Origin of the sequence: Thioalkalivibrio sp. ALE10 (genome assembly GCF_000381385.1) — a bacterium.
In the GTDB taxonomy this organism is placed as follows: domain Bacteria; phylum Pseudomonadota; class Gammaproteobacteria; order Ectothiorhodospirales; family Ectothiorhodospiraceae; genus Thioalkalivibrio.
In genome coordinates, this window is sequence record NZ_KB906455.1 from 53,909 (window position 1) to 110,610 (window position 56,702).

The 56,702-nt window shown below is 69.1% G+C and carries 50 protein-coding genes and 1 pseudogene (2 of these 51 running past the window's edge); 23 read left to right on the top strand and 28 right to left on the bottom strand.

Going from position 1 to position 56,702, the window contains the following annotated elements:
- The 4 genes in view from ribE to F788_RS0110500 are tightly spaced (at most 55 nt apart) and all read left to right on the top strand, a layout consistent with a single transcriptional unit that may run on beyond the window.
- On the top strand, positions 1–428 hold the 3' portion of the coding sequence (gene ribE / locus F788_RS0110485) for a 6,7-dimethyl-8-ribityllumazine synthase (protein WP_018870910.1). Its footprint begins 58 nt before the window's first position; only the last 428 of its 486 coding nucleotides appear in the window; its start codon lies off the left edge, out of view; the stop codon is at positions 426–428.
- A 10-nt stretch (positions 429–438) separates the two neighbouring features.
- The gene (gene nusB / locus F788_RS0110490; RefSeq protein ID WP_019590125.1) at positions 439–978 is read left to right on the top strand and encodes a transcription antitermination factor NusB; all 540 of its coding nucleotides are present in this window, start codon (positions 439–441) and stop codon (positions 976–978) included.
- Between the two features lie 31 nt (positions 979–1,009).
- A complete protein-coding gene (thiL, locus tag F788_RS0110495) occupies positions 1,010–2,005 on the top strand; it encodes a thiamine-phosphate kinase (RefSeq protein ID WP_019590126.1) in 996 nt (331 codons plus the stop codon).
- Positions 2,006–2,060: 55 nt separating this feature from the next.
- Positions 2,061–2,594, top strand: coding sequence for a phosphatidylglycerophosphatase A (locus tag F788_RS0110500; protein WP_019590127.1), 534 nt, complete (start codon positions 2,061–2,063; stop codon positions 2,592–2,594).
- Between the two features lie 12 nt (positions 2,595–2,606).
- Here the strand turns inward: F788_RS0110500 and F788_RS0110505 are convergent, their stop codons facing one another.
- Genes F788_RS0110505 through F788_RS0110515 form a run of 3 tightly spaced genes read right to left on the bottom strand, consistent with a single transcriptional unit; the run spans position 2,607 to position 6,033 of the window.
- The gene (locus F788_RS0110505) at positions 2,607–3,500 is read right to left on the bottom strand and encodes an MBL fold metallo-hydrolase (RefSeq protein WP_019590128.1); all 894 of its coding nucleotides are present in this window, start codon (positions 3,498–3,500) and stop codon (positions 2,607–2,609) included.
- Positions 3,497–4,369, bottom strand: coding sequence for an HDOD domain-containing protein (locus F788_RS0110510; RefSeq protein WP_018870915.1), 873 nt, complete (start codon positions 4,367–4,369; stop codon positions 3,497–3,499). The genes F788_RS0110505 and F788_RS0110510 overlap by 4 nt, the downstream gene beginning before the upstream one ends.
- The gene (locus F788_RS0110515) at positions 4,330–6,033 is read right to left on the bottom strand and encodes an HD family phosphohydrolase (protein WP_019590129.1); all 1,704 of its coding nucleotides are present in this window, start codon (positions 6,031–6,033) and stop codon (positions 4,330–4,332) included. The genes F788_RS0110510 and F788_RS0110515 overlap by 40 nt, the downstream gene beginning before the upstream one ends.
- 187 nt (positions 6,034–6,220) lie before the next feature.
- Here F788_RS0110515 and F788_RS0110520 point away from each other — a divergent pair, with 187 nt between their 5' ends.
- Positions 6,221–6,718: an HPP family protein gene (locus tag F788_RS0110520; protein WP_018870919.1), complete on the top strand. Its 498-nt coding sequence runs from the start codon at positions 6,221–6,223 to the stop codon at positions 6,716–6,718.
- Positions 6,719–6,728: 10 nt separating this feature from the next.
- Here F788_RS0110520 and F788_RS13420 read toward each other — a convergent pair.
- From F788_RS13420 to dksA, 8 genes and pseudogenes are all read right to left on the bottom strand, one after another.
- Positions 6,729–10,602: pseudogene (locus tag F788_RS13420) on the bottom strand (AAA family ATPase).
- Between the two features lie 59 nt (positions 10,603–10,661).
- Positions 10,662–11,189, bottom strand: coding sequence for a hypothetical protein (locus tag F788_RS0110530; protein ID WP_019590132.1), 528 nt, complete (start codon positions 11,187–11,189; stop codon positions 10,662–10,664).
- Positions 11,186–11,758 carry an RNA 2',3'-cyclic phosphodiesterase gene (gene thpR, locus F788_RS0110535; RefSeq protein ID WP_019021084.1) on the bottom strand — a complete coding sequence of 191 codons (573 nt, stop codon included), beginning with the start codon at positions 11,756–11,758 and terminating at the stop codon, positions 11,186–11,188. The genes F788_RS0110530 and thpR overlap by 4 nt, the downstream gene beginning before the upstream one ends.
- Complete coding sequence (locus tag F788_RS0110540; protein ID WP_019590133.1) at positions 11,755–13,077, bottom strand: sigma-54 dependent transcriptional regulator; 1,323 nt, start codon at positions 13,075–13,077, stop codon at positions 11,755–11,757. The genes thpR and F788_RS0110540 overlap by 4 nt, the downstream gene beginning before the upstream one ends.
- Positions 13,074–16,013 (bottom strand): sensor histidine kinase, encoded by a 2,940-nt coding sequence (locus F788_RS0110545; RefSeq protein WP_019590134.1) that lies wholly within the window; start codon positions 16,011–16,013, stop codon positions 13,074–13,076. Before F788_RS0110545 ends, F788_RS0110540 begins: the two co-directional genes overlap by 4 nt.
- Complete coding sequence (locus tag F788_RS14070; protein ID WP_018870925.1) at positions 16,003–16,173, bottom strand: hypothetical protein; 171 nt, start codon at positions 16,171–16,173, stop codon at positions 16,003–16,005. Before F788_RS14070 ends, F788_RS0110545 begins: the two co-directional genes overlap by 11 nt.
- A 1-nt stretch (position 16,174) precedes the next feature.
- Entirely contained in the window at positions 16,175–17,107 is a 933-nt protein-coding gene (gene gluQRS / locus F788_RS0110555; RefSeq protein ID WP_019592921.1) for a tRNA glutamyl-Q(34) synthetase GluQRS, read from the bottom strand.
- Positions 17,108–17,164: 57 nt separating this feature from the next.
- A complete protein-coding gene (gene dksA / locus F788_RS0110560; RefSeq protein WP_018870927.1) occupies positions 17,165–17,614 on the bottom strand; it encodes an RNA polymerase-binding protein DksA in 450 nt (149 codons plus the stop codon).
- 125 nt (positions 17,615–17,739) lie between these two features.
- On the opposite strand from dksA, the gene F788_RS0110565 reads away from it, so the two are divergent.
- A complete protein-coding gene (locus F788_RS0110565; RefSeq protein ID WP_019590136.1) occupies positions 17,740–18,510 on the top strand; it encodes an HAD family hydrolase in 771 nt (256 codons plus the stop codon).
- Positions 18,511–18,715: 205 nt separating this feature from the next.
- On the opposite strand, the gene F788_RS0110570 is transcribed toward F788_RS0110565, so the two are convergent.
- The 10 genes from F788_RS0110570 to F788_RS0110615 form a co-directional block, all read right to left on the bottom strand.
- Positions 18,716–19,405 carry an electron transport complex subunit E gene (locus F788_RS0110570; protein WP_018871170.1) on the bottom strand — a complete coding sequence of 230 codons (690 nt, stop codon included), beginning with the start codon at positions 19,403–19,405 and terminating at the stop codon, positions 18,716–18,718.
- Entirely contained in the window at positions 19,402–20,088 is a 687-nt protein-coding gene (rsxG, locus tag F788_RS0110575) for an electron transport complex subunit RsxG (RefSeq protein WP_019590137.1), read from the bottom strand. Before rsxG ends, F788_RS0110570 begins: the two co-directional genes overlap by 4 nt.
- Positions 20,085–21,146 (bottom strand): electron transport complex subunit RsxD, encoded by a 1,062-nt coding sequence (gene rsxD / locus F788_RS0110580; protein WP_019590138.1) that lies wholly within the window; start codon positions 21,144–21,146, stop codon positions 20,085–20,087. Before rsxD ends, rsxG begins: the two co-directional genes overlap by 4 nt.
- Positions 21,146–22,864, bottom strand: a complete 1,719-nt coding sequence (gene rsxC / locus F788_RS0110585; protein ID WP_019590139.1) for an electron transport complex subunit RsxC — start codon at positions 22,862–22,864, stop codon at positions 21,146–21,148. The genes rsxD and rsxC overlap by 1 nt, the downstream gene beginning before the upstream one ends.
- A 10-nt stretch (positions 22,865–22,874) precedes the next feature.
- Entirely contained in the window at positions 22,875–23,447 is a 573-nt protein-coding gene (gene rsxB / locus F788_RS0110590) for an electron transport complex subunit RsxB (RefSeq protein ID WP_019021075.1), read from the bottom strand.
- Position 23,448: 1 nt separating this feature from the next.
- Positions 23,449–24,027 (bottom strand): electron transport complex subunit RsxA, encoded by a 579-nt coding sequence (gene rsxA / locus F788_RS0110595; RefSeq protein ID WP_018871175.1) that lies wholly within the window; start codon positions 24,025–24,027, stop codon positions 23,449–23,451.
- 104 nt (positions 24,028–24,131) lie between these two features.
- Complete coding sequence (locus F788_RS0110600) at positions 24,132–24,842, bottom strand: hypothetical protein (RefSeq protein ID WP_019590140.1); 711 nt, start codon at positions 24,840–24,842, stop codon at positions 24,132–24,134.
- A complete protein-coding gene (gene mtnB / locus F788_RS0110605) occupies positions 24,839–25,462 on the bottom strand; it encodes a methylthioribulose 1-phosphate dehydratase (RefSeq protein WP_019590141.1) in 624 nt (207 codons plus the stop codon). The genes F788_RS0110600 and mtnB overlap by 4 nt, the downstream gene beginning before the upstream one ends.
- A 79-nt stretch (positions 25,463–25,541) precedes the next feature.
- Positions 25,542–27,593, bottom strand: a complete 2,052-nt coding sequence (metG, locus tag F788_RS0110610) for a methionine--tRNA ligase (protein WP_019590142.1) — start codon at positions 27,591–27,593, stop codon at positions 25,542–25,544.
- A gap of 87 nt (positions 27,594–27,680) precedes the next feature.
- Positions 27,681–29,021: a hypothetical protein gene (locus F788_RS0110615; protein ID WP_019590143.1), complete on the bottom strand. Its 1,341-nt coding sequence runs from the start codon at positions 29,019–29,021 to the stop codon at positions 27,681–27,683.
- 531 nt (positions 29,022–29,552) lie between these two features.
- Between F788_RS0110615 and apbC the strand changes: the two genes are divergently transcribed.
- Together apbC and dcd are read left to right on the top strand one after the other, a co-directional pair.
- A complete protein-coding gene (gene apbC, locus F788_RS0110620; RefSeq protein WP_018871180.1) occupies positions 29,553–30,644 on the top strand; it encodes an iron-sulfur cluster carrier protein ApbC in 1,092 nt (363 codons plus the stop codon).
- 19 nt (positions 30,645–30,663) lie between these two features.
- Entirely contained in the window at positions 30,664–31,230 is a 567-nt protein-coding gene (gene dcd / locus F788_RS0110625; protein ID WP_018871181.1) for a dCTP deaminase, read from the top strand.
- Between the two features lie 17 nt (positions 31,231–31,247).
- Here dcd and F788_RS0110630 read toward each other — a convergent pair whose 3' ends face one another.
- Positions 31,248–32,177, bottom strand: coding sequence for a patatin-like phospholipase family protein (locus tag F788_RS0110630; RefSeq protein ID WP_019590144.1), 930 nt, complete (start codon positions 32,175–32,177; stop codon positions 31,248–31,250).
- 41 nt (positions 32,178–32,218) lie between these two features.
- Entirely contained in the window at positions 32,219–32,650 is a 432-nt protein-coding gene (locus F788_RS0110635; RefSeq protein ID WP_019590145.1) for a hypothetical protein, read from the bottom strand.
- Positions 32,651–32,787: 137 nt separating this feature from the next.
- Between F788_RS0110635 and F788_RS0110640 the strand changes: the two genes are divergently transcribed.
- On the top strand, positions 32,788–33,264 hold the full coding sequence (locus tag F788_RS0110640; protein ID WP_019590146.1) for a YbhB/YbcL family Raf kinase inhibitor-like protein: 477 nt from the start codon (positions 32,788–32,790) through the stop codon (positions 33,262–33,264).
- A gap of 1 nt (position 33,265) precedes the next feature.
- On the opposite strand, the gene F788_RS0110645 is transcribed toward F788_RS0110640, so the two are convergent.
- From F788_RS0110645 to F788_RS0110660, 4 genes are read right to left on the bottom strand one after another with little or no spacing between them, the layout of a single operon-like run.
- Positions 33,266–34,375: an RNA ligase gene (locus tag F788_RS0110645; protein WP_019590147.1), complete on the bottom strand. Its 1,110-nt coding sequence runs from the start codon at positions 34,373–34,375 to the stop codon at positions 33,266–33,268.
- Positions 34,357–36,057 (bottom strand): Na/Pi cotransporter family protein, encoded by a 1,701-nt coding sequence (locus F788_RS0110650; protein ID WP_019590148.1) that lies wholly within the window; start codon positions 36,055–36,057, stop codon positions 34,357–34,359. Before F788_RS0110650 ends, F788_RS0110645 begins: the two co-directional genes overlap by 19 nt.
- Before the next feature lie 57 nt (positions 36,058–36,114).
- Positions 36,115–37,512, bottom strand: a complete 1,398-nt coding sequence (locus F788_RS0110655) for an MBL fold metallo-hydrolase RNA specificity domain-containing protein (RefSeq protein ID WP_019590149.1) — start codon at positions 37,510–37,512, stop codon at positions 36,115–36,117.
- Positions 37,513–37,553: 41 nt separating this feature from the next.
- The gene (locus tag F788_RS0110660) at positions 37,554–38,276 is read right to left on the bottom strand and encodes a hypothetical protein (protein WP_019590150.1); all 723 of its coding nucleotides are present in this window, start codon (positions 38,274–38,276) and stop codon (positions 37,554–37,556) included.
- Positions 38,277–38,346: 70 nt separating this feature from the next.
- Here F788_RS0110660 and F788_RS0110665 point away from each other — a divergent pair, with 70 nt between their 5' ends.
- From F788_RS0110665 to F788_RS0110685, 5 genes are all read left to right on the top strand, one after another.
- Positions 38,347–39,612: a methyltransferase domain-containing protein gene (locus F788_RS0110665; protein ID WP_019590151.1), complete on the top strand. Its 1,266-nt coding sequence runs from the start codon at positions 38,347–38,349 to the stop codon at positions 39,610–39,612.
- Positions 39,613–39,667: 55 nt separating this feature from the next.
- The gene (locus F788_RS0110670; protein ID WP_019590152.1) at positions 39,668–42,049 is read left to right on the top strand and encodes a DNA translocase FtsK; all 2,382 of its coding nucleotides are present in this window, start codon (positions 39,668–39,670) and stop codon (positions 42,047–42,049) included.
- 128 nt (positions 42,050–42,177) lie between these two features.
- Positions 42,178–42,801 (top strand): outer membrane lipoprotein chaperone LolA, encoded by a 624-nt coding sequence (lolA, locus tag F788_RS0110675; protein WP_019590153.1) that lies wholly within the window; start codon positions 42,178–42,180, stop codon positions 42,799–42,801.
- A 29-nt stretch (positions 42,802–42,830) separates the two neighbouring features.
- Positions 42,831–44,237: a replication-associated recombination protein A gene (locus F788_RS0110680; RefSeq protein WP_019590154.1), complete on the top strand. Its 1,407-nt coding sequence runs from the start codon at positions 42,831–42,833 to the stop codon at positions 44,235–44,237.
- Positions 44,238–44,242: 5 nt separating this feature from the next.
- On the top strand, positions 44,243–45,019 hold the full coding sequence (locus F788_RS0110685; RefSeq protein WP_019021057.1) for a TVP38/TMEM64 family protein: 777 nt from the start codon (positions 44,243–44,245) through the stop codon (positions 45,017–45,019).
- Here the strand turns inward: F788_RS0110685 and F788_RS0110690 are convergent.
- The gene (locus tag F788_RS0110690) at positions 44,954–45,511 is read right to left on the bottom strand and encodes a TMEM165/GDT1 family protein (protein WP_018876967.1); all 558 of its coding nucleotides are present in this window, start codon (positions 45,509–45,511) and stop codon (positions 44,954–44,956) included. The two genes, F788_RS0110685 and F788_RS0110690, sit on opposite strands and share 66 nt — an antisense overlap.
- A gap of 303 nt (positions 45,512–45,814) precedes the next feature.
- Here F788_RS0110690 and F788_RS0110695 point away from each other — a divergent pair, with 303 nt between their 5' ends.
- The 9 genes from F788_RS0110695 to F788_RS0110735 all read left to right on the top strand — a co-directional run.
- Complete coding sequence (locus tag F788_RS0110695; RefSeq protein ID WP_019590155.1) at positions 45,815–46,057, top strand: hypothetical protein; 243 nt, start codon at positions 45,815–45,817, stop codon at positions 46,055–46,057.
- A gap of 90 nt (positions 46,058–46,147) precedes the next feature.
- Complete coding sequence (locus F788_RS0110700; RefSeq protein WP_017941855.1) at positions 46,148–46,504, top strand: DsrE family protein; 357 nt, start codon at positions 46,148–46,150, stop codon at positions 46,502–46,504.
- Between the two features lie 127 nt (positions 46,505–46,631).
- Positions 46,632–47,945, top strand: coding sequence for a nitrate regulatory protein (locus tag F788_RS0110705; RefSeq protein WP_018876965.1), 1,314 nt, complete (start codon positions 46,632–46,634; stop codon positions 47,943–47,945).
- 468 nt (positions 47,946–48,413) lie between these two features.
- Positions 48,414–49,832 carry a CmpA/NrtA family ABC transporter substrate-binding protein gene (locus tag F788_RS0110710; protein WP_019021055.1) on the top strand — a complete coding sequence of 473 codons (1,419 nt, stop codon included), beginning with the start codon at positions 48,414–48,416 and terminating at the stop codon, positions 49,830–49,832.
- 12 nt (positions 49,833–49,844) lie between these two features.
- Entirely contained in the window at positions 49,845–50,792 is a 948-nt protein-coding gene (ntrB, locus tag F788_RS0110715; RefSeq protein WP_019570561.1) for a nitrate ABC transporter permease, read from the top strand.
- Positions 50,793–50,802: 10 nt separating this feature from the next.
- Positions 50,803–51,600, top strand: a complete 798-nt coding sequence (locus F788_RS0110720) for an ABC transporter ATP-binding protein (RefSeq protein ID WP_019021053.1) — start codon at positions 50,803–50,805, stop codon at positions 51,598–51,600.
- A complete protein-coding gene (nirB, locus tag F788_RS0110725) occupies positions 51,600–54,080 on the top strand; it encodes a nitrite reductase large subunit NirB (RefSeq protein ID WP_019021052.1) in 2,481 nt (826 codons plus the stop codon). Before F788_RS0110720 ends, nirB begins: the two co-directional genes overlap by 1 nt.
- The gene (nirD, locus tag F788_RS0110730; protein ID WP_019021051.1) at positions 54,077–54,448 is read left to right on the top strand and encodes a nitrite reductase small subunit NirD; all 372 of its coding nucleotides are present in this window, start codon (positions 54,077–54,079) and stop codon (positions 54,446–54,448) included. Before nirB ends, nirD begins: the two co-directional genes overlap by 4 nt.
- 1 nt (position 54,449) lies before the next feature.
- On the top strand, positions 54,450–56,702 hold the 5' portion of the coding sequence (locus F788_RS0110735; protein ID WP_019021050.1) for a nitrate reductase. It continues 438 nt past the right edge of the window; 2,253 of the gene's 2,691 nt are visible here — the first part of the coding sequence; the start codon lies at positions 54,450–54,452; its stop codon lies off the right edge, out of view.

Here is a 56,702-nt window from a genome sequence, read left to right on the forward strand (position 1 = left end):
GCCTGCTGCTGGCGCGCTTCAACAGCCTGGTGGTGGAACGTCTGCTGGAAGGCGCGGTGGACACCCTGCGCCGGCATGGCGTGGCCGATGACAATATGACCATCGCCCGGGTCCCCGGGGCCTTCGAACTGCCGCTGGCGGCCCGCACCATGGCGGGCTCCGGTCGTTACGACGCCATCATCGCTCTCGGCTGCGTGATCCGCGGGTCCACGCCGCATTTCGACTATGTGGCGGGCGAGGCCGCCAAGGGCCTGGCCCAGGTACAGATGGAGGCCGACCTGCCGATCAGTTTCGGCGTGCTGACCACCGATTCCATCGAACAGGCCATCGAACGCGCCGGGACCAAGGCGGGCAACAAGGGGGCGGATGCCGCCATGGGGGCCATCGAGATGGTCAGCCTGATGCCGCGCCTGCGTACCGGTGCCTGAGCGGGATGCCGTGAACGCCGTGACTGAATCCAGCAACTCCGGTTCTCCCGACCGCCCCCCGCGCGAACAGACCCGCGCCGACAAGGGCGGGCGCAAGCAGCGACCGCGCAGCACGCCCGAGCAGCGCGCGCGGCACGCGCGCTCGGTCGCGCGCCGCCGCGCGATGCAGGCGCTTTACTCCTGGCAACTGACCGGAGACGATCCGAAGAACATCCTGCTCGCGTTCCGCGAGGAGGACGAACACGCCAAGGCGGATCCGGAATACTTCCGCGAGATCCTGATGGGCGTGACCCGGGCGCACCAGGAACTGGACGCACGCATGCAGCCCTGGCTGGGGCGCGAACTGGATCAGCTCGATCCGGTGGAACACGCGCTGCTGTGGATCGGCCAGTGGGAACTGGCCGAGCGCATCGAGCTGCCCTATCGGGTGGTGATCAACGAGGCGGTGGAGCTGGCCAAGCGCTTCGGCGCCGAGCAGTCCCACCGCTACGTCAACGGCGTGCTGGATCGTCTGGCTGCCGAGCTGCGCAGCGCCGAGATCCGTCGCTGAGGCGGATCCACTACCGCCCGGTGCGCGGCGCATGGCGTCCCCGTCCCTGTCCGAATTCGATCTGATCCGGCGCTACTTCCGGCCGGCCGGCCCCTCCGGGGATCCGGTCGCGGACGCGCGCGTGGTCCTCGGCGTGGGCGATGACGCCGCGTTGCTGCGCCCGGATGCCGGCCACGAGGTGGTCGTCAGTACCGACACCGTGGTGGAGGGCCGGCATTTCTTTCCCGACCATCCCCCGGCGAGCCTGGGGCACAAGGCCCTGGCCGCCAGTCTCAGCGACCTGGCGGCGATGGGTGCGGAGCCGCTGGGCGTGCTCCTGTCGCTGGCGGTTCCGCAGGCCGAAGATGCGTGGCTGAGGCCCTTCAGCGAGGGATTCCTGCGGCTCGCGCGGGAGCTGCGCGCGCCGCTGGTGGGGGGCGACACCGTGCGCGGGCCGCGTTCCGCGGGGGTCACCGTGCTCGGCCAGGTGCCCGCGGGCTGCGCGCTGCGTCGCGACGGGGCCCGCCCCGGGGACCGGCTGGTGGTGACCGGCGAGCTGGGGGGTGCCGCGGCCGGTCTGGCGGCCGAGACGCGGCGCCGCGAGCAGGGTGCGGCGCCGCCGGATGCCGGCGCCGCAGCCGTTCAACGGCTGTTCTGGCCGCAGCCCCGACTGGCGGCGGGGCGGGTGTTGCGGGACCATGCGCGGGCCGCGATCGATCTGTCCGACGGTCTGCTCGCCGATCTTGGCCATGTCTGCGCCGCCTCCGGCTGTGGGGCCCGCGTCGACTGGCCGGCGGTGCCGCTGGATCCGGTCCTCGCCGGGGCGAATCCGGCGCTGGCCCGGGAATGCGCCCTGGGCGGGGGCGACGACTACGAACTGCTGCTGGCGGTGCCCCCGGAGGTGGAGCTGGCACCGCTGGCGGAGGCCGCCGGCGTCGCGCTCCACGTGATCGGGGAGTTCACCACCGGCGATGCCATCCGCGTGGTGGATGCCACCGGCGCCCCTCTGGACGCGGGGCGTTCGGGGCACGATCATTTCGCGGACTGACTGAACAACGAGACGAGGGCCGGACTGCATGGTTCCAGGGATGACGAAAACGACGATGCCGTCGGCACGCACCGTGTTCGGCGACCCCATCCATCTGCTGGCCTTCGGCTTCGGCTCCGGGCTGTCGCGCTGGGCCCCCGGCACTACGGGTTCGCTGGCCGCCCTGGTGCTGTATTTCGCGATCATGAACTTCCCCGAGTGGGCCTATCTGGCGATCACCGTGATCGTGACCATGGCCGGGTTCCACATCTGCGGGGAGAGCGCACGGCGCCTGGGCGTGCACGACCATTCCGGGATCGTGTGGGACGAGTGGGCGGGGATGCTGGTGACCCTGGCCTTCATCCCGCCCGGGATCACCCTCGCGGGTGACACCGCCGGGCTGGTCTGGGTCGCGCTGGGTTTCTTCCTGTTCCGCCTGTTCGACATCCTCAAGCCCTGGCCGGCGCGCTATTTCGACGAGAAATGGCACGACGGCACCGGGATCGTGATGGACGACGTGGTGGCCGGGCTGTATGCGGGGCTCGCTCTGATGCTGATCGTGCTGGCGGCGCAGCAGACCGGGCTGGCGGTGGGCACGCCGCCGGCCTGATTCGCGCGGCCGCTACAGCGTAACGGTGACGCCCTCCCGGGCGAGCTGGATGGCCGGTTCGTCCGCGGGGTCCGGCGGCGGGTTGCGTTCCAGGGCCTCGGCGAAAATGCGCTCGAGTTCGTCGTCGTCGCGCGTCGGTTCGTGGTGGGTCAGCCACACCTGCCGTACCCCGGCCTCGCGTGCGGCCCGGATGCTGGTGTCGTAGGTGCCGTGGCCCCAGCCCGTGCGGCGTCGATACTCCTCGGGCGTGTAGGCGGTGTCGATGATCAGGGCATCGGCGCCGCGGAAGAAATCGATGATAGCCGCCCGGCGCTCCCGCACCATCGCTTCGTATTCCGCATGGCCGTCCTCGCCCGGGGGATGGATGTTGTACGGCCATTCGTGGTCGCCGGTGAACACCAGCGTTCGCCCTCCGGACTCCAGACGATAGGCGAAATTGAGCACCGGATGGCCCATGATCATGGGCGTGACGGTCACGCTGCCCACCTGCGTGGCCTGACCTTCGTGCAGGGTGGCGTACTCCATGCTGGCCGCCAGTTCGTTGTCGCGCACCGGGAAGAACGCGTAGTCCATCTGCCGTGCGAGGACCTCGTGGATGTCGCGCTGGTTGACCGGGTCCGCCGCTCCGTGGATCCGGATGCGGTTGCCCGCCACGAAGATCGGGATGAAGAAGGGCAGCCCCTGGATGTGGTCCCAGTGGGTGTGGGTGATGAAGATGCTGGCCTCCAGCGGCATGTCCGCCTGCAGCTGCCGGGCCAGCTGGAAGATGCCGGTACCGGCGTCGAGGATGATCAGCTCGTCGTCGGCGCCGCGTACCTCGATGCAGGTGGTGTTGCCGCCGTAGCGTACGGTCTGCGGGCCGGGAACGGGGATCGAACCGCGCACGCCCCAGAAGGTGAATTTCATCGACCGTCCTCCTCGCTCTGCATGAACAGACGGGTGGCTTCCAGCTCCGCGCCCGGGTCGTCCAGGGCTTCCGTCAATTCCGCAAGATCGGCGCCGAAACGCTCGCGAATCGGTCGCGGGAAGGGTTCGATCACCGGATTGCCGGAATCGCCAAAGTCCAGGTGACGCACGATCTGGTTGGCCGCGAACACCGTGTCGCGCAGCAGGCTCCAGTCGCCGTCGCGATCCGGCGCGTGATGGTAGCGGATCGCTCCGGCCAGCGTGGCGGGCAGGCCCCAGTGTTCGATCAGCAGACCGCCCAGTTCGGCATGATCCACCTCCAGACGCCGGGCCTCTTCCCGATGCAGCGGTACAGGACCGGCGGCCGCGGCCGCGAGGACCGGAGCGTAATCCTCGCCGGCGTGTCGGATCAGCACGATCTTGCCGAAATCATGCAGCAGGCCGGCGACAAAATGGTCGGTGTTCTCGCTCTCCGGCACCCCCAGGCGCCGCGCCAGCAGGCGCGCGATGGTGGCCACGCCCAGCGAGTGCTCGAGAAAGCGGCCGGTGTCCATGCCGGCATCGTTGCGCGCCGGCAGCATGCCCACCGCCGCGATGCTGAGCGCCAGATTGCGCAGGGTGTTGAACCCGGCGATCACCAGGGCCTGGCGCACCGAGCTGACCGGGCGCGCCAGGCCGAACCATGGCGAATTGACCAGTTTGAGGATCCGCACGGTGATCACCGGGTCGCGTTCCAGGGCCGCCACCAGCTCGCGTGGCTCGCTGTCCGGGTCGCCGGTCAGATCGAGGATGCGCTGCACCGACGCCGGAAACCCCGGCATCCGGTCGATCAGGGCCGCGTAGCGGTTGAGGCGTTCATCCCCGGCCATGGGCTGTTCTCCTTGCGCGGGTTGCAGGGACGCCGGATCCCGGGGAGGCGGTCAGTGTCGATCTCGTCGATCTGGCGCGGGTCGAGCTGCTGTTCGGCGTAGCGCCGATACACGCCCTCGTCGACGAACACCCGGAACAGGTCGGGGTCGAGATGGCCGTCTTCGACCATGCGTCCCATGATGGTCAGCGCCTGCGACAGGGGCATGGGCTTCTTGTACGGCCGGTCGGGGGCGGTCAGCGCCTCGAACACGTCGGCGATGCCCATGATGCGTGCCGGGATCGACAGCTGGTCGCGAGTCAGGCCACGCGGATAGCCACGCCCGTCCATGCGTTCGTGGTGGCCCAGGGCGTACTCCGGGACCCGCTGCAGGTGACGCGGGAAGGGGAGCTGTTCCAGCATCTGCATGCCCACGGTCATGTGGCCCTCCATGATCCCGCGTTCCTCGTCGTTGAGCGTGCCGCGCCGGACGCACAGATTGCGGACCTCGTTTGTGTCCAGCAATGGTTGTTGCGTGCCGTCCAGCGCGGTCCAGCGGCGGTGGGCGAGGGCTTCGATACGGGCGATGTCCTCGTCGGTCATGAATTCGCCACCGGTGTTGGAGCGGCGCAGGAATTCGAGGTCCTGGTTCAGACCCTCGCGGCGTTCGGCGCTGGTGCGATCCACCTCCTGCAGGGCTTCGCTGCCGCCGGGCTGGCGGGCCAGGGCCTCGCGCAACTGCCGAATCTCGTGGTCGCGTGCGAGGATTTCGACCCGGTCGCCGATTCCGTCGATGCGGTCGAAGATACCTTCCAGCTTGGTCGACTTTTCCATCACGTGATGCGGGGTGACGACCTTGCCGCAGTCGTGCAGCCAGGCGGCCGTCCGCAGTTCGTAGTAGTCGTCGGGCCCGAACCGGAAATCGCGGACCGCGGGGTCGCCGGATTCGCTGGCGGCCTCGGCCAGCAGCAGGGTGGCCTCGGGGACCCGGCGGCAGTGCGCGCCGGTGGAGGGCGATTTGGCGTCGATGGCGGTGGCAATGACCTGGACGAAGTGGTCGAACAGTTCGCGCAGCTCGTCGATCAGGCGCTGGTTGGTGAGCGCCACCGCGGCCTGCGAGGCGAGTGACCGGGCAAGGTCCCGGTCCTGTTCGTCGAACGCCCGGATCTCGCCGTCCACGGTCTTGTTGAGCAGCTGCAGCGCCGCGATGACGTTGCCTTCGTGGTTGCGCAGGGGCACGGTCAGGACCGAGCGGGTGTGGTAGCCGGTGCGCCGGTCAAAGGCGCGGGTGCCGGAGAAGTCGAAGCCCTGTTCGCGGTAGGCATCGGCGATATTCGCCGTGCGGTCGTTGAGCACGGACCAGACGACCACCGCCTGGTCATTGGGACTGGCGTCCTCGCGATACAGCGGTACCGCGGGCAGCTGGCCGTCGACCGGCTCGCCGGTGCCGCCAAGGTGCAGGCCCAGGGTGTCGTTCTGCACCAGGGCGAATTCGAGCTCCTGGCGGTCGGAATCCAGCAGATAAACGGATCCGGCGTCGGCACCGGTCAGGGCCCGGGCGTGGCTCAGGATCTGTTCCAGCAGCTGCGGCTTGTCGCGTTCGGCCGACAGTGCAATCCCGATCTCGTTGAGCCGGCGCACGCGTTCCAGCAGGTCGTCCCGGGCTTGCTCGTTGCTGTGCGTCATGGCGCCTTCCCCGCGGGGTGACCACCGGCCACGCGCGCGATCCGCGTGCCCGGCAGGACTTCCCGCCATTCCCCCTTTGGAAGAATAATGGACCGGACCGGCGTGGCCGTCCAGAAAATCCGGAGGTGTACCCCCGTTGGGTGTTTGCCTAAACTTCGGCTTCCGCCACTCCCCCGGAAACCGCAGCGTGAAATTCTACCTCATAGACCGTCAGTTTTTCCGGCATCCGCAGCATTACCTGCAGCAGGTGGGTGTGGCATTCCTGGTGATCGCGGGGCTGGTGGCGGGACTGGGTATGGTCACCGAGGTGGTCGTGGTGGCGGCCATTGGTTCCAGCGCGTTCATTACCTTCGCGATGCCGCATTATCCGACCGCCACCGCCCGCCGGCTGATCGGCGGACACGTCCTCTGCATCGCAGTGGGGTGGCTGTGGTCGGTACCGTACGCCGCGGGCGTCTTCGGCAACGGTGATGCGGCCCTCGCGATGGCCGCCGGGGCCGCACTGGCGAGCGCCAGCCTGCTGATGCTGATCACCGACACCGCCCATCCGCCGGCGGCCGGCAACGCGATCGCGTTCGCCATCCTCGGGATGTCGCTCCCGCATGTGCTGTTCTCGGTGGTGGCGGTTCTGCTGCTGGCCCTGATCCGCTACATGCTGCGCGGCTGGCTGCGCAACCTGGTGTGACCCGCGCGGATCAGGCCTCGCGCGGCAGGTCGTGGCTGAGGGCCTCGGCACCCGGGTTGCCGATGATGCACTGGTCGACCTGGCGCAGGCTGCGGGCCACCCATTGCCGCCAGTCGGGGTCGCGGGCATGCCGTTCGACCTCGAGCAGCACCAGACGCTCCACGTTGGGATTGCCCTGTTCCCGCGCATCGGCGCGTGCCCGTTCCAGTTCCTGCCACCCCTCCGGATCTGCCCCGTGCGCGAGTTCCAGCAGGCTGCGGGCACGCTGGAGCCGGATGGTCGGCTGAAAACAGCGGTCGCCGCGCTGCAGCGAGTTGTCCAGGGCCGCGTCGGCGATCGCCAGACATTCCTGCGGATCGGGGGCCCCGCGCCGAATCGCGTCCAGGAGGAACAGCCGGAACAGGGTGCTGACGCCGTCCATCACGCTGCGCATGATCTCCACCTGTTCGCGGATGATGTCCACGGCCTGGTCATCGCCCAGTCGGGTGCGCGCCCAGGCGGATACCGCGACGGCCCCGGTGCGCCACAGCGGGTAGTCGTAGGCCTCGGCGATGTCGTGGGCCTTGCGCGAGGCCGCCAGTGTTTCGTGCGGGCGGTCGGCGAAGAAGCCCAGGGCGGAGCGGAAACTGTAGACGAAGGCCTGGGTGGGCCGGTGATCGAGCTGGTCGGCGTGCTGGCAGGCCCGGTCCATCTCCACCCAGGCACGTTCGTGGTTGCCGGAAAAGAGCAGCGTCCAGGCGAAAAAGGCGCGTGACAGAATGGCGGGGTTCTCGGTGTGGCGGGCGATCAGACGCGGGTGATCACGCGGCTGGTAGAGCTCCAGCGTCCTTGTCTGGTGGTCCATGGCCTGGCGGAAGTGCCCGGTCCAGAAGCAGGTGTTGCCCTGGACGTAACCGGCGGCGATCCGCAGCAGGCGATCGCCCGAGCGCTCCGCCACCACCTCCGCCTCGTGCGCCAGGCGGGCGGCTTCGTCGAAGCCCTGACAGGATCCGGCTCCGTGCCACAGTCCCCACAGTACGCGGAAATGCTCCACCGGGTCGCGCTCGGGCCGCGACAGCTCCGCCGCGCGTTCGAACAGGCCGTGGACCGTGCGCGAGCCGTATCCCATCAGCGCCAGACTGGCCGACCCCAGCCCGCTGAGGGCCCGCAGGGTGTCGGCCTCGTTGAGAGAGGCGCTGTCGGCGAGGTCGTTCTGGAGGCAGTCGAGGGCATCCTGAAAGTGCTGCGCCGCTTCCGGCAGCATGCCGCGGGCAAAGGCCTGCTCGCCGGCCTGCAGCCAGTGGGTCACCGCTTCGCGGTAACGACCGGCCTGGTGCAGGTGCACTGCGACCCGGCCACCCGCCGGGGCCCCGTACGGACGTTCCGCCTCTTCCTGCAGCAGATCCGCGAGTCGGTCGTGCAGCCGCGAGCGCTCGGAACGCAGCATGGCCTCCAGCGCGCTTTCCCGGTACAGCGCATGACGGAAGCGGAACAGGTTCCCCTCGGAGGCACCGGCCGGTTCGACGAACCCCTTGCGCATCAGCAGTCCCAGTTGCTGGCGGACGTGCTCGGTGGAGCGTTCGAGCAGCCGGGCCAGGATGTTGACGCTGAAATCGCGCCCGATGACCGCCGCCGCACGTGCCAGTTCGCGCGCCGGCCCTAGCTGCTCCATGCGCGCGATCAGGAGGTTGTTCAGGCCGGGGGGCAGTTCATCGCCGGGAGTGCCCGGGTGCCCGTGTTCGAGCGCGAAGCGGGTCAGCTCTTCGAGGAACAGCGGTACGCCTTCGCCCCGCGCGACCAGTTCGTCGCGTACCGTGCGTGGCAGAGCCTGGCCGGGGTCCAGCGCGGCCACCAGATGCCCGGCCGCCGCATTGTCCAGCCCCTGCAGAACGATGGATTCCATCTCCACGTCGCGCCATTCGCTGCGATAGCTCATGCGCGTGGTGAGGACCACCATCAGGGCGGCATCGCGGCCACGGTGGTGCAGTCGCCGCAGGAATTCCGACGTCGCAGAGTCCATCCAGTGCAGGTCATCCACGATCAGCAGCAGGGCCCGGCCGCGCACGCCGGTCAGGGTCAGATCCACGAGGGCGTCGAGCAGGTGGTCGCGGTCGACGTTCCCGGAGCGGAACAGCTCATGGTCCGGGGTCGTGGGACAGGTCAGCCAGCCGGCAATGGCGGCGGCCTTTTCCGCGGCTTGGCCGTGGCGTTGCAGAAGCCTGCGGAGCAGGCGTTCGGCCGCCGCCCGGCGGTTGCGTGTGGCCGCCCATCGTCCCAGCGTCTGGCGTACCGGGGCCAGCAGCTGGCGGGCCGTGTCCTCGCGGCATTTGAGGGCCCGGACCACGCCGTGACCATCCACCTGTTCGGCCAGGCCGCGGGCCAGACGGCTCTTGCCCATGCCCGCCTCGCCCTGGATCAGGACCCAGCGGGAACCGCCACGACGGGCCCGGTCCCATTCGCCCCGCAGGCGGCGCAATTCCGCATCGCGTCCGGCCAGCGGGGCCTGACGGGTCGCCGGGCGTGCATCCACGCGGTCGCGCGGACCCGGGTCTGCGATGACCCGGAAACCGCCCGGGCGTCCGCGCCAGGGCTGGAATTCGAAGAAACCCTCGAGGTTCTCCCGCACCGCGGCCGACACCCACAGGATGCCGGGGCGCAGGGAACGCGCGACGGCCTGGACGCGCGCGGTGAAACGGCCGGCAGGGTCGGGGATGTCGGGGTCGTCGCCGGTGATCACGGTGTCGATGTCCACCGCCGCGCAGTTCGACCCCGGACGGCGCGGTGCCCAGGGCCTGCCAGGCCGCCCTGACCGCGTCCATCATGGCCTCCTCGCGCCCGGCCGGATAGCCGAAATACGCCAGCAGGCCCTGGCCCGGGGCGCGTACCACGTGGCCGTGATGCGCCAGCAACAGGGCGTCGAGCGTTTCCAGCGCCGTACGAATCCGCTCCCACTGTTCTTCGATGTCCAGGTGTTCGGGTGCCCGCAGATCGCAGACCACCAGCACCAGCCGGCGACGCTCCTGGCGCAAAGCGGTGGCGGAGGCCGCCGCGCGGTCGGTCCGCTGCACGCCGTCATCGCGCGCGCGTTCGAGCTGTTCGCGGATTTCGGCCAGCGCCGGCCCGGGGGCGTGGCCGTCGGTTTCTTCCAGGAGCTGTTCCACGCGGCGATAGTGTTCTTCGGCACGTGCCGGCTGGCCGGCCAGCAGCAGGGTCCGCAGAAACACCGCATTCAGGGCCTCGTCCGCCGGGGCGAGGTCCAGCAGCCGCCGCATCTCGCGGATCCCGCGCTCCGGTTCGCCCGCCTGCCGCAGATATTCGTGGAGGCGCTCGACCGCGGCGCGCGCATGCGACCACAGGACGTCGCGCTGCTGTCGTACCCAGGCCTCCAGGCGGGGCAGGCCTTCGGCCACCGCGTCGGTGGCGAGGAAATGCCCCTGGTACAGTTCCAGGCGCGCCAGCTCGCGGTCGGCAAGGTTCAGGGCATCCTCCGGGCTGGCTTCGGCAGGAGCGACGAACGCGGGTCCGAAAGAGGTGTCTTCGGCAGCGACCCGGAGGAAATCGGCATGGCAGCGATCGTCGACCCGGAATCCGACGTCGCGGGTCGCCGCCTGCAGGTTTTCGGCGAGGGTGTCGCCCAGGTGGCGGCGGATCTGGAACAGGCCCTGACGCAGATTGACGCGGGCGTTGTTGGAATCGAGTTCGGGCCAGAAGAGTTCGGCCAGTTCGCGGCGCGGGACACGGCGGGGGCTCTCGGCGACCAGATAGATCAGGAGCAGTCCGGCCTTGGTCCCGGACAGGGCCGGAATCTCGCGGTCGTCCACGCTGACCCGCTCGGTCCCGAGCGTCGTGATCTCCAGTTGCGCCAAGGCCTTTCCCCCGTGCCGATCACCGGCCACTCGGATCATACCAGTGTTGGCCGGGGCGCTGAATGCCCCCTGGAGAACCAGGGTTGGGCGGGGTGGTGTCAGTCGATGCGGATGGTGCTGTACCCCTGCCGCTCGTAGCCCATGATGGACAGGAAGGTGTTGCCGACCAGCTCGATGCCGGACAGCAGGTCCTGATGCCCGAGATCGAAGCGCCGGGTGGCGATGCTGCAGGCCTCCATGTGCACGTTGTCGAGACCCTGCAGATCCCGCAGACGGTCGTGCAGGCGTTCGACCGCGTCGGCGTCGGCGAGGTCGAGATGATCGGTGGATTCCGCGACCAGTCCGGCCGCCCCGCCACGGAAGGCGAAGATCATGTGCGGTTCCAGTCCCTGGCGCTGCATGTCCTCGCGGGTCTCGAGCATCACGTCCAGCCGCGCGATCAGGCGTTCGGGGTCGCCCAGCGTCACGTCCCAGAGGATGCGTCCGTCCTCGAGGCCGTCGATGGCGCGGGCATCGCCCGGCTTGTCCGCCAGTGCGGGCAGCGCCAGGGCCAGCAGGAGCAGGAGCGCCAGACCGCGGGACAGGCCGGAGATCGGGCCGGAGATCGGGGAATGGTCGAGTGTCATCGGTCGCCTCCGTCAGATAGGTTACTTGAGGATAGCAGGTGACGCTCCGCCAGCAGGCGATAGGGGCCGGGGTGGCCGTCACGACCGGATTCGATCAGCACCAGATGATTCGCATGCCAGACCACGGGGACGGGCGGTGCCTCGACTTCGGGCGGCGTCGGCGCGTGGCGGCGCAGGGTTACGTGCGGGCGGAACGGGCGCTCTTCGAGCCGGACCCCGGCGGCGCGGCAGGCCCGGGTTGCGGCGCTGGCAAGGGCTTCCAGCCCCGGCGGGGTGGATGACGGTCCGATCCAGCTGACGCGGGGACCGGGGAAATGCCCGTAGCGGTCCAGGTGCAGGTCCACGGCATGTTCCGGGAGCGCCGCCAGGGCCTGTGCCAGGGCCTCGGCGACCGGCGCACCCACGGTGCCGGCAAACGCCAGGGTCAGATGCAGGTGGGCGTGCGGTACCGGACGCCCCGGTCCCGGCAGTTCCCGGGCCAGCGCATGCAGGGCATCGCGGGTGGCCGGGTCCGGCCACAGGGCGAAGAAGACCCGGCGTTCGGCGGGCGTGGCAGTCACGGCGTTCACGGGCGCGGCAGGTTTTCGCGCTGGCGGCGTTCCCACAGGGTTTTGCGGCTGATGCCCAGGGCACGGGCGAGTTCGGTCTCGTTCATGCGGGTCTGATTCTCCAGCACGAACTGGCGGAAGTAGTCGTTGAGGCTGGTGCTCGCCGGGGGCTCCGGGGCTGAGGGGCCGCTGGCGGCTGGCGCGCTGGCATCGAGGCCGAGGTGCGCGGGCTCGATACGTGCTTCCGGGGCCAGCACCGCGCCGCGCTCCAGCGCGTTGGCCAGCTCACGGACGTTGCCGGGCCAGTCATGGCGGCGCAGGAGTTCCAGGGCCGCCGGTGTCAGCTCCGCCGGGCCGCCGGCGGAACTGCGTTCGGCCAGGAAATGCCGGGCCAGGACTTCGATGTCCTCCGGTCGTTCGCGCAGGGGCGGGATCGCCAGTTCCAGCACCCGCAGGCGGTAATACAGATCGGCGCGGAAGCCGCCGTCGGCGATCATGCGCTCGAGGTCACGATGGGTAGCGGCCAGCAGCCGGACATCCACCTGCCGGGCCTCGCTGGATCCCACCGGCCGGATCTCGCCATCCTGCAGAAAGCGCAGCAGGCGGGCCTGGGCGGCCGGGGCGAGCTCGCCGATCTCGTCGAGGAACAGCGTGCCGCCATGGGCACTCGCAATCAGACCGGTGCGGGCCTGTACGGCCCCGGTGTAGGCCCCCCGGGCGTGGCCGAACAGCTCCGCCTCCACCAGGCCCTCGGGGATGGTGGCGCAGTTGACCGCGACGAAGGGACCGTCGGCCCGCGGCCCCAGACGGTGCAGTGCCCGCGCGGCCAGTTCCTTGCCGGTGCCGGATTCCCCGCGCAACAGCACGGTGGATTCGGTTTGTCCGATGCGGCGGATCTGTTCGCGCAAGTGGTGGATACCGGGGCTGTCGCCCTTGAGGCCCAGATCGTCGCTGCTCGTGTCCCGCTCCGCGTCCGCATCGGGCTGCGCGCCGGCGCGTCGGCGCAGGGTGGCCCGCAGGGTCAGCAGCAGGGCGTCGTGGTCGAACGGCTTGGCGATGTAGTCCGCGGCGCCGTTTTTCATCGCCTCCACCGCCGACGGCACCGAGGCGTAGCTGGTCATGATCACCACCGGCGCGCGGGTCTCGCCCAGCAGCTGCGTGCCTTCGCCGTCGGGCAGGCGCAGGTCGGCCAGCAGCAGGTCCGGCTCGCCATACTCCAGCCGCTCGCGGGCCCGGGCAAGATCCTCCGCGGTGTCCACCGTCAAGCCGTGGTGGACCAGGTAGCGGCTGACGGCACGCCGGATCGGGGCCTCGTCGTCCACCAGCAGGATGCGCGTCATGACGGATCTCCTCCGGGGAGCGTGAGCAGAAAGCGGGCGCCGCCCTCGGGGCGGTTGGTCGCGGTCAGGGTACCACCGTGATCCTGCACGATGGAGTAGGCCACCGGCAGGCCCAGGCCGGTGCCCTGGCCGGTGGGCTTGGTGGTGAAGAACGGCTCGAACAGCCGGTCGAGGCTGTCGGGCTCGATGCCCGCGCCTTCGTCCTCCACCGCGACCCGGATGCGGCCGTCGCGGCGTTCCGCGCACACGCGCACCGTGGCCCCCTCGGGGGAGGCCTGTTCGGCGTTGGTCAGCAGGTTGATGAAGACCTGCAGCAGGGGCCCGCGGGCCCCGCGGACCAGCAGCCCCGGGGCGTCCAGGCCGAAGGTGACGAAGTGCAGGTCCTTGCGGCCGGCCAGCCGGGTCAGGCGGATGGCCTCGTGGATCAGTTCCCCGGGCTCGAGGTCTTCGAACCGGCTGCCGGCCGGTTCCTCGGCATGGGCGAAGGTGATCAGCGACTGCACGATGTCGTTGATGCGTCGGGTCTGCGCCAGTACGTCGTCGGCGATCGCACGGATCTCGTCGGGGTCGTCCTCCAGCGGCAGGGTCTGCGCGAGCGAGGCGATGCCGGTCAGCGGATTGCCGATCTCGTGCGCGACCCCGGCGGCGAAACGGCCGATCGAGGCCAGGCGGTCGCTGTGGGCGATCTCCGCCTCCAGCTGGGCGCGGTCGGTGACATCCTCGATCAGGATGATGCGGCCCTCGCGCCGCCCGTCCGAATCCAGCAGGTCGGACTTGTGCAGGTTCAGGCGGCGCCCGCCGTCCTCCAGTTCCAGGTGCAGTTTGTACCACTGCGGGTCGGGACTCTCGATGAACGCCGTCAGCAGCCCCCGCCAGGGCCTCGGCAGGCTGTCCAGCGGCTGCCCGGTGGCGGTGTCCGGCGGGATGCCGGTGAGCTGACCGAGGGCCTGGTTCCAGCCGGTGATCTCGCCGCTGGCGGTCAGGCTGGCCACGCCCAGCGGCAGTTCGTGCAGGATCTGGCGGTGAAAACGGCGCAGGGCATCCAGTTCGGCGGCCAGCCCGGACAGCGGCAGGGCGCGCGTCTCCAGCTGTTCCTCCACCCGGCGCAGACTCTCGCCCAGGGTGTGGCGGCCGGCGGCGTCCAGGCGCAGGTGCTGGTCGACGATCATGCGTGCCAGCACCGGTCCCAGCAGCCCGGAAAGGTTGCGCTCGATGCGTTCGCGCAGGCGCCGGAGGTCACTGCGCGAACGGGTGTGGCGCGGCAGGCCCAGTTCGTCCAGCGCCCGCTGAACCTCGTGGCGCGCCGGTCCCGGACCCAGGGTCGCCCCCAGCGCGGACTCCATCTCGCCCACGTCACCGGCCAGCGGCAGCCCGCCGGCGGTGCCGGCGGCGGCGTCGCCCGGGCAACAGGCACGGCCGGCCTCGCGCTCCTCCGCATTGGGCCGGGTCAGCAGGGATACCGCCACGAACAGCAGCGCGTTGAGCCCCAGGCTGAGGGTCAGGGCGAACGTCCAGGGGTCGAGATGGCCGGCCTGCAGCCAGTCCCGCGGGTCCGGCAGCCCGGGCAGGATGCCGGCGGTGTCCAGCAGTGGCAGGACCAGGGTGAACAGCCAGCCGAGGATGCCGGCACCGAGGCCGGCGAGGAAGCCGAGGCGGGTGGCGCGGTTCCAGAACAGCAGCCCGGCCAGCCCCGGCAGCAGCTGGGTCACGGCCGCGAACGAGATCAGGCCCAGTTCGGCCAGCCCTTCGACCACCTGCAGCACGCCGTAGAAGGCGTAGCCCAGACCGATGATCAGTACCACCCAGGTGCGGCGGGCCCACAGCAGGCGGCGGTACAGGTTGCTGCCGGGCGCATCGTCTTCCTGCAGCCGGCCGATCGGGGTGAGGTAATTGGTGCCCATGTGGGCCAGGGCCAGGGTGGTCACGATCATCATCGCGCTGGCCGCCGAGACCCCGCCGATGAACACCAGCAGCGCCAGCGTGGCCGAGTCCAGCCACCCCGCGATGCCGATGGCGTAGTAGTTGGGGTCGATCGCGAGCCCGGCCGCCTCGCCGGCCCAGTAGAGCACCGGCATCGGCAGGTTCAGCAACAGCAGGAAGGCCGGAAACGCCCACGCCGCACGGTTCAGGGCGCGCGGGTCGATGTTCTCGGTGAACAGCATGTGGAACTGGCGCGGCAGCAGGAAGGCGGCGGCAAAGGCCAGCACCATCATCGCGAACCAGCCGCCCTCGCGCACCGGGGCGTACAGTGCCTCGGTGGCCCCGGGGTTGGCGTCCAGCCATTCGTTCAGTCCGGCCGGTCCGCCGAACACCGCGAACAGCGCGACCCCGGCGATGCCGAGGATCGCGATCAGCTTGATCAGCGACTCGAAGGCGATGGCCAGCACCAGCCCCGCGTGTTTTTCGCGCGGGGCGATGTGGCGGGCACCAAAGAGGATGGCGAACGCGGCGATGGTGACCGAGAACGCCAGCGCCAGCAGGTGGGGCGGGGTCTCGGCCGTCAGCACCGCGGCGGATTCGGTGACCGCCTTGATCTGCAGGGCGATGTACGGGAGGACTCCGGCGAGCATGAACAGCGCGACCACCGGCCCGGTCAGGCGGCTGCGGTAGCGGAACGCGAACAGGTCGGCCAGTGAGGTCAGCTGATGCTCGCGGGTCAGGCGCAGCAGCGGTCGCAACAGCCACGGGGTGGCGGCAAAGGCCAGGGTCACCCCGAGATAGATGGTCAGGTACAGATAGCCCTGTTCGGCGAGAAAGCCGATGTTGCCGTAGAACGTCCAGGAGGTCGCGTACACCCCCAGCGACAGGCTGAACACCCACGGACTGGCGGCCAGCCGGCCGACCCGCGAGCTGCGGTCGGCAACAAAGGCGATGCCGAACAGGATCGCCAGGTAGGCCACGCCCACCGCATAGATCAGCCCCAGGCTAAGGGTCACGCCGCCGTCCGGTGGCCAGTGCCACCACGCCGACAAAGCCCGCCCAGATGGCGAAGGGCCACCACCAGGCCGGCGCGGCTCCGGCCAGCCACAGCACCGGCGGGCCGAGGAACAGCAGCACGCCCAGCAGCGTGATCAGGACGCCGTGCGAGGTGTCCATGTCAGGCTTCTCCGTCGGGCCAGGGCAGGTGGCTGGCAGGCGGCAGCCGCCGGGCCAGTGGACGCCGAGCGAGGTGGTCCAGGGCCTCATTCAGCTGGACCTCCGGGGCATCGGGGCACAGCGGATCCGAGGGCGTCAGCTCGATGACCTCCAGAATCCGCGCCAGCACCCGGCGGGCCGCATCGCCATGCACCCCGGCGGCGCCGGTATGCTTGGAGAGCTTGTCGCCGTCACCACCCACCAGCACCGGGTGGTGGGCATGCTCCGGCGGGGCCAGCCCCAGCGCCGCATACAGCTGCAGCTGGCGTGCGGTGGACCCCAGCAGGTCGATGCCGCGCACCACGTCGGTCACGCCCAGTTCGTGATCGTCGATCACGGTCGCCAGCTGATAGGCATGCAGCCCGCCGGCACGGCGGATCACGAAATCCCCGCCCAGGGCCTCCAGATCCAGGCACAGGGGGCCCTGGAAGCGGTCTTCCACGGTCCAGTGACGGGTCGCGGCGCGGGCACGCAGCGAACGCCCCTCGCGCCCGGCGGGCAGGCCCGGGCGGCAGGTGCCCGGATAGACCGGGCCTTCCCAGCCGGCGACGCCGGCGGTCCGGATCTCGCGCCGGGTGCAGGCACAGGCAAAGGCATGGCCGGATTGCAGCAGCCGGTCGACGGCCGCGGCGTAGACCTCGTCGCGGTTCGACTGGCGGGTGAGGGGACCGTCCCAGCCCAGACCGAGGACGTCGAGAGTGGCGAGGATCGCATCCTCGGCACCGGCCCGGACGCGCGGGAGGTCGATGTCATCGATGCGCAGGTGCCAACGCCCGCCGACCGCGCGGGCGTCCAGCCAGGAGATGACGGCGGCGAGTACGGAACCGGCATGCAGGGGGCCCGAGGGCGTGGGCGCGAAGCGGCCGACGTACGGGCGGTCGGGCGCGGATGACATGCCGGGCGGGCAGGGGGACGGGCGGGTGCGGCCCGGTGCGGGCCGCACCGGGACCCGTCACGCCATCTGCTTTTCCTTGATCTCGGCCAGCTGCTTGCAGTCGATGCACAGCGTAGCCGTGGGGCGGGCCTCCAGCCGACGGATGCCGATCTCCACGCCGCAGGCCTCGCAGTAGCCGTAATCGCCGCTCTCGATCGAGCGCAGGGCCTCGTCGATCTTCTTGCTCAGCTTGCGTTCGCGATCGCGTTCGCGCAGTTCGAGGCCGAACTCTTCTTCCTGGGTGGCGCGGTCCGCCGGATCGGCGAAGTTGGCCGCGTCCTGGCGCATGTGGCCCACCGTGCGATCTACTTCCTGCGCGAGCTCTTCGCGCCAGGCCTCCAGAAGCTGGCGGAAATGCTCGAGCTGGTCCGGATTCATGTACTCTTCGTCCGGCTTCGGCTCGTAGGGCGCGATGCCTCCGGCGACCATGTGTTTCGTGGACGGCTTGGCGTTGGCGTCTTCAGCCATGCTGGGTGTTCTCCGGCTCGAAATGAAGGCGCACTTAGTACCAGAGAAGGGGGGCACGAGCAAGTGATGTGCCATCGTTTCATCCCATTAACATGTTCTGATTCACGTGCGGAGGCGGTTATTTCATGGCATCCCTGCAGGCTTTGATCTTCGATGTCGACGGCACCCTGGCCGACACCGAGCGCGACGGCCACCGGGTGGCCTTCAACCGGGCCTTTGCCGAGGCCGGACTGGACTGGGAATGGAGCGTGGAGCGCTATGGCGAGCTGCTGCGGGTGACCGGCGGCAAGGAACGCATCCGCCAGTACCTGACGGAAGACCACCCCCGAGTGCTGGAGGAATCGGGCATCGATGACCGCATCCGGACCCTGCACGAGGCCAAGACCCGCCACTACGTGGCGCTGCTGGAGGGCGGCGCGATCCCGCTGCGCCCGGGGGTGGAGCGCCTGCTGGACGAGGCCGCCGCGGCCGGTCTGCGCCTGGCGATCGCGACCACCACCACGCCGGCGAACGTGACCGCGCTGCTGCGCGCGACCCTGGGCGAGGAGGGGCCGGGGCGCTTCGAGGTGATCGCCGCCGGCGACATCGTGCCGGCGAAGAAGCCGGCCCCGGACATCTACACTCATGCGCTGGCGGAGATGGGCCTGACGGCCGCGGAGGCGCTGGCGCTGGAGGATTCGGACAACGGCGTGCGCTCGGCCCGTGATGCCGGGCTGGAGGTGGTGGTCACCACCAACGATTACACCCGTGATCAGGATTTCAGCGGAGCGCTGGCGGTACTGGACGGCTTTGGCGAACCGGGCGCCCCGGCGCGGTCACTGGCCGGGGCCGAGCTGCCCGGCGACGTGGTGGACGTCGCCACCCTGTGCCGCTGGTTCGACCACGCCCGGCCGTGAAATCGGCCGGAGGGCCGGCCTCCCACCGGGGGCAGGGTTCCGTCCGTAGGAGGCCAGCCTCTGGCCGATCCGGCGCAGGAGCCGACCCGGCGCAGGGGATTGTCCGGACGCACAATCGGCCGGAGGGCCGGCCTCCCACCGGGGGCAGGGTGCGGCCCGTAGGAGGCCAGCCTCTGGCCGATCCGGCGCAGGAGCCGACCCGGCCCTAGCCGGCGGAAGGACCGGGTTCCGCCGCGGCGTCTTCGGCGGGTTCGGGGCCGCTCTCCATGGCCGCATCGATCCAGTTCTTGACCGCGATCAGCAGGCCCATGGCGAGGAAGGCCCCGGGTGGCAGCAGCGCCAGCAGGAAGCCGTGTTCCTCGGGGAAGAACTCGATCCGCAGGGCATGCCCCCATTCGCCCAGCAGCAGGTGGAAATCGGCGAACAGCGTGCCCTGACCCAGCAGCTCGCGCAGCGCACCCAGCGCGATCAGCACGCCGGTGAAGCCCAGCCCCATCATCAGCCCGTCCAGCGCGGCGCGCGGGACCGAATTGCGCGAGGCGAAGGCCTCGGCGCGGCCGATGATCGCGCAGTTGGTCACGATCAGCGGGATGAAGATCCCGAGGATCAGGAACAGGCCGTGGAACCAGGCGTTCATGGCCAGTTCGATCGCGGTCACGATGGAGGCGATGATCAGCACGTAGACCGGGATGCGGATCTCCGAACGCACGTGCTCGCGGATCAGCGACACGATCACGTTGGAGAGCAGCAGGGTCAGGGTGGTGGCGATGCCCAGCCCCACGGCGTTGACCACCGTGCCGGAGATCGCCAGCAGCGGGCACAGCCCCAGCAGCTGCACCAGGCCCGGATTGTTGTGCCACAGACCGTCACGGATGATGTCGGCGGGCGTGCTCATGGCGTTGTCTCCTGATCATCGTCGGGCGTGAGCGGTTCGGTCACGGCCGCTCCCTCGCCGGGTTCGGTCGCCAGCAGTTCCTCGCGATGGGCTTCAAAGTACTCCAGGGACCGGCGCACCGCATGCACCACCGCGCGCGGGGTGATGGTGGCGCCGGTGAACTGGTCGAAGGCGCCGCCGTCGCGGCGCACCGTCCATTCGTCGGCCGGCGGATCGCCCAGGCGGCGGCCCTCGAACGCGTGGATCCAGTCCGAGCGCCCGGCCTCGATGGCATCGCCCAGGCCCGGCGTCTCGCGGTGTTCCGAGACCCGCACGCCCAGCAGTTCGCCCTCGCGGTCGATGCCCACCAGCAGGTGGATATCGCCGCTGTAGCCATCCGGCGCAATCGCCGAGACCACCACGCCGATCACGTTATCGTCGGCGTCGCGCGCGAACCAGGCCGGCAGGTTTGCGCCCCCGAGGTCGTCGTGACTCAGGGGCGTGGTGTCGGTCACCGGCTCGTTCACGTAGTCCAGCTCGCCCAGCAGGTCGGCGATGCGCTGGCGATTGACCTCCATCCGGTTGGCCTCGATGCGCGCCTCGGTCCCGCTCTGCACCAGCGCGACCAGACCGGTACCGGCCCCGGCGAAGGCGGCCAGCAGCGCGGTGGTGATCGCGATGTCGCGCGGCTTGAGCCCGGTCACGGCCCGGCCCCCGGGGGTGGCCCGTTACCGCGCGAATGGCCGTAGATGCGCGGCCGGGTAAAGTGATCCAGGGTGGGTGCGACCATGTTCATCAGCAGCACCGCGAAGGCCACCGCGTCGGGGTAGCCGCCCCAGGTGCGGATCACGTAGATCAGCAGGCCGATGCCGGCGCCGTAGAGGATGCGCCCCAGCTTGGTGGTGGCCGCCGAGACCGGATCGGTGGCGATGAAGAACGCCCCGAGGATCACCGCGCCGCTGAACACGTGGAACGCCGGCGAGGCGTGCGCGTCCGGATCCAGGATCCAGAAGAACCCGGCGGGGATGGCCACGCCGAGGATCACCGCCAGCGGGATCTCCCAGCGGATCACGCCGCGGAACAGCAGGTACAGCCCGCCCAGCAGGAAGAAATTGCCGATCCATTCCCAGCCGGTCTCGGTGAAGCTGCCGAATACCGGGCTGGCGGTCACTTCGGAGACCGTGCGCCCGGACACCAGTCCCTCGCGCAGGGCGTCCAGCGGTGTGGCGCGCGTGATGGCATCCCATTCCATGCCGGCCGGCAGGCTGCCGGTGAGCACCGTCTGCAGGCTGTGCCAGAGCCCCAGCGGCATCTGCGGCAGGGTCTCCGGGGCCGGCCACAGCGCCATCTCGCGCGGGAACGAGACCAGCACCACCACATAGCCGACCATTGCCGGGTTGAACGGGTTGTAGCCCAGTCCGCCGTACAGGTGTTTGGCGACCACGATGGCGAACGCGATGCCGATCAGGGTGACCCAGAACGGCGCCAGCGGCGGGATGGCCAGGGCGAACAGCCAGCCGGTCACGATCGCCGAGTTGTCGGCCAGGGTGGGCCCCACCGGGCGCCGGCGCAGCGCGACCATGGCCGCCTCCAGCGCCACCGCGAAGCCCACCGCCAGGGCGACGTTGATCAGTACGCCCCAGCCGAAGAACCAGGTCATGGCGAGGGTGCCGGGGATCAGGGCCAGCAGGACCTGCTGCATCACCCCGCCGACCGAGTGGCGCGGGATGATGTGCGGTGAGGATTCGGTGCGAAAGCGCATCAGCGTCCGTGCTCCTGACTGTCATCCGTGGCGTTCGTGGTGTCCGCCGGACCCGTGTCTTCGGAGCGGCCGGGCTCGCCGGTCTCCGCGGGTTCGGTTCCCGTGCCGGTGTCGCCGGGGGTGGGGGAGCCAGCTTCGGGGGCCTCCCCGGTGGAACCGGCGGAAGAATCGGTGGCGTCTGCCTGGCCCTTGCGCGCCGCCTTGCGTGCGCGCGAGCGTTCCAGCGCGGCCTGGATGGCCGCCTGCTTGTCGTCGTCCTGGCCTTCCTTGTTCTTCACCGCGGCCTTTTTCTTCGCCAGTTTCTCGGCCTTTTCGCGTTCCTCGCGTTCCAGCCGGGCCTGACGGAACTCGTAACGCTCGCGCGCCACGTCCGACTTCTGGCGCTCCTTCTCGCGGGTCCAGATCTCGTGCTTGGCGTAGCGGTAGTACTGCACCAGCGGGATATTGCTGGGGCAGACATGCGCGCAGCAGCCGCATTCGATGCAGTCGAACAGGCCGTAGTCCTGGATGGCGTCGAAGTCCTTGGCCTTCGCCTGCCAGTACAGCTGCTGTGGCAGCAGCCGGGCGGGGCACACCGCCGCGCATTCGCCGCAGCGGATGCAGGGCATGCGCGGGCCCGGGGAGGGCGTGTCCTGCGGGCGTGTGGCCAGCAGGCAGTTGGTGCCCTTGATCACCGGCAGCGCGTCGTCGTGCACCGCGAAACCCATCATCGGCCCGCCCATCACCAGGCGGTCGACCTCGGCGTCGTAGCCGCCGGTGGCCGCGACCAGGTCGGCGAACGGCGTGCCGATCAGGGCGTTGACGTTGCGCGGCCTGTGCACCCCGGGGCCGGTGACGGTGACCAGCCGCGAGACCAGCGGCCGGCCCTGGATCACCGCGTCGCAGATCGCGCGGAAGGTCCCGGGGTTGTGGCAGACCATGCCCAGATCGGCGGGCAGCCCGCCGCTGGGAACCTCGCGGCCGGTCAGGACCTGGATCAGCTGGCGCTCCCCCCCGGTGGGATAGACGGCGGGAATGGAGACCAGCTCGAGGCGGTCGGCCAGTTCCGCCGGCGCATTCTCGGTGAGGGCGCGCATGGCCTCCGGCATGCTGTCTTCCACTGCGAACAGGATGCGCTCCACGCCCAGCAGGTGGGCGACGATGCGGATGCCCTCGAAGACCGCCTCGGGCGCGGTGCGCATCAGCATGTCGTCGGCGCTGATCCAGGGTTCGCACTCGGCGCCGTTGACGATCAGGGTGTGGATGTTCTGGCCGGCACGCGGGTTGAGCTTGACCGCGGTGGGGAACGCCGCCCCGCCCAGGCCCACCACGCCCGCCTCGCGGATGCGCTCGCGCAGCCGGCGGCTGTCGCGGGTGTCCCAGTCCAGCCATGGCTCCATGCGGGTGTCGCCCCATTCGTCGCGGCCGTCCGCGCGGATCACCACGCAGGGGGCGGACAGGCCCGAGGGGTGCGGGACCGGGTACTCGCCGATGTCTTCCACCACGCCCGAGGTGGGGGCGTGCACGTGTGCGGCGATGTAGCCGGCGGCCTGGCCGATGCGCTGGCCCTTGGTCACGCGGTCGCCGACCTGCACGCAGGGCTCGGTGGGATCGCCGATGTGCTGGCACAGCGGGACCGTGAGGCGTTCGGGTACGCCCATGGTCAGCACCGGCTCGGCGGTGCTCGCTTCCGTGTTGTCGGCCAGTTTCAGGCCGCCATGAAAACGGTGCAGCTGCATGGTTGCGGTATCAGGCGGAGGCCCGCGGTTCGTCACGCGGCCGTTCGATGGGCGAGGGTTCGGGTTCCGACCAGCCCCATTCGCTGATGTCGGTCTCCACCGGCACCATGTCGATGCAGTCCACGGGGCAGGGTTCGATGCACAGCTCGCAGCCGGTGCATTCTTCCTCGATGACGGTGTGCATCTGCTTGGCCGCGCCGACGATCGCATCCACCGGGCAGGCCTGGATGCACAGGGTACAGCCGATGCACAGGTTCTCGTCGATCACCGCGACGCTCTTTTCCTGTTCTTCCTCTTCCAGTGCCTTGGGGTCGCGGTCGAGCAGATCGGCCAGCGCCTCCACCGTGGCCTGTCCCCCGGGCGGGCAGCGGTTGATGTCGGCCTCGCCGGCGGCGATGGCCTCGGCGTAGGGGCGGCAGCCGGGGTAGGAGCACTGCCCGCACTGGGTCTGCGGCAGCAGCGCGTCGATCTGGTCCACCACCGGGTTGCTCTCCACGCGGAAGCGCTGCGCGGCATAGCCGAGCACCAGGCCGAACAGGGCGGCCAGCGCGGTGATGGCGAGTATGGCGATCAGGATGTCCATGTCAGGTGGTTACCAGCCCGGAAAAGCCCATGAAGCCCAGCGACATCAGGCCCGCGGTGATCATCGCGATCGCACTGCCGCGAAACGCCACCGGCACGTCGGCGACCGCGATGCGTTCGCGGATCGCCGAGAACAGGATCAGCACCAGCGAGAAGCCGACCGCGGCGCCGAAGCCGTACAACGCCGATTCGACGAAGTTGTGCGCCTCCTGCACGTTCAGCAGGGCCACGCCCAGCACCGCGCAGTTGGTGGTGATCAGCGGCAGGAAGATCCCCAGCACGTTGTACAGCAGCGGCGAGGTCTTGCGCACCACCAGCTCGGTGAACTGGACCACGGCCGCGATCACCAGGATGAACGCGATGGTGCGCAGATATTCCAGGTCCAGCGGGGCGAGGACGAATTCGTTGATGACGTAGGAGGCCACCGCCGACAGCGTCAGCACGAAGGTCGTGGCCAGGCCCATGCCGGTGGCCGTCTCGACCTTGCGCGAGACCCCCATGAACGGACACAGCCCCAGGAACTTCACCAGGACAAAGTTGTTCACCAGGATCGTGCTGATGAGGATCAGGACGTATTCCAAGTCGGCTCCTGCCCGCAATTTCCGAGTAACAGGGTCAACAACATAGTATCGACCCCCGTGGATGGCACCTCAACCCTGCCCCGGCCACGGTCATGGCCGGGTGGTCAGGCGGCGGTTCCCCAGCGTTCGGCCAGGGCGTTCAGGCTCAGGGCAGGGTGCGGCTCCCCGTCCGGATCCGCCCGCCCGGCGTCGGGCTCCGGCGCCGGGCGGGCGGTCCGGAGCCAGCCCTGGCGCGCGGCATCCAGCTGCCGGCGGTCCGGCGACAGCACCAGAACCTCGTCCGCCTGCAGCGCGGTCTCGGCGACCAGGCGCCCGAAGCTGCCGGCGTCGCGGCGTCCGCCCAGGCGGGTGTCGAAGAAACCCGCCAGGCGGGCCTCGAAGTTGCGGTCCGGGCCACGCCGCAGCCACTCGCGCTGGGTGGTCACCGGCGTGGCGCCAAAGCTGTACAGCGCGATGCTGGCCCGTGCCAGTCGCGTCAGCGCCGCCACCGTATCCGCGTCCAGCTCGGGGCGCAGGCCGCCCTGTTCCAGCACCTCCGTCCAGATCAGGCCCTGCAGCTGGCGCAGCGGGCTGATGTCCTGCCCTGCGCGCATCCAGGTGTCGATGCGCACGCGCAGCTCGGCCTCGTCCAGCTCGCGCCCGGCATAGGCCCGCAGGTCGGCGAGGGTGCGCTTCACCAGCGGGTCGTCGGCGCGCTGTTCCAGGAACGGGCCCAGCTCCTCGCGGGCACGCGGTTCCAGGGTGTCGGCCAGGACGTCCGCCGGGGCCAGCACGCCCTCGAACGCGAGCACGATTGCCCGGGGCATCGGGGTCATGGGTGCAGCTGGCGCGCGAGGATCTCGCACTCGAACATGAATTCGAAGGCCTCGACCCGCTGGATCGCGGTTTCCACGGTGTGGCTCCAGGTGTACAGGCCGTGCCCGGCGATCAGATAGCCGGCCAGGTCCGGCTGCCGGCTCATGCGGTCATCGACCTGCGCGGCCAGCTGCTGCACGTTCGGGTCGTTGGCGAACACCGGTACGTCGATGCCTTCGGCGGGGTGCTGCACTACCGGCAGTTCACGCAGGACCTCGTAGTCGCTCAGATGCAGCCCGCCGGGCAGCTGGCGCGAGAGCACCGTGGCATTGGCCGAATGGGTATGCAGCACCGCGCCCAGGTCCTTGTCGCGGCGGTACATGATGATGTGCAGAAAGGTCTCCGGCGACGGCGTGCGCTCCGCCGGGGACAGCAGATTGCCGTCGAGATCGACGATGATGAAGTCGTTCTCGTCGAGCATGTCCTTCTGACGCCCGGGAGCGGAGACCACGATATGGCGGTCGTCCAGGCGCGCGGAAAAGTGCCCGGCGCGGGCCGGCAGCCAGCCGCGGGCCGCGAGACGGGCACCGGCATCGGCGAGCAGGCTCACCTGGGCCTTGAATTCGAGACTGTTTTCCATGCGTCCCTTGTTGGCAAAAGGCGGGCAGCTTACGCGAGCACCGGATGCAAATCCATGACCCGCATCACCGGCATGCGGATCACTTGACCCGCATGCCGGGCCGGGCCCCTTCGTCGGGGCTCAGGATCCACAGCTCGTCGCCCCCCGGTCCGGCGGCCAGCACCATCCCCTCGGAAACGCCGAAGCGCATCTTGCGCGGGGCAAGGTTGGCGACCATCACGGTGTGGCGGCCGACCAGGTCTTCCGGGGCATAGGCCGACTTGATGCCGGCGAAGACCTGGCGGCGTTCGCTGCCAATGTTCAGTTCCAGGCGCAGCAGCTTGTCCGCGCCCTCCACGTGTTCCGCGACCTCGATGCGGGCGACCCGCAGGTCGACCTGTGCGAAGGTGTCGAAGTCGATGGTGTCGGCGATCGGCTCCACCGCCGGGTCCGGTTCCGCGTCCCCGGTCGTCGCCTCGTCTGCCGCGGCCTCGCCGCCGCCCAGCGACGCCTTCGAGGCCTCGAGCAGGGCTTCCACCGTGCTCCCCTCGATGCGGGTCATCAACGGCTTGAAGCGGTCGATCGAACGGCCGGTGAAGGCCCGGGTGCGTCCGGCCCAGGAGAGGTCGTCCTCGCGCAGGAAGGCCGCCGCTTCGTTCGCCAGCTTCGGCAGCACCGGTGCGAGGTAGACGATCAGGATGCGGAACAGGTCCAGCCCCTGGGTGTTGATGGCCTGCACCTCGGCCTCGCGCCCGGGTTCCTTCGCCAGCACCCAGGGCCGGGCGTCGTCGATGTACTGGTTGGCCTGGTCGGCCAGCGCCATGATGCGGCGCATGGCCTGGGCGAATTCACGGTTCTCGTAGGCCGCGGCGATTGCCTCGCCCTCGTCGACGAACGCCTGGTGCAGGTCGGGGCGCGGGAGTTCGGCGGCCAGCTGGCCGTCGAAGCGCCTGGTGATGAAGCCCGCGCAGCGGCTGGCGATGTTGACCAGCTTGCCGACCAGGTCGGAGTTTACCCGCTGGATGAAGTCGTCGAGATTGAGGTCGAGGTCGTCGACCCCGTCACCCAGCTTGGCGGCGAGGTAGTAGCGCAGGGCCTCGGGGTTCAGATGGTCGAGGTAGTCGCGGGCGCGGATGAAGGTCCCGCGCGACTTCGACATCTTCGCGCCGTTGACGGTCAGGAAGCCGTGGCAGAACACCGCCGAGGGCGTGCGATAGCCCGCGCCGTGCAGCATGGCCGGCCAGAACAGGGTATGGAAGTAGGCGATGTCCTTGCCGATGAAATGGTACAGCTCGGCATCGGAATCCGGCCGCCACCAGGCGTCGAAGTCCTCGCCGTGATCGCGCGCCCAGGCGCGGAAGCTCGCCATGTAGCCGATGGGCGCATCCAGCCACACGTAGAAGTACTTGCCCGGCGCCTCGGGGATCTCGAAGCCGAAGTAGGGCTCGTCGCGGGAGATGTCCCAGTCGCTCAGCCCGGCCTCGAACCATTCCTCCAGCTTGTTGCGGATCGCGTCCTGCAGGCGTCCGGACCCCGTCCAGTCGCGCAGGAAGGCCTCGAAGTCGGCCAGGCGGAAGAAGTAGTGTTCCGACTCGCGCGACTCGGGCGCGACGCCACTGATGGCCGACACCGGCTCCTGCAGCTCCATCGGGCTGTAGGTCGCGCCGCAGGCCTCGCAGGAGTCGCCGTACTGGTCCTCGGCCCCGCATTTCGGGCAGCGGCCCTTCACGAAGCGGTCGGGCAGGAACATCCCGGCCTCGGGGTCATAGGCCTGATCGATGGTGCGGGTGGCGATGTGGCCGGCGTCGCGCAGGGCGCGGTAGATCTCGCCGGCCTGTTCGCGGTTCTCCGCCGAATGCGTGGAATGGTAGTGGTCGAAGCCGATGTGGAACTCGGCGAAATCCGCCTCGTGTTCCTCGCGCACGCGCTCGATCAGGGTCTCGGGTTCGATGCCCTCGGCGCGCGCCTTGAGCATGATGGGCGTGCCATGGGCATCGTCGGCGCAGACGTACACCACCTCGTGGCCGCGGGCGCGCTGGAAACGGACCCAGATGTCGGTCTGGATGTACTCCACCAGATGGCCCAGGTGGATCGGCCCGTTGGCATAGGGCAGGGCACTGGTGACGAGGATCTTGCGCGGCGTGTCGGTCATGGGCTCGGGTTCGGGAGATCGGCGGAAACCGGATATTGTCCGGTGTGGCCGACGGTATGTCGAGCGTCCCGGCGTCCCGCGTCAAACTCAGCGGGCGGCGCGGATCTCGCGGATCTCGTCGCGCTGCAGCCGCACCACGATGAATCCGCCATGCAGGCGCTGGCGCAGGCGCAGCTCGTCATCGTCCACCTCCAGCAGTCGGCCCGGGCGGCGGTGCCCGCGTTCGGTGGTCACGATCACGTAGCGTTCCACCCGGTCGGGGAGGGCGTCCCAGGCGAGGACGCCGGCCGCCGCGGCCCCGGATTCGTGCGTGGCGGGGACGCCGGGTCCGGGTGCGGATGCGGTGGCGCGCTCGGGCTCGCGGTCGCGCGCTGCTTCCATGTCCGGAGAGTCGCCCCCCGTGTCCGGCTCCGTCGCGTCGGGCAGGCCGACGAAATCCCCGGTGTGCAGGACCACGGGCCCGATGCGCTCGCCGTTGATCGCGAGGCGCAGATCCACGCGGTCGAGGAGTTCTATCGGCGAATCCAGACCGCGTGCCCGCCGCAGCGGATCGCGCACGCGACCCGCCTGCAGCTCGATCGAGTCCGGCTGCGCGACGAATTCGCGATAGCCGCGCGTCAGGGCCGGCCCCGGCTGCAATCCGGCATCGGCCCATGTCTGCAGCCATTCGCCCATGTGGTGTTCGCGCCAGGACTCCGCCTGCAGGCCGGATTCGCGGAGGCAGAAGTCCTGCAGGGAGGTGTAATAGCCCGCATCGCGGTATTCGAGGCCGAACTCGCGCATGGGCGCTTCCAGCAGCGCCGGGACGAAGCGTTCCAGGTCGCGCGAACCGGCGCGGGGCTCGAACTCCACCCGGCCGTGGAAGCCGCCGAGGGCGCCGGCCTGGTATGCCCCGCGCAGCTCCAGCCGCTCGCCACTGCCTTCAATGCGATAGGACAGCGCGAGGTCCACGGGCGCCCGCACCATGCCAAGACGGTCAAGCACCTGCCCGGGCCCGGCGTCCGCCAGGGCACTGCAGCCGGCGGTGTCCAGGCGGGTGACAAAACGGGCCAGGGGGGCATCCGCGTTGGCGCGCGACCATGTCGCGGGGACCCGCAGCTGGTGCACGGAGGCGCCGAGGGCTCGCGGCAGGCGGTCGCGCTCCAGGGTGCGGCGCAGGCGCAGAAGCTCCGGGATGCCGTCCGTCTCGACGCTGATGCGCTCGGCCCGCAGCCGCCCGGGGAGGGCGTGCGGGTCGAAGCGCACGCCGTCGACGTGCAGGTGGCCGTTCAGGCCGATGCGCACCCCGGAATAGTCCAGCTCGCCCAGCGGGCGCAGTTCCGCCGCGAACTCGTCGAGGCTGCGCTCGATCTGACCGATTTCGTACTGGTGATACCCCAGTCCCGCGACCACCAGGACCGCACCGCCGATCGCCACTTCCTTGAGCATGAATTTGTCCGGACCCTTCCCGCTGGATACGCGTCGCGCAAGTCTTCACATTACGGGCTTCGGCCGGGGGATGCACGGCGCGGCATGCACGGCGGGCGGGTTCTGTCGTCCGGGTCACATTGGCGGGGGCTGTCGGGCGACGGGTGTCAAGCCCCGTGACTGTCCACAGAACCTGTGGATAACTCTGTGGGAAAACCCGTGGCATTTGTCCGCAAGCCTTGTCAGACGGGGCTTTGCCTCAGATTGGTCAAAAAACGACCAACTTTTTAAAAACGATTCATAAACAGGGACTTGAAAAAGTTTTGTCGAGTGTCTTTCCGGCTGTTTTCGCTATCCTGTCCCGCCGGGGTGGCCGATCGCCGCGGATGTGCACAAATCGGACAATCTGTCGGGCTGGGGCCTTGACAGGCCTCCTCTCGGCCCGGATCCGGGGACGCCGAAAGTCGGCCGTGGCGTGCAGTCATTGGCGTCCCGGTCTGCGGGCAGTAGAATCGCGCGATCACACTCCCAATCAACGGAAACCGGGCAACCATGGCTGAACTCTCGCGCGAGCAGATCGAATCCGCCCTGAAGCAGGTGCAGGACAAGTACCTCGAAACCGACCTGGTGTCCGCCAACCAGGTGAAGGATATCCGCATCGACGGCTCGCGGGTCGCGGTGGACATCGAGCTGGGTTATGCCGCTTCCGGCTACCACGACGAACTGCAAGCCGCGGTGGAGCAGGCGGTGCGCGGCGTCGCCGGGGACGCGGCGGTCGAGGTGAATGTCGGCTGCAAGGTCCTGACCCACGCGGTGCAGAAGAGCCTCAAGCCGATGTCCGGGATCAAGAACATCATCGCCGTGGCCTCGGGCAAGGGCGGGGTGGGCAAGTCCACCACCGCGGTCAACCTGGCCCTGGGCATGGCGGCCGAGGGTGCGCGTGTCGGCATCCTCGACGCCGACATTTATGGCCCCTCCCAGCCGCGCATGCTGGGGATCAAGGACAAGCCGGAGTCGAAGGACGGCAAGCACATGGAACCGCTGGAGCGCCACGGCGTGCAGGCGATGTCCATCGGCTTCCTGATCGACGAGGACACGCCGATGATCTGGCGCGGGCCGATGGTGACCCAGGCGCTGGAACAGCTGATCAACGAGACCAACTGGAAGGACCTGGACTACCTGGTCATCGACCTGCCGCCGGGCACCGGCGACATTCAGCTGACGCTGTCGCAGAAGATCCCGGTCTCCGGCTCGGTGATCGTGACCACGCCGCAGGACATCGCCCTGCTGGACGCGCGCAAGGGCCTGCAAATGTTCGAAAAGGTCGAGGTGCCGGTGCTCGGGATCATCGAGAACATGAGCATCCACATCTGCTCGAAATGCGGCAACGAGGAGTACATCTTCGGCCAGGGTGGCGCGGAGAACATGTCCGAGGAATACGGTGTCGACCTGCTGGGCGCGCTGCCGCTGGACATCCGCATCCGCGAGCAGGCCGACGGCGGCGAACCGACCGTGATCGCCGATCCGGACGGCCGCATCACCGAGATCTACCGCGAGATCGCGCGGCGCACCGGCGCCCGGCTGGCGGAACAGGCGCGGGACTACAGCTCCAAGTTCCCCAACATCGTCATCCAGAACAACTGATGACGGCGGGCGATCAGGGATGACCATCAAGTCCGACCGCTGGATCCGTCGCATGGCCGAGGCCGAGGGGATGATCGATCCCTTCGAGCCCGGTCAGATCCGCTATCGCGACGACGAGCGCATCGTCTCCTACGGTACGTCCAGCTACGGCTACGACGTGCGCTGTTCGGATCACTTCAAGATCTTCACCAACATCAACTCGAGCATCGTCGACCCCAAGGGCTTCGACGAGGGCAGCTTCGTCGACGTGCATGCCGACGTCTGCATCATCCCGCCCAATTCCTTCGCGCTCGCGCACACGGTGGAGTACTTCCGCATCCCGCGCGACGTGCTGACCATCTGCCTGGGCAAGTCGACCTACGCCCGCTGCGGCATCATCGTCAACGTGACGCCGCTGGAACCCGAGTGGGAGGGCCACGTGACGCTGGAGTTCTCCAACACCACGCCGCTGCCGGCCAAGGTGTATGCCAACGAAGGAGTCGCGCAGATGCTGTTCCTGCAGTCGGACGAGGAGTGCGAGACCTCGTACAAGGACCGCGGGGGCAAGTACCAGGGCCAGCGCGGGGTCACGCTGCCGCGCACCTGAGACCGGCCGGGGTTTTCTTACCGCTCCAGCGCGAAACGCCGCTCGGCCAGCTCGTAACCCAGATCGATCATCTCCCGCGCACGGTGGAAGTCGAACACCCCGCAGGCATTCACGGGCACCTCGATCAGGTGCTCGGGGTTGTAGGCGGCCACGCGGAAACGCGCGATGCTGCCCTGCATGGCCTCGATGGAATGCGAGACCATGTCGATCAGGCCCAGCGCCCGCGCCTCCTGCTCCTCGGTCAGGCGCGAGTCGGTCTCGCCGAGTCCCAGTCGCCCCTGCCAGTCCTGCAGCCAGGAGCCAATGCGGTCGGGCAGCACGTCGCGCGCGCTGCGCAGGCCATCGCGCAGGCGAGTGGCGGCGGAATCCCCCTGATGGTCACTGGGTGAGCTGCGTTTCGGACCCAGACGCTCGTCCACCCGTCCGTTGAGACTGACCGCGATGGTGACGTCGCTGTCGTCGTACAGGGTCGGAGCGATGGGGACCGGGTTGAGCAGGCCGCCGTCCACCAGCAGCCGCCCGTTCAGGCGCACCGGGGTGAAGACCGTGGGGATGGCGATGGACGCGCGAATCGCGTCGAACAGCGCCCCCTCGTTGAGCCACACCTCGCGCTCGCGTTCGATGTCCGTGGCCACCGCGGTAAAGCGGATGGGCAGATTGCGGATGTCGGTATCGCCCAGCATCTCGCGGAGCTTCTCGACCAGGCGTTCGCCGCGGAACAGACCGGCCCCGGAGAACGAGAAATCCAGCAGTCGCCAGACGTCCTGACGCCGCAGGGTGCACACCCATTCCTCGTAGGTGTCCAGCTGCCCGGCCGCATAGATGCCGCCGACCACCGCCCCCATGGAGGAGCCGGCAATCGTCCGGATCTCGTAGTTTGCATGGTCTTCCAGCCAGCGGATGACCCCGATCTCGGCGAGACCGCGAGCGCCGCCGCTGCCGAGCACGAGCGAGACGGTCCTGGGTGGTTGTGGCACGGCGCGGTTCCTCAGTTCCGTTCGGGGTCAAGCAGATGGTCGTGCAGGGCGGTGGCCTGTTCGCCGGCCGGTTCCTCGACGCGGATCTGCCAGACCGCGGCCGGGTGGTCCGGGCTCCAGTCGCTGAAGACCACCAGTCCGGCGTAAGGGCCGGAACCGGTGATGCGGCCGTGGACCAGGCGTCCCTCGGAGTCGGCATCCAGCCGCACGGAGAACTCCGGGGCGGGCGCGGGAAGCGTCCAGGAACCGTCGCGGCCGTGTTCGCGAAAGCCCTCGCTGGAGGGCACCGCAGCATCGCCGAAATGGCGCTGCAGCAGCGGCACCGCCAGGCGGTGCGGCAGGCCCAGCACGGTTTCCACGCCGGCGCGCCCCCGGTCCACCGCGCGCGCGGCGGTGTCCAGCGGATTCCTGCGACGGAACGGATTGCGCAGCCAGCGGGTCATCACGCCGGTATGATCAGGCAGCCCGGCCGGCGCTGCAAATGGGCACAGGTTTCGCCCGAGCCACCCCCTGGCATCAAGCCGGCAGGGTCGCTACGGTGAAATGGCTACAGGCCACACCAACGTTCCAGGAGGTCCTTATGGGTTTTGCGCTGTCCGACATGCAGCTCACCAGCCCGGAGTTCGAGGCGCGCGGGAAGATCCCGACGCGCTACACCGGCGAGGGCGAGGATGTGTCGCCGCCGCTGTCCTGGAGCGGGGCCCCCGAGGGTACCCGCGGGTTCGCGATCATCTGTCACGATCCCGATGCCCCGCTGGTCAAGCCCGGCGCCTACGGTTTCGTTCACTGGGTGCTGTACAACCTGCCACCCGACGTCACCAACCTGGAGGCCGGCACCTCGCTGGGGACCGCCGGGCACACCGATTTCGACCGCAGCGGTTACGGCGGCCCCATGCCGCCCGGCGGGCACGGCGTGCACCACTACTTCTTCTGGGTGCTGGCGCTGGATGCCGATCTCCAGGCCCCGCCGGGGCTGACCCTGGAACAGTTCCTGGAGCGTGCCGAACCGCACGTGATCGGCATGAACCGGCTGGTGGGCACCTGCACCCGCGACTGATTCAGTCGAACTGCGAGTCCCCGCGCAGGGCCGAGGCCAGGGTGCCGGTCATGCGGTCGAAGCGGCGCTCCAGGTCCACCCGCCAGTAGCCTTCCCGCTCGCCCGTCTCGGGCTGCGGGCTGGCGGGGTCGATGCGGACGTGGCGCCCGCCGGTGGCCCGCATGTGCTGTATGAACCGCTCGGCGTTCGCGCGTGCGCGAAAACGACAGCGGTAGGGGTGCCCGACGTGGCCCGTTTCGCGCCCGGACTGCACCGCGTCGCCTACGCCCTCGAGGAAGGCCCGGCCGAGCTCGCGCTCGATCTCCGGGTCACCGGTGCGGGCGTGCTCGGTCAGGAAGATCGCCAGGCGCATCAGGCGGTGGGTGAAGTACTCCGGGGGCAGGTCCAGCAGCTGGTTCCCGCACACCCGGATGTCGTTGATGCAGGAACGCCCGGTGACGTATTTCGCGCGTCGGTCGCCGTCTTCCTCCTTGAGCACCAGCCCCTCGACACTGCGGGCATCCAGCTTCAGTACCAGCTCGCGGAGGGCGTCGACGTCCTGCGGCGAGAAGCGGCCGTGGCGCTGTGCATGCGGCAGGCGGTGCGCCCGTTCCAGGGCCTCCCGCTCGGCATGCGGCAGGAAGCCCGGCCGGTCACGTCGCATCATGTCGAATACGAACAGTTCGACGTCCCGCTCCACCTGGGCGCTCGAACCCTCGAGATAGGGGGTATCCGGGCCGGCGATCTCGGCGCACAGGATCAGGTCGGGCTCGGCCTCGAAGATCGTGGTGTCGACGAAATCGGGGACGCGATCGGTGGCGAACGGGCAGACGAAGCCCCCGCGCGAGAAGGCGTAGACCGCGTCGCCCTCGCGCAGGATGCGCACGTTGAAGCCGTCGATCTTCTCTTCCGCCCGGAACGGCGCAACGAACTGACGGTGCAGGCCGGCCTCCAGGGACTGGATGCGCGCGATGGAGGGGTAGCCCGGGAGTACGCGGCCGCCCGGCAGGACCACGCTCCCGCGCGGATGGCCGTCCACGGCCTCCAGCAGCCGGTGGTAATGCAGCCCCGCGTATTCCTGCGCGCTGGCACGACCTGCCTCCACGGCATTGTTCAGAGTGTTCTGGTCCATGCCCGATCCCCCCTCGCGTTGTTTCGCCGGCTCCCCGAAGCGCCTCCGTCGGACAGGACCCGCACTGCCTGCAGATGTGCCCGTGCCTTGGCGGCCTGGCCGGCCATCCGGCGGGCCAGACTGATGATCCGCAGCTGGCGATCCATCTCGGCCATCGACAGCGAGCCGAAAGTCCCTTCGCGCAGCAGCGCGGCCTTGAGGTCCTGGTAGGCCTCTTCCACCTCGGTCATGGCCTGGTTCATTTCCTGTTCCCCGACGTCGTCTTCGGTTTCCACGCGGCTGCGGTCCAGGGCGTGGATGACCCGACCCTGCCAGGCGCGCCGCCGCGTGCTGATCGCTGGTGTGGCATCGTTGCCGGCCTCCCGGCGCAGACCCGCGATCTCGCCGGCCTGGTCGGCGATGTCCTGGTAGTAGCGGGCGACCCGCACGGTGCCGGCTATCCCTTCCGCGGTCGCATCCGTCATGGTGGTGTGTCCGGTCTGGGTCGCGAACTCGCCGATTGCGCCCGCGAGGTCTTCGACGATGGAATGGCGCAGCTGCATCTTGCGCTCGTCCGGCGGGACCTCGCCGAGGGCCTTGCGTGCCATGCGGTGACTCAGATCGCCGACCCGTTCGGTTTCCATGATCAGCGCCTGCAGCGCCAGCTCCGGCACCCCGGCGCTGGAACGGTCCAGGTACCGGGGGCGGGCCTCGTCCAGATCGGTGCCGCGGAAGCGGCCCTGCAGATAGCGGATCAACGGGCTCGCCAGCGGCAGCATGAGCAGGATGCCCAGCAGGTTGAAGAGGGTGTGATAGAGCGCCAGCAGGACCACCGGCGGGGCGGCCAGGACGCCGTCCTCCGTGGACAGCAGCGTGGCCGAGAGAACTGGCAGCAGCGCCAGGGCGATGACCGTGCTGATGAGCTTGAAGATGACCAGGGCTGCGGCGACGCGCTTGGCGTTGGCGGTCGCACCGATGACCACGATGACGGCTTTCACCGAAGTGCCCAGATGGGCCCCGATCATGGCGGCCGCGGCGGCCTCCAGGGAAATCGCGCCGCTCATGGCCGCGGTGAGTGCCATGGCGATGGCTGCCGAGGAGCTCTGCATGAGCATGGTCAGGCCCAGGCCGGTGGCCATCATCAGCAGGATGCCGGCGAGCCCCGGGCGCGCAATATGCCCCAGGTCCATGGCCTCGCTGACCCCCACGAACGTCTCGCGCAGGACGTCGATGCCGAGAAAGAGCAGCCCGAAACCGGCCAGGGCCAGCCCCAGGTGCCGGGTGCGGGCGCCGCGGGCGAGGATGTATACCAGCCCGCCGATGCCGACGGCCGGCAGGGCCAGTGCCTGGATGGAGAATTCCAGCCCCAGCAGGGAGACCAGCCAGCCCGTCGCCGTGGTGCCCATGCTGGAACCGAAGACGACCCAGACGGACTGGCTGACCGTCAGCAGACCGGCGTTGGCGAATCCGATGATCGACAGGGTGACCGCGCTGGAGGATTGCACCAGCGCCGTGACACCGATGCCGACGCTCAGAGCACGGATGCGGGTCCGGGTCCAGTTGCCCAGAATGCTCTTCAGGGTGCGCCCGCCCGCGGTGCGCAGGCCTTCGGCCATCAGGTGCATGCCGAGCAGGAACAGGCCCAGACCGCCGAGGAAACCGGCGATCAGCGCCAGGGCGCCGGTGTCGGGGGCTCCGGTCATGGGTGTACCCCGGTGCCTGTTCCCGAGCCCTTTTCCGGGCCCGGGGCCGGGCGGCGGCTACAGCTCGATGGTGTCGCCATAGTCCGGGATGCGGGCGTCCAGATCGCGTTCGCGCATCACCTGCGCCAGGGCCTCGCGCGCGGCCGGTTCGCCGTGCACCAGATGGAAGACCGGTCGGTCGCGGAAGCCGGCGGCCCAGTCGAGGAGCCGGGACTGGCCGGCGTGCGCGGAGAGCCCGCCCAGGGTATGCACATGGCCCTTCACCGCGATGTCGTCGCCGTGGATCTTCACCGAGCGGGCGCCGTCCACCAGCTGGCGGCCGAGGGTCCCGGCGGCCTGGAAACCGGCGATCACGAGATGCGTGCTGCGTCGTTCGAGGTTGTATTTCAGGTGGTGGCGGATACGGCCGCCGTTGCACATCCCGGCGCCGGCGATGATGATCGCGCCGCCGGAGATGCGGTTGATGGCCATGGATTCTTCCACCGTGCGGGTGAACTCCAGCGGCGGGAGGTATTCCCGCGGGTTCCCGTTGGCCGCCTGATGCAGCCGCTCCAGGTCTTCCGCGTTCAGGGACTGGCGGCAGCGCGCGTACAGCTCGGTGACGCGGATCCCCATTGGGCTGTCGAGAAAGATCTTCTGCTGCGGCACCCGTCCGGCGTGGTGCAGCATGCCCAGGTGGTAGAGGATTTCCTGCGTGCGGCCCACGGCGAAGGCGGGGATCAGCACGTTGCCGCCATCGTCCCAGGCCTCCTGCAGGATCTGCGCGAATTCCTCGATGGTTTCTTCCAGCGGGCGGTGGTCACGGTCGCCGTAGGTGCTTTCCAGCAGTACATGGTCGGCCTGCTCCGGCCGTGCGGGTTCGTTCATCAGCACCGACTCGGGATTGCCGAGGTCGCCGGAGAAGACCAGCCGCCGCTCGCGGCCTCCGGACGGCACCACCAGTTCGACGATGGCGGCACCCAGGATATGCCCGGCGTCGTGGAAGGTCAGACGCGAGCCGTCGTCCAGATGCCGGGGCTGGCCGTAGGAGACCGGCTCGCACAGTTCGAGCGTGGTCTCCACGTCCTGTTCGTCGTACAGCGGCTCCAGCAGCTCGCGGTCGTTGCGCGCGCGCCACTTGTTCTCCCATTCGATGTCCTTCGCCATCACGAAGGCCGAGTCGCGCAGCATGATGTCCAGCAGTTCCAGCGTCCCCGGCGTGCAGAAGATCGGGCCGCGGTAGCCGTCGCGCACCAGTTTCGGCAGCAGGCCCGAGTGGTCCAGATGGCCGTGCGAGAGGATTACGGCGTCGGTGTTCGCCGCCACTTCGGCCAGCGAGGCGCGGTTGTGCTCGTCGGCGTCGCTGCCGCCCTGCTGCATGCCGCATTCGAGCAGGTAACGGGCGTGGTCGGTGTCGATGCGATAGCGCGAACCGGTGACCTCGCCGGTGGCGCCCTGAAAGGTAAGCTGTGCCATGCCGCGCAGTGTACCGGCTTTGGCGGGGCGGTCGCAGGGGGTCAGCGGTCGCCGTCTTCCAGCAGCCGCTCGATCTGCTCCGGTTTGAGCCCGGCCACTCCGCGCAGTGGCAGCACCAGCCCGAGGCCGCGTCCGTGCGCGGCGAGTCCCAGTTCGGTGTCCAGCGTGGTGCGCAGGCGTTCGCCGTGACCGGTCTCCAGGATCGCCAGCAGCAGGGTGCGGGCGCCCTCGTAGTGCAGGCTGAGGATGCGCGGATGGTGGTCGGTGGTGGCGTTGCGTGCATCCATGAGGGTGAGCCCGGCGCCGCCGCCCCGGCGCACGATCTCCACCGCCGCATCGCGATCGGCGTCGGGGAACATCACCGCCAGCAGCGACAGCGGCAGTCCGGCGGCCGGCGGGGGCGGCGCGTGTCCGGGCGCGCCCGGGGCCTGCGGGCGGGCATTGGCCATGTCCAGCAGCGCATCGGTGTCGTCGGAGGCCTCCAGGGTAAAGGCCAGGCCGTTATAGGGCTGCAGCAGGTCCAGTTCCAGGTTCAGCCGCCGCGCGATGCGTTCACCGCGTGCCGGATCGGTCTTCCAGATGCACACCGATTCGAGTCCCTGGTAGGTCACGCCGAAAAAACGCATGTGCTCCGGAAAGCCGATGCCGAAGCCCTCGTGCAGCGACGGTTTCGGCGCGCCCTCCTCGGCGGCGATATGCACGGCGCGTTTCTCCAGATCGCCGGCAATCACGGCGACGAGCAGGACGGGTGAAGGCTCGGTCATGGCTCCCTCCGGGTGGCCGCGTACGGGCGGTTCGCCGCATGATAACGCAGGGGAACGAAAGGAGAACGGCATGCTGGATCCGTTTGTACCCGAGTCGAACATTGTCGAGATCCCGGATGCCGGGGCACTGCCGGCGGGAGGGACGGCCGATATTGGCTGGACGCTGGACTGGAACAGTGACGAGGCCCGCCATCGCGAATGCCTGTGCCTCCCGCGCCTGGATCCCGAGCGGGATGTCTGGCCCGCCGGCAATGGTTCCGGCGTGATCGGAAGTTCGCCGGGCGAGGCCTGCGAGTGGCCGGCGGCGCCCCTGGTACCCGCGGCCGATCCCGCAAGGGTGGTGGAGCTGTCGCCGGCGGCCTTCAACCGGCGGTTGCGGCGCCACCGGGTGGTCGAGCCGCGGGCCGGAAGGTTCTATCCGCGGGGGTTCATCGCGGGGCACGCCGGGATCGAGAAGGGCGATCGCGCGCTGTTTCGCGTTGGGGCCCTGGAAGAGGACCGCCTGCTGGCGGACCTGAATCACCCCCTCGCGGGGCGCGAGCTGCGTCTGACCGGTCGGGTGCTGGGCGTACATTACGGCGGTTGCGAGGGGTCCCCGGTCGACGTGACCGGGCGGCTGACCGAACGCGGGCCCGGGATGCAGGCCCGCTGGCGCGGGGTTCCGACGGATTTCTGGAGCGGCGGCGCCTGCGAGCGGGAAGATCCGGCGGACGATGCGGCGTTCTACGCCCGGCCGCGCATGGTCCACCATCTGGATGCCACCGCGCGCGCCGGGGTCGCGGCACTGTACGCCGCGCTGGTACCGCCGGGGGCGCGGGTGCTGGATCTCATGGCGAGCTGGGCATCGCATCTGGACGGGGTTGCCGAGCCGGAGGCGGTCGTCGGTCTGGGCATGAACCGGGAAGAGCTGGCCGCGAACCCGCTGCTGAACCAGGGCCTGGTGCAGGACCTGAATGCCCATCCCCGCCTTCCGTTCCCGACGGACAGCCTGGACGCCGTGGTCTGTACCGCTTCGGTCGAGTATCTGACCCGGCCCGGCGCGGTCTTTGCGTCGGTGCAGGAGGTGCTGCGGCCGGGTGGCGTGTTCGTGGTGACGTTTTCGGATCGCTGCTTCCCCACCAGGGCGATCGCGGTCTGGGAACGGCTGTTCGACTTCGAGCGCATGGGGCTGGTGCTGGACCGGTTTCTGGAGGCGGGGTTCGCGGACCTGGCCACGTTCAGCCTGCGTGGCCTGCCGCGGCCCGCGGACGATCCCTACGCCGGACGCCTGGATCATGCCGATCCGGTGTTTGCGGTCTGGGGCACAAGTCCCCACGGGGACTCTCTGAACCGGTAAACTGCACCCTGATTCGAGATGCCCGCGCTGGCGGGCCGGCACCGACGGGGAGCGCATGGCCGCAAGCAAGGCCAAATCCACAGGCAAGGGGCAGAAATCCGGCGCGAAGACGGGGTCGAAGTCCGGCCCGAAGTCCGGCCAGGGCGCGGCGCCGTCGACGCCGCCCACGCTCAGCGGGCAGCTGCTGCGCGGGCTGCGTGAGGGCGCGCTGCTGATCTTCGGCATGCTGGCGCTGTACCTGCTGGTGGCCCTGGTGACCTATCACCCGGGTGACGCCGCCTGGTCCACTACCGGGAACGGTGACGGGACGCGCAATCTCGGCGGAACCACCGGGGCGTGGTTCGCCGACATCGCCTTTCACCTGCTGGGCCATCTGGCCTTCCTGATCCCGCTGGCGGTCGCCGGCATCGGCTGGTGGCTGTTCCGGCACCGGCGGGATGCGCGCATGGCCAGTGCCCTGGAGATCGGCGTGCGCGGCGCGGCCCTGATGGTGGCGCTGATCGCCGGTTCGGCGCTGGCGGCCCTGCACCTGCTGCCGGGTGGCATGCCGGTGCACGCCGGCGGGATCCTCGGCGACCTGTTCGGGGGCTGGGCGGTCGCCGGGCTGGGCCTGGTCGGCGGTACGCTGGTACTGCTGGCGCTGTTCCTTGCCGGGGTTACGCTGTTCACCGGGCTGTCGTGGTTTGCGCTGATGGACGGTCTGGGGCGTGCGCTGGTGCGCGGCTGGGAGGCCGCAAGGGCGCGGCTGGAGCTGGCGCGCGACCGCCGCATCGGCCGGCAGCAGCGGGCCGGGCGCGAAGAACGCGTGGAGAAGGAGCGCAAGCGCACGGCGGACCGCCCGCCGAAACGGGTGGAGCCGAAGGTCGAGGCCCCGCCGCCCAGCCCGCGGGTGGAGAAGGAAAAGCAGGTGCCGCTGTTCACCGCCGGCGAGGGCGCCGATCCGATCCCGCCACTGGGCCTGCTGGACGAACCCCCGGCGGCCTCCGAGGGGCATTCGGAAGAGGCGCTGCAGGCACTGTCGCGCCAGGTCGAGCTCAAGCTGAAGGACTTCGGCGTGGAGGTCGAGGTGGTCGCGGTGCAGCCGGGTCCGGTGATCACCCGCTTCGAACTGCAGCCGGCTCCGGGGGTCAAGGCCTCGCGCATCTCCGGGCTGTCCACCGACCTCGCGCGTTCGCTGTCGGTGATCGCGGTGCGCATCGTCGAGGTGATCCCCGGGCGTTCCACGGTGGGCCTGGAGATCCCCAACGACAATCGCGAGATCGTCGCCCTCAGCGAGATCCTGCGTTCGGAGAAGTTCGACGCCGGCAAGTCGCCGCTGACCATGGCCCTGGGCAAGGACATCGGCGGCGCGCCGGTGATGGCCGATCTGGCCAAGATGCCGCATCTGCTGGTGGCCGGCACCACCGGTTCCGGCAAGTCGGTGGGCGTCAATGCGATGCTGCTGTCGCTGCTGTACAAGGCCACACCGGAAGAGGTGCGGCTGATCCTGATCGACCCCAAGATGCTGGAGCTGTCGGTCTACGAGGGCATCCCGCATCTGCTGTGCCCGGTGGTCACCGACATGAAGGACGCCTCCAACGCCCTGCGCTGGGCGGTCGGCGAGATGGAACGGCGCTACAAGCTGATGTCGGCGCTGGGGGTACGCAACATCGGCGGTTTCAACAAGAAGGTGCGCGACGCGCGCGCCGCCGGCGAGCCGCTGAAGGACCCGCTGTTCGATCCGGCGCAGTCGGTCACCGAGACCGAGGCGCCGGAGCTGGAGCCGCTGCCGTTCATCGTGATCGTGGTCGACGAGTTCGCCGACATGATGATGGTGGTGGGCAAGAAGGTGGAGGAGCTGATCGCGCGCCTGGCGCAGAAGGCGCGCGCGGCCGGGCTGCACCTGATCCTGGCGACTCAGCGGCCGTCGGTGGACGTGATCACCGGCCTGATCAAGGCCAACATCCCCAGCCGCATCGCCTTCCAGGTGTCGTCGCGGGTGGATTCGCGCACCATCCTTGACCAGATGGGCGCGGAGCACCTGCTGGGGCATGGCGACATGCTCTACCTGCCACCGGGCAAGGCGATGCCGGAGCGCGTGCACGGGGCCTTCGTGGGCGACAACGAGGTGCACCAGGTGGTGGAGTACCTCAAGTCCACCGGCGAACCCGACTACAACGAGGCGATCCTCGACGAGCCGGAGGCCGGCGCGGCGGCGATCCCGGGGCTGGAATCGGGTGACGGGAACGAATCGGAGTCGGATCCGCTCTATGACCAGGCGGTGCAGATCGTCACCGAGTCGCGCAAGGCCTCCATTTCCTACGTACAGCGACGGCTGAAGATCGGCTACAACCGTGCCGCGCGGATCGTGGAGGACATGGAGGCCGCCGGACTGGTCAGCCCGGTGCAGTCCAACGGCAATCGCGAGGTGCTGGTGCCCGATCGCTCGAACGAGTGAGGTGCACGGCCTCGTTCACCGCGGATTAAGCTGTCGCCGCGCAATCTGTTGATCCGAGTTTCCCTGACGGAGATCGCATGAACCCGCGTCCCCCGAGTTTTGATGTTCGCCCGCTACGCGGGTCTTCCATGTTCGCCGGCCTGCTGGCGGCGTTGCTGCTCCTGTTTGCCGCGCCGGCGGCTGCGACCGATGATGCCCGCCTGGCGCTGGAACGTTTCATGGCCGGCCTGGAGACGTTCTCCGCGGAGTTCACCCAGACGGTCAGTGACGAGACCGGCTTCACCCTGCAGGAATCCGAAGGGGTGATGCATCTGGGGCTTCCCGACCGGCTGTACTGGGAGGTACGCGAGCCGTTCCCGCAGGTGGTGGTGTCCGATGGCCGTGAACTGTGGACGTTCGAACCGGATCTGGCGCAGGCCACGGTGCGCCCGCTGGGCGACGCGCTGGAGGCCACGCCGATCGCCGCCATCAGCCAGCCGGATCGGCTGGAGGCGCACTTTCGCACGATGATCCTGCCGGTGCCGGACGGCGAGGCCCTGCGGCTGCTGCTGTTGCCGCGCGACGAGCATGCGGATTTCGTGCGCATGATGCTGGACCTGACCCCGGACGGCGACCTGGTGCGCATGCAGTTCGAGGACCTGTTCGGGCAGGTCACCGACGTGCGTTTCAGCGCCAGCGAGCGCAACCCGGAGCTGGATCCGGACACCTTCCGCTTCGAGGTGCCCGACGGGGCCGACGTCTACCGGCCCTGACCCGTTCCCGGCGGGGTTACAATCCCGGCATGAGTGACGACCTGTTCGACAATGATCTGTTCGGGGACGATCCCGCCGGCGGCCCGGAGGCCGGCTCGCCGGCGGACCCGTCATTGCAGTCCGCAGCCGCGGCAACGACCGTGGATCCCGCCGCCCCGCTGGCCGAGCGCATGCGCCCGGCGCGGCTGGACGAGATGGTGGGGCAGGACCACCTGGTGGGCGCGGATGCCGCGCTGCGCCGCGCGATCGAAAGCGGTCAGACCCCGTCGATGATCCTGTGGGGGCCGCCCGGCTGTGGCAAGACCACGCTGGCGCGGCTGGTGGCCGAGGCCGGTGCCCAGCGGCTGGTGACGCTGTCGGCGGTGCTGGCCGGGGTGAAAGACGTGCGCGCGGTGGTGGATGCGGCGAAGACCCGGCGGCGCAACGGCGTCGGCACGCTGCTGTTCATCGACGAGATCCACCGCTTCAACAAGGGGCAGCAGGACGCGCTGCTGCCGCATATCGAGGACGGCACGCTCACGTTCGTGGGGGCCACCACCGAGAATCCGTCGTTTGCGCTGAACAGCGCGCTGCTGTCGCGGGCGCGGGTGTATCGCATGGAGGCGGTGGGGGCGGAAGCGGTCGAGTCCCTGATCGAGCGCGCCCTGGAGGATCCGGAGCGGGGCCTGGGCGGCCGCGGCCTGACACTGGATGCGGAGGAGCGTCAGCGCCTGGCGCGGGCCGCGGACGGGGATGCCCGGCGTGCCCTGAACTGGCTGGAGACCGCCTCCGACCTGGCCCGCGACGGGGCGATTACCGGAGACGCCCTGCGCGCGGTCATGGGCGCGCAGTCCCTGGCCTTCGACCGCCAGGGCGATGCCTTCTACGATCAGATCTCCGCGCTGCACAAGTCGGTGCGCGGTTCCGACCCCAACGCGGCGGTGTACTGGCTGACCCGCATGCTGGATGCCGGCTGCGATCCGGACTACCTGGGCCGGCGGCTGCTGCGCATGGCCTACGAGGACATCGGCCTGGCCGCAGTCGGGCTGGGCGCGCGGGTGCTCGCGGCCTGGCAGACCCTGGAACGCCTGGGCCGGCCGGAAGGTGACCTGGCGCTGGTGCAGGCGGTGATCGAACTGGCCGCCGCACCCAAGAGCAACAGTGCCTACGTTGCGCTGAACCAGGCGCACGCGGCGATCCGCGAGACCGGGAGCCCGGGCGTGCCGCTGCATCTGCGCAACGCGCCGACCGAGCTGATGCGCGCGGAAGGCTTCGGGGCCGGGTACCGCTACGATCACGACGAGCCCGATGGCTTCGCCCGCGGGCAGGTCTACCTGCCGGAGGGTCTGGAAGACGAGCGCTTCTACAGCCCGCGCCGGGACGGCACCGAGCGCGCGCTGGCGGAGCGCCTGGACCGTCTGCGCGACGCGGGCGGAAACCCCGGCGGGGAGGGCTGACCGGGTTGCGCATCCGGCATCACAAGCGGTGGCTGACGGTGGCGGCGATCCTGTTCGGTGTGTCGCTGGCGTGGATCCTGCTGACCACCGAGTGGCCGAGCCTTGGCTTCCCGCTGGGCGAGGTGGAGGCCTGGCTGCGGGGCTGGGGTGCGGGTGCCTATCTGGTGTTCGTGCTCGCCTTCATGCTGCTGGCCCTGTTCCCGCTGCCCAGTACCTTCTGGATCCTGCTGGGCGGGGCCCTGTTCGGCCCCTTCACCGGCGCCGCCCTCAGCCTGCTGGCAGCGACCCTGGCGGCGGTCATTGCCTTCCTGCTGGCGCGTACCTGGCTGCAGCCCTGGCTGGCCCCGCGCATGGGCCCGCGCAGCTCGCGGCTGCGCGCCGATGTGGAGGCCGAGGGCTGGCGGGTCGTGGCCCTGACCCGCCTGGTGCCGGTGTTTCCGTTCGCCCCAACCAATTACGCCCTGGGGCTGGTCCGGCTGCCGCTGCCGGTCTTCGCGCTGACCACCATGGTCGCCCTGATCCCCAGCCTGTTCGCCTATGCCTGGCTGGGGCACGCCACCCGGGAGATCGCCAGTGGCGCCGACAGCGGGGTACAGCTGGGTCTGGCCCTGCTCGCGGTGCTGGCGCTGTTGCTGTTGCTGCCGCGCCTGGTGCGCCGCATCTGGCTGGGCCAGAAGACACTGCACACCGAGGCGCCAATGACTTCAGTGTCTCCCTCAGACCCAGGCGAGCAGGACCCCGATGCCCAGGGCGAGGAACAGCAGGGCGGCGAGCGCGCGTAACAGCCGCAGGGGCAGGTGGCAGGCGAAGCGCTGGCCCAGCCACACCACCGGGGCATTCGCGAGCACCATGCCGATGGTCGAGCCGATCACGACCAGGATCAGGCTGTCGAAGGTCGCGGCCAGCGCGCCGGTGGCGACCTGGGTCTTGTCGCCCATCTCGACCAGGAAGAACAGCACCGTGGTGGTCCAGAACACGCCGTGTTTCGACGCGGCCGGCAGCTCGTCCTCGCCATCCGGGACCAGTACCCAGGCGGCCATCACGATGAACCCGATCCCCAGACCCCAGCGCAGCCAGTCCTCCGGGATGCTGGCGCCGATCCACACGCCCGCCAGCGCGGCCAGGAAGTGATTGGCCAGCGTGGCCACCACGATGCCCCAGATGATGGGCCAGGTCTGCTGGTAGCGGCAGATCAGGAGCAGGGCGAGGAGCTGGGTCTTGTCGCCCATCTCGGCGATGGCGACGATGACGGTAGAGACGAGCAGGGCTTCCATGACGGTCTTCCGGGCCGGGTGGGTGGGCAAGACACGTGACATCGCACCACCCACCCGGCCACGGATCGGGGCGCCATGCCACAGGTCTCGCGGGGCCCGGTGCCGCATCGGCGGCGGGGCTGTCTGCACCACGGTCCTCCGGGCGGAGGATCGAATCTGTTGATGCAGACCCCGGTGAGGCAAGGCCACCCGGGTCGCTACTCCCCTGAAGCTGGCAGGACTCTAGTCATCCCGGTCCGCGCGGGCAAGGACGATCGCGGCTCCGGGCTGCGCCGCCGCCGGGGCTTGGGTAGCATGCGCGCGATGAAACGCTTCCTTTACTGGGTCGATCGGGCCCCCCTTTGGCTGTTCGCACTGCTGGTTGCGACCGTCGGCCTGGCCCCCTGGATCCCCGAGCCGCATGTCGCGGAGAAACTGCGCTGGCTGTTTGCCGGGGAACTTACCCGGCCACTCGATGTGCTCGACCTGGTCGTCCATGCCGTGCCCTGGCTGTTGATGGCGTTCAAGCTCTATCGCAACAGTCTCACCACGAAGGGCGCCCCCTGAGCCGATTGTTTCTCCCTGGCTTGTGGGAAATCGACGCGCCGCTTGCCGGCCGCTACCGATTTCGCACCTTTTCAACCCCGGGAGACTCCCATGCGCTTTATTGTTGCCGTCACCGCCGGTACCGACGACCCGACCCGCGCCACGCTTGGCATGATTGCCGCCAATGTGGCCAAGCAGCAGGGCCACGACGTGACCGTCTGGCTGCAGGGCGAGGCCGTGAACATCGCCAACCGCAACGTGTACGACAAGATCGTCGGCCATAACATGCCGGCAATGAAGGACATCGTGGATTCGCTGGTGAGTGAAGGCGTTCCGTTCTGGGCCTGCGAGGCCTGCGCCAAGGGTCGCGACGTCGGCGAGCACAACTTCCTGCCGAACGCCGAGATGGCCGGCATGGGCCACTACGTCCAGGCCGTCGCCGAGTTCGACCGCTCCATGAGCTTCTGATCGGCCGTGCCGTTCCGCGGGCGGGGCGTGATGCCCCGCCCGTTTTTGTTTGTACCCCCGCTGTCAGTCGGTCGAACTGGCACATCGCATGCTTGTTTGTTCCGGGAGTGATTCACGGACGACGAGCATGACCCAGAACACATCCCCGAATTTTTCCCTCGAAGAGTCCATTGGCGATTTCCTGGTCGCCTCGCGCAAGTGCGAGGTGGTGAGCCTGGAGCGCCTGCTGGAGGCGGTGCAGCTGGTCGGGCGCATCCGCGCGCTGGTGCATGCCCTGCAGCGCGAGCGCGGGGCCTCCAGCCTCTGGATCGGGTCCGGCGGCCAGCGCTATACCCGCGAACTGGAGCAGTACCGGGCCGAATCGGACGCCGCCGCGGCCGCGTTCCGCGAGCACCTGGATGGCTGGCTGGCCCCGGACGCCTGCGCCCATGGCCGCAGTCGGCTGCTGGGGCGCATGGCGCTGGCGCTGCATGGCCTGTCCGGCCTGGGCAGCCTGCGCGAGGAGGTCCTGGAGCTGACCCTGAGCCCGATGGACTCGACCCGCGGCTTCAGCGAGCTGATTCGCGCCCTGATGGCCCTGGTGTTCGAGGCTGCGGATTCGGCGACCGATCCCGAGGTCTCGCGGGCCCTGGTGGCCCTGCTGAACTTCATGCAGGGCAAGGAACTGGCAGGGCAGGAGCGCGCGATCGGGGCCGCCGGGTTTGGCGCCGCGAACTTCGAGCCCGAACTGCGCCAGGCGCTGGTCCATCGGATCGATGCCCAGGAACGGGCGTTCCGCATCTTCTCCGAGTTCGCGGCACCGGCGGCCTGTGCCGCCTGGCGCGAGCTGCAGACGGCGGCCTTCGCCGCCGACATCGAGCGTCTGCGCCGCCGGGCCTGTACCGAGGCCTCAGGGCACCACGACCCCGCCCGGGCCGAGGAATGGTTTGCCTGTACCACCGCGCGCATCGACGCGATGAAGGAGATCGAGGATCTGCTGGAGATGCACCTGAACGAGTGCTGCTCGGCACGCATCACGGCGGATCGCGCGGACCTCGGCGCGGTGCGTGACCGGGTCGCGCAACTCGCCGAGTCGGAACTGCGCGACAGCGTCCCGTATGCGGTGTTCTTCGGCGCGCCGGAGGGCCTGGAGCCCGCGCAGGAGGAGGGCGATGCCGCACTCAACGTACCGATCGTCGGACACTCGGTGATGGACTTGGTGCAGCGCCAGGCGGCCCGGCTGCAGTCGGTGGAGGATGAACTGCATGCGGCACGCCAGGCCCTGGCCGAGCGCAAGACCATCGAGCGTGCCAAGGCGCTGCTGATCCAGCACCGCGGCCTCAGCGAGGACCAGGCCTACAAGCTCCTGCGCCAGACGGCGATGAACCAGAACCGGCGCCTGGCCGAGGTCGCCGAGGCGACCGTCGCGATGTCCGACCTGCTGGGCAAGGGCGGCCTGTAGCTAACTCCCCGGGAAACGGATGCCGGCCCTGTGGGAGCGGGCTTGCCCGCGAAGCACCTGCCAGTGTCCGCGACTGGCAGGGGCTTCGCCGCCAAGGCGGCTCCTACAGGTAGTGCACCAGCGCGGTTCATCTGCACCGCCGGTGTGCCCCAGGGTGGTGCCGCTTGCGAGTGATATTCCCCTGCGAAGATTCGATTGAGTACCGGGAACCGTCCGATTTTTCCGCGTCAGGATAGGCTTTGCGCCCTATCGGTCGATCAGCAACGGCTAATTGGCACACCTCCTGCAGGAATACCGGCAAGACGAGCCAACGGCGGTTCGTCGCCTGACAACAGGGAGACCCGACGACCGGGCCTCCCACGGGACTGGACAAAGGCGTCCATCACCCGGCTGCAAACGCGGCCGGGCTGATAGGACGCCTTTTTTCGTTTTTGGGATGTGTTTGCTGACAAGGGGAGTGAACCCGCAATGACCGATCACACGAATGACACGAAAAAGACCTCCGGCCTGTCGCGCCGGCGTTTCCTTCAGGCCGGCGGCGTTCTGGCAGGGGGCGCCGCCTTGGGGATGCATCCGGATTTTTTCCGGTCGGCGGCCTATGCCGGGGGATCCGAAGGGCTGGAAAAGACCAAGCTCGAGTTCGGATTTATCCCCTTGACGGATTGTGCTCCGCTCGTAGTCGCCCAGGAGAAGGGATATTTCGCTCGCCACGGGCTCGACGTCCATGTGGCCAAGGAGGCTTCCTGGGCCAATATTCGCGACAAGGTCTCCGTTGGGAGCCTGGATGGCGGGCACATGCTGGCGGGGATGCCGATCGCCGCGACGCTGGGCGTGGGTGCTACCCAGCGCAACACCATCACGGGGTTCAGCATGGACCTCAACGGCAACGCGATTACCGTTTCCAACGAGCTCTACGACCGGATGGTCGAGGCCGATCCGGAGGCTATGAACGAACGGCCGATTTCCGCGCGCGCCCTGAAGAAGGTCATCGATGCCGACCAGGCAGCGGGCCGTGCCCCGATGACCTTCGCCATGGTTTTCCCCGTATCCACGCATAACTATGAACTGCGCTACTGGATGGCCGCTTCCGGGATCAACCCGGATCGGGATGTCCGCCTGGTTGTGATCCCGCCACCCCAGATGGTGGCCAACCTGCGCGCGGGCAACATGGATGGCTACTGCGTCGGCGAGCCCTGGAACATGCGTGCGGTGGACATGGGTATCGGCAAGACCCTGGTCACCAACTACGAGATATGGAACAACAATCCGGAGAAGGTGTTTGGCGTACTGGAGAGCTGGGCGGAAGAACACCCGAATACGCACCAGGCAGCGTTGCGGGCCTTGATCGAGGCCAACGAGTGGATGGACAAGCCCGAGAATCGCGAAGAAGTGGTGCGCATCATTTCGGGCCGCCGTTTTGTCAACGCCCCTGAACACGTAGTGGCCATGTCGATGACGGGGACGCTCCAGTTCAATCCGGACGGAGACCCCGAACCCTTCCCGGACTTCAATGTGTTCCACCGTTACGCGGCCAGCTTTCCGTGGCGCTCGCATGCGGCCTGGTTTGTCACGCAGATGGTTCGTTGGGGGCAGCTGGAAGAGCCTGTGGATATGCGTGCGGTGGCCGAAAAGGTCTATCGCCCCGAACTGTATCGGCAAGCGGCTGCAGAAGTGGGCGTCGCCTATCCCGAGATCGACTGGAAGACGGAAGGCACACGCAATGAACACTGGACCCTGGAGGCGGCCTCCTCGCCGATCGAGATGGGCCCTGACCGGTTCATTGATAACCGCGCCTATGACCCGGATGACCTTGTCGGCTATGTCGACGGTTTCGATGTACACAGTCGCAAGGTCGCCCTCGATGACCTCGCCGACGTCAACGGCTGAGGGAGGCCCACCATGTCCACCAATTACGCCGATATGCAACTGGCGGTTGAACGCGAGAACGACAAGGACGCCGAAGGTCGAACGGAGGCCGCCGCTGGCCGGGAAACCAAACCGGCGGAACGCAACGACACCGCCGGGGCGATCGAATCGGCACACGATGACCGATTCGAGGTGATGGCGGATATGTTCCAGCGCTGGATTCCTGTGCTGGCACTCCCGCTGATTGCGTTCGGATTGCTGCTGGGGGGCTGGGCCTGGCTGCAGTCGACGGTCTCGCCGGACCTCCCGACGCCCGGGCAAGTGTGGGCCGAGGCCGTCTACCTGCTAAGCGATCCGTTCTACGACTACGGTCCGAACGACATGGGGATCGGCTGGCAGGTGATGTATTCCCTTGGCCGCGTCCTGGCGGGCTTCGGCCTGGCAGCACTGGTCGGCATTCCGCTGGGCTTGATGATGGGCGCTTCGCTCTCGATGCGCCGCGCCATTAGCCCGGTCGTGCAGCTGTTGCGTCCCGTGTCCCCGCTGGCCTGGCTGCCGCTCGGTCTGCTGGTGTTCCAGGCGGTCAATCCCTCCGCGATCTTCGTGATCTTCATCACCAGCATCTGGCCGATCCTCATCAATACCGCGGCCGGGGTCCAGGCCATCCCGCGTGACTACACCAACGTATCCCAGGTGCTCCGTCTCGGGCGCCTGGAGGCGGCGCGCAAGATCCTGATCCCCGCAACCATGCCCTACATCCTCACCGGCATGCGGTTGGCGCTGGGGATTGCCTGGATGGTGATCGTGGCGGCCGAGATGCTCACCGGCGGGGTCGGCATCGGATTCTTTATCTGGGACGAATGGAACAACCTCAATGTCGCTTCGATCATCGTGTCGATCTTCGTGATCGGTCTTGTGGGCATCGCCCTGGACGCTGGGGTGGGCCTGATCAAGAAACGCTTCGACTACGCGCCCGCGTAAGGAGAAACACATGAGTCACTATCTCAATCTCGATTATCTGGACATGACGTTTGCGACTCCACGCGGGCCGCTCAACGTGCTGAACAACGTGAATCTGAAGGTCCAGAAAGGCGAATTCGTATCCATCATCGGGCATTCCGGCTGTGGCAAGTCCACCGTTCTGAACATCGTGGCTGGGCTGCTGCGCGCAACCACTGGGGGCGTTCTTCTGGAAGAGCGCGAGGTAGTGGAACCCGGGCCAGAGCGTGCCGTGGTGTTCCAGAACCACTCCCTGCTGCCCTGGATGACGGTGTACGAGAATGTCCGTCTGGCCGTTGACAAAGTGCGCCGCGGAGCTCCCCAGGCCGAGCGCGACGCCTGGACGCTGGAGAATCTCGAACGTGTCCACATGACCCACGCGAAGGATCAGTACCCCGGTGAGATCTCCGGGGGTATGAAGCAGCGCGTCGGGATCGCCCGGGCGCTGGCGATGGAGCCCAAGGTCCTGCTGATGGATGAACCGTTCGGCGCGCTGGATGCGCTGACCCGGGCACATCTGCAGGACGAGGTCATGAAGCTGCGGTCGGATCTGGGCAACACCGTGCTGATGGTCACCCACGACGTGGACGAGGCGGTGCTGCTGTCCGACCGCATCGTGATGATGACCAACGGCCCGGCCGCGACCATCGGCGAGATCCTGGAGATCGACCTGCCAAAGCCGCGCGAGCGCCTGGTGATGGCCGACAACGCGCAGTACAACCACTACCGGGCCGAGGTGCTGCGCTTCCTCCACGAGCGTCACAAGAATCCCGAGTCGGAGGCCGCGTGATGGATACCGCGAACGACAAGCCGCGGCTGGTCCTGATCGGCAACGGCATGGCCGGGATGCGCACGGTCGAGGAGCTGCTGAAGCTCAAGCCGGACATGTACGACATCACCGTGTTCGGTGCCGAGCCCTGGGGCAACTACAACCGCATCATGCTCTCGCCGGTGCTGGCCTCGGAGAAGACCGTCGACGAGATCATGCTGAACGACGATGCCTGGTATGCCGAGCGCGGCATCACCCTGCACAAGGGCCGACGCATCGAACGGATCGACCGCGTGAACCGGCGGGTGATCGCCGAGGACGGCACCGAGGCGCCCTATGACCGCCTGCTGCTGGCGACCGGCTCCGACCCGGTGATGATCCCGGTGCCGGGGCATGAACTGGAGGGCGTGGTCGCTTTCCGCGACATCCACGACGTGGACGCGATGCTCGCGGCCAGCCGCGCACACAAGCATGCGGTGGTGATCGGCGGCGGCCTGCTGGGCCTGGAGGCCGCCAACGGCCTGATGCGCCAGGGCATGGAGGTCACCGTGGTGCACCTGATGGAGCACCTGATGGAGCGCCAGCTGGATGCCGAGGCCGCCGGGATGCTGCGCGGCTCGCTGGAGGAGCGCGGCATGCGTTTTCGCATGGCGCATCAGACCGAGACGATCCTGGGCGAGGGCCGCGTCACCGGTGTGCGCTTCACCGACGGCAGCGAGGTCGAGGCGGATCTGGTGGTGATGGCGGTCGGCATCCGCCCGAACACGGCGCTGGCCGCGTCCGCCGGGCTGCACTGCGAGCGCGGCGTGGTGGTGAACGACACCATGCAGACCTATGACCCGTCGATCTACGCGGTCGGCGAGTGCGTGCAGCACCGCGGCGCCACCTATGGCCTGGTCGCGCCCTTGTGGGAACAGGCAAAGGTCTGCGCCAACCACCTGGCCGAGTACGGTATCGGGCGCTACGAGGGCTCGATGACCTCCACCAAGCTGAAGGTGACCGGGATCGACCTGTTCTCCGCCGGCGACTTCACCGGTGACGAGACCACCGAGGACCTGGTGTTCAAGGATGCCGCGCGCGGCGTCTACAAGCGCCTGGTGCTGAAGGACAACCGCATCCAGGGGGTCGTGCTGTACGGCGATACCCTGGACGGCTCCTGGTACTTCCAGCTGATGCGCGACGCCACGCCAGTGGCCGACATCCGCGAGAACCTGCTGTTCGGCCAGGCGCATATCGGCGACTCCGGCCACGGCGACGAGGCCTCGCGGGTCGCGGCCATGCCCGACGAGGCCGAGATCTGCGGCTGCAACGGCGTGTGCAAGGGCGAGATCGTCCAGGCAATCAGCGAGCACAAGCTGTTCACGCTGGAGGACGTGCGCGCCCACACCAAGGCGTCGAACTCCTGTGGGTCCTGCACCGGGCTGGTGGAGTCCGTGCTCGCCACCACGCTGGGTGGAGACTACTCCGACGCCCCGGCGAAAAAGCCGGTCTGCGCCTGCACCGACCACAGCCACGACGAGGTGCGCGCGGCCATTGCCCGCGACGGCCTGAAGACCATGGACGCGGTGTTCGAGGCCCTCGACTGGAAGACCCCGAACGGCTGCCATGTCTGCCGTCCGGCGCTCAACTACTACCTGCTGGCGGCCTGGCCGAAGGACTACCAGGACGACGCCCAGTCGCGCTTCATCAACGAGCGCGCGCACGGCAACATCCAGAAGGACGGAACGTATTCCGTCGTGCCGCGCATCTGGGGCGGAGTGACCACGCCGGCCGAGCTGCGCGCGATTGCCGAGGTGGCCGAGCGCTACCAGGTGCCCACGGTCAAGTTCACCGGCGGCCAGCGCATCGACCTGCTGGGGGTGCAGAAGGCCGACCTGCCGGCGATGTGGCGCGATCTCGGCGCCGCCGGGTTTGTCTCCGGCCATGCCTACGGCAAGGCCCTGCGCACGGTGAAGACCTGTGTTGGCTCCGAGTGGTGCCGCTTCGGCACCCAGGACTCGACCGGACTCGGCATCCAGCTGGAGCGGATGACCTGGGGCTCCTGGACGCCACACAAGTTCAAGATGGCGGTCTCCGGCTGTCCGCGTAACTGCGCCGAGGCCACGATCAAGGACCTGGGCGTGGTCTGCGTGGACTCGGGCTACGAGCTGCACGTGGGCGGCAACGGCGGGGTGAAGGTGCGCGCCACCGACTTCCTCTGCAAGGTGGAGACCGAGGTCGAGGTGCTCGAATACGCCGGGGCCTTCATGCAGTTCTACCGCGAAGATGCGCGCTACCTGGAGCGCACCGCCCCGTGGATCGAGCGCGTCGGCCTGACCCGGGTGAAGGAACGCCTGGTGGACGACGCCGAGAACCGCGCGGCGCTGTACGCCCGCTTCCTGGAGTCGCAGGAGGTGGCGCAGGTGGACCCCTGGGCCGAACGCGCCGCCGGGCATGCGGCGCACGAGTTCATCCCGATCAAGCCGGTGGACGCGGCCCCGCGCCAGGGGGTGTCGGCATGAGCTGGCTTGCGATCTGTCCGCTCGAGGACATCCCGCCGCTGGGTGCACGCGTGGTGGCGGGCCCGAACGGCGACATCGCCGTGTTCCGCACTGCGGATGACCGCGTGTTTGCCCTGCGCGACCAGTGCCCGCACAAGGGCGGGCCACTGTCGCAGGGCATCGTCCACGGCGAGCGCGTGACCTGCCCGCTGCACAACTGGGTGATCGACCTGCAGTCCGGCGAGGCCACCGGGGCGGACAGTGGGTGCACCCATGCCTTCCCGATCCGGGTGACCGACGGTCAGGTGTGGCTGGACCTCTCCGGCGCCACGGCCAACGCTGCGGACGATTCCGCGGCGGTGCCGTCCGCCTGCCGCGAGGCGGGCTGAGATGGCTGCGGAACAGTCGGTCACCCGTACGACCTGCCCCTATTGCGGGGTGGGCTGCGGCGTGGAGGTGACCGCGACGCCGGAAGGCGAGTTTCCGGTCGCGGTGCGCGGCGACCCCGCCCATCCGGCGAATGCCGGTCGCCTGTGCTCCAAGGGCGCGGCACTGGCCGAGACCCTCGACGACGAGGGCCGGCTGCTGCACCCGGAGATCGGCGGGCGGCGTGTCGACTGGGAGACCGCGCTGGATCATGTGGCGAACGGCTTTCGCGAGACCATCGCGGCACACGGGCCGGATGCGGTCGCCCTGTACGTCTCCGGGCAGATCCTGACCGAGGACTACTACGTCGCCAACAAGCTGATGAAGGGCTTCATCGGTTTGGCCAATATCGATACCAACTCCCGGCTCTGCATGTCCACCGCCGTGGCCGCCCATACCCGCGCCTTCGGGGTGGATGGCGTGCCGGGGAGCTATACCGACCTCGAGCAGGCCGATCTGGTCGTGGTGACGGGCTCCAACATGGCCTGGGCCCACCCGGTCCTGTTCCAGCGCCTGCAGGCCGCCCGCGCGGCGCGCCCGGAGATGAAGCTGGTGGTGATCGACCCGCGGCGTACGGCCACCGCCCAGGCGGCCGACCTGCACCTGCCGCTGGCGCCGGGTACGGATGCCTGGCTGTTCAACGGCCTGCTGGACCATCTGCGCCGGGAGGATGCGCTGGACCCTGGCTTCCTGGAGCGGCATGTCGACGGCTTCGCCGACGCCCTGGCGGCCGCGCGGGCCTCCAGCCCGTCGATCGCCGCGACCGCCGAGGCCTGCGAACTGGAGCCGGAGGCGGTGGCAACGTTCTTCCAGTGGTTTGCCCGTACCGAACGCACCGTGACCGCCTTCTGCCAGGGCATCAACCAGTCCGACAGCGGCGTGGACAAGGCCGGGACGATCCTCAATGTGCACCTGGCCACCGGCCGTATCGGGCGCGCGGGCATGGGCCCGTTCTCGCTGACGGGCCAGCCGAACGCGATGGGCGGGCGCGAGGTCGGCGGACTGGCCAGCCAGCTGGCAGCCCACATGGGCTTCGACGACGCGGCCCTGGACCGGGTCGGACGTTTCTGGGGCGCACCGAACCTCGCGCGCCAGCCGGGGCTGAAGGCGCTGGACCTGTTCCGCGCGGTCGAGTCGGGGCAGGTGAAGGCGGTCTGGATCATCGGCACCAATCCGCTGTTCAGCCTGCCCGAGGCCGCGCGCTTCGAGCAGGCCCTGGCCGCATGCCCGCTGGTCGTGGTCTCCGACTGCGTGCGCGAGACCGAGACCACGCGGGTAGCCGACGTCCTGCTGCCGGCGACCACCTGGGGCGAGAAGGACGGCACGGTAACCAACTCCGAGCGCCGCATCTCGCGCCAGCGCCCGTTCCGGGCGCCCCCGGGCGAGGCCCGCCACGACTGGTGGGCGCTGGCCCGGGTCGCGCAGCGCCTGGGTTTCGCCGACGCCTTTCCCTATACCCGCCCGGGCGAGGTCTTCCGCGAGCATGCGGCGCTGTCCGCCTTCGAGAACCACGGCACGCGCGACTTCGACATCGGCGCGCTGGCCGGGCTGTCCGACGCCGAGTACGACGCCCTGGAGCCGGTGCAGTGGCCGCTGCCGGCGGGGAGTCGGACGGGCGCCGAACACCTCTATGCCGATGGCCGTTTCTTTACCGCCAGCGGCCGCGCGCAGCTCGCGGCCGTGACCCCCCAGACTCCGACCGACCCAGTCGATGCCGAGTATCCGCTGCGCCTGAACACCGGCCGCATCCGCGACCAGTGGCACAGCATGACCCGGACCGCACGCACCCCGCGCCTGAGTGCGCATCAGCCGGAACCGTTCGTCGAGATCCATCCGGTGGATGCCGGACTGTTCCGGGTCCAGGCCGGCGATCTCGCCGAGGTGACCAGTCGCCACGGTCGTCTGCTCGCGCGGGTGCAGGTGAGCCGCGAGCAGCGCCCGGGCAGCGTGTTCGTGCCCATGCACTGGAGCCGGCCGATCGCGCGGCTCGCCCGAGTCGATGCGCTGGTGCCCGCGCATGTCGACCCGGTCTCCGGGCAGCCAGCGTTCAAGCATACGGCCGTGGCCGCCCGCCCGGCGACGCTGGACTGGCACGGCTTCGTGCTGAGCCGCGAGCCGATCGCCGCGCCGGAGGCGGACTATGCGGTCACCGCCCGCGGTCCCCGACACCTGCGCACCGAACTGGCCGGGCGGGGCGCACCGCCCACGATGGATGCG

Excerpts from the sequence above, each read along its gene's own strand:
- F788_RS0110645 (WP_019590147.1), bottom strand. The coding sequence starts at position 34,375 with ATGGACCAGAACACTCTGAACAATGCCGTGGAGGCAGGTCGTGCCAGC.
- F788_RS0110665 (WP_019590151.1), top strand. The coding sequence starts at position 38,347 with ATGCTGGATCCGTTTGTACCCGAGTCGAACATTGTCGAGATCCCGGAT.
- F788_RS0110515 (WP_019590129.1), bottom strand. The coding sequence starts at position 6,033 with ATGACGCACAGCAACGAGCAAGCCCGGGACGACCTGCTGGAACGCGTG.
- ntrB (WP_019570561.1), top strand. The coding sequence starts at position 49,845 with ATGTCCACCAATTACGCCGATATGCAACTGGCGGTTGAACGCGAGAAC.
- F788_RS0110640 (WP_019590146.1), top strand. The coding sequence starts at position 32,788 with ATGGGTTTTGCGCTGTCCGACATGCAGCTCACCAGCCCGGAGTTCGAG.
- nirB (WP_019021052.1), top strand. The coding sequence starts at position 51,600 with ATGGATACCGCGAACGACAAGCCGCGGCTGGTCCTGATCGGCAACGGC.
- F788_RS0110565 (WP_019590136.1), top strand. The coding sequence starts at position 17,740 with ATGGCATCCCTGCAGGCTTTGATCTTCGATGTCGACGGCACCCTGGCC.
- F788_RS0110720 (WP_019021053.1), top strand. The coding sequence starts at position 50,803 with ATGAGTCACTATCTCAATCTCGATTATCTGGACATGACGTTTGCGACT.
- thiL (WP_019590126.1), top strand. The coding sequence starts at position 1,010 with ATGGCGTCCCCGTCCCTGTCCGAATTCGATCTGATCCGGCGCTACTTC.
- F788_RS0110570 (WP_018871170.1), bottom strand. The coding sequence starts at position 19,405 with ATGAGCACGCCCGCCGACATCATCCGTGACGGTCTGTGGCACAACAAT.
- apbC (WP_018871180.1), top strand. The coding sequence starts at position 29,553 with ATGGCTGAACTCTCGCGCGAGCAGATCGAATCCGCCCTGAAGCAGGTG.
- F788_RS0110660 (WP_019590150.1), bottom strand. The coding sequence starts at position 38,276 with ATGACCGAGCCTTCACCCGTCCTGCTCGTCGCCGTGATTGCCGGCGAT.
- F788_RS0110500 (WP_019590127.1), top strand. The coding sequence starts at position 2,061 with ATGCCGTCGGCACGCACCGTGTTCGGCGACCCCATCCATCTGCTGGCC.
- rsxB (WP_019021075.1), bottom strand. The coding sequence starts at position 23,447 with ATGGACATCCTGATCGCCATACTCGCCATCACCGCGCTGGCCGCCCTG.
- gluQRS (WP_019592921.1), bottom strand. The coding sequence starts at position 17,107 with ATGTCATCCGCGCCCGACCGCCCGTACGTCGGCCGCTTCGCGCCCACG.
- metG (WP_019590142.1), bottom strand. The coding sequence starts at position 27,593 with ATGACCGACACGCCGCGCAAGATCCTCGTCACCAGTGCCCTGCCCTAT.
- F788_RS0110635 (WP_019590145.1), bottom strand. The coding sequence starts at position 32,650 with ATGACCCGCTGGCTGCGCAATCCGTTCCGTCGCAGGAATCCGCTGGAC.
- F788_RS0110695 (WP_019590155.1), top strand. The coding sequence starts at position 45,815 with ATGAAACGCTTCCTTTACTGGGTCGATCGGGCCCCCCTTTGGCTGTTC.
- mtnB (WP_019590141.1), bottom strand. The coding sequence starts at position 25,462 with ATGGAAAACAGTCTCGAATTCAAGGCCCAGGTGAGCCTGCTCGCCGAT.
- F788_RS0110700 (WP_017941855.1), top strand. The coding sequence starts at position 46,148 with ATGCGCTTTATTGTTGCCGTCACCGCCGGTACCGACGACCCGACCCGC.
- F788_RS0110670 (WP_019590152.1), top strand. The coding sequence starts at position 39,668 with ATGGCCGCAAGCAAGGCCAAATCCACAGGCAAGGGGCAGAAATCCGGC.
- dcd (WP_018871181.1), top strand. The coding sequence starts at position 30,664 with ATGACCATCAAGTCCGACCGCTGGATCCGTCGCATGGCCGAGGCCGAG.
- F788_RS0110615 (WP_019590143.1), bottom strand. The coding sequence starts at position 29,021 with ATGCTCAAGGAAGTGGCGATCGGCGGTGCGGTCCTGGTGGTCGCGGGA.
- F788_RS0110505 (WP_019590128.1), bottom strand. The coding sequence starts at position 3,500 with ATGAAATTCACCTTCTGGGGCGTGCGCGGTTCGATCCCCGTTCCCGGC.
- rsxC (WP_019590139.1), bottom strand. The coding sequence starts at position 22,864 with ATGCAGCTGCACCGTTTTCATGGCGGCCTGAAACTGGCCGACAACACG.
- rsxD (WP_019590138.1), bottom strand. The coding sequence starts at position 21,146 with ATGCGCTTTCGCACCGAATCCTCACCGCACATCATCCCGCGCCACTCG.
- dksA (WP_018870927.1), bottom strand. The coding sequence starts at position 17,614 with ATGGCTGAAGACGCCAACGCCAAGCCGTCCACGAAACACATGGTCGCC.
- F788_RS0110705 (WP_018876965.1), top strand. The coding sequence starts at position 46,632 with ATGACCCAGAACACATCCCCGAATTTTTCCCTCGAAGAGTCCATTGGC.
- F788_RS0110680 (WP_019590154.1), top strand. The coding sequence starts at position 42,831 with ATGAGTGACGACCTGTTCGACAATGATCTGTTCGGGGACGATCCCGCC.
- F788_RS0110510 (WP_018870915.1), bottom strand. The coding sequence starts at position 4,369 with ATGGCCGGGGATGAACGCCTCAACCGCTACGCGGCCCTGATCGACCGG.
- F788_RS14070 (WP_018870925.1), bottom strand. The coding sequence starts at position 16,173 with ATGGACACCTCGCACGGCGTCCTGATCACGCTGCTGGGCGTGCTGCTG.
- F788_RS0110650 (WP_019590148.1), bottom strand. The coding sequence starts at position 36,057 with ATGACCGGAGCCCCCGACACCGGCGCCCTGGCGCTGATCGCCGGTTTC.
- F788_RS0110655 (WP_019590149.1), bottom strand. The coding sequence starts at position 37,512 with ATGGCACAGCTTACCTTTCAGGGCGCCACCGGCGAGGTCACCGGTTCG.
- F788_RS0110690 (WP_018876967.1), bottom strand. The coding sequence starts at position 45,511 with ATGGAAGCCCTGCTCGTCTCTACCGTCATCGTCGCCATCGCCGAGATG.
- nirD (WP_019021051.1), top strand. The coding sequence starts at position 54,077 with ATGAGCTGGCTTGCGATCTGTCCGCTCGAGGACATCCCGCCGCTGGGT.
- lolA (WP_019590153.1), top strand. The coding sequence starts at position 42,178 with ATGTTCGCCGGCCTGCTGGCGGCGTTGCTGCTCCTGTTTGCCGCGCCG.
- F788_RS0110540 (WP_019590133.1), bottom strand. The coding sequence starts at position 13,077 with ATGACGCGCATCCTGCTGGTGGACGACGAGGCCCCGATCCGGCGTGCC.
- F788_RS0110710 (WP_019021055.1), top strand. The coding sequence starts at position 48,414 with ATGACCGATCACACGAATGACACGAAAAAGACCTCCGGCCTGTCGCGC.
- F788_RS0110530 (WP_019590132.1), bottom strand. The coding sequence starts at position 11,189 with ATGACACTCGACCATTCCCCGATCTCCGGCCCGATCTCCGGCCTGTCC.
- F788_RS0110600 (WP_019590140.1), bottom strand. The coding sequence starts at position 24,842 with ATGACCCCGATGCCCCGGGCAATCGTGCTCGCGTTCGAGGGCGTGCTG.